The organism is Kitasatospora sp. P5_F3 (assembly GCF_054049135.1).
Window position 1 is genome coordinate 56426 of sequence record NZ_JBFUMY010000008.1, and the last position, 56335, is coordinate 112760.

A 56335-nucleotide genomic window follows, 5' to 3' on the forward strand; every position below is an offset into this window, starting at 1 on the left:
CCGGGCCGAAGTTGGCGGACTGTTAATCCGGCGATGACCTGCTGATTCCCGCCGCGCACCGGTCCGCCGGGTGCACTGATCACCGGCCGTGGGTACTCCGGCCGGCCGGTCATCCACCCCTTGGTCGCTGGTCCAATGGTCTATACCAATTGCGCTACTGTACCCCCGTCTGCTGTCAGAGACGCGGCTGTGGGGGCCTCATGACTGTGCATCACCTTCCTCAACCTCCTTCCGATCAGGAGCTCTACTGGTATTTCGGGCCACAGCGCCGCTGGGTGCTGATCTGCACCTCGCTCGCCTTCGTGTTCACCGCGGCGACCATGCTCACCTTCTCGCTGCGCACCCCGGCCCTCTGGGCCTTCCTGGCCGTACTCGGCCTCAACCTGGTCGCACTCGCGCTCTCCTCGGTCAACAGCCTGCGCCAGCGCCGGCTGACCAGGCAGTCCCACGAGGTGCTGGTGAACGCCTGGCACCCGGCCGAACTACCCACGGTGGACCTGTACTTGCCGACCTGCGGGGAGCCGCTGGACGTGCTGGAGAACGCCTACCGGGCGGTCGCCGCGATCGACTGGCCGGGCGCGCTGACGGTCTGGGTGCTGGACGACGGTGACCGCACCGAGGTGGCGGGTCTGGCGGCCGAGTACGGCTACGAGTACGTGGTGCGCCCGAACCGCGGGCACCTCAAGAAGGCCGGCAACCTGAACCACGTGCTCACCCTGAGCTCGGCGGAGTACATCGCCATCCTGGACGCCGACTTCGCGCCCCGGCCGGACTTCCTGCGCCACCTGGTGCCGTACTTCGCCGACCCCAGGACCGGCATCGTGCAGAGCCCGCAGTGCTTCGACACCGACGAGACGATGGGCTGGATCCAGCGCGCCGCCGGTTCGGCCCAGGAGTGGTTCTTCCGCTGGATCCAGCCCTCCAGGGACGCCAGTGACGCCGCGATCTGCTGCGGCAGCAACGCCGTCTACCGGCGGACCGCGATCGACGCGGCCGACGGCTTCGCCAAGCTGGAGCACAGCGAGGACCTGTTCACCGGACTCGCCCTGTACGCCCAGGGGTTCCGCACCCTGTACGTCCCGGTGCTGGTCGCCAAGGGCACCTCGCCGGACAACCTCGCCTCCTTTGTCAACCAGCAGTACCGCTGGGCGATGGGCAACCTGCACCTGCTCAGCACGCCCGAGCTCAAGCGGATCCGCGCGCCCTGGCGGATGCGGCTGTGCTTCTACGAGGGCATCGTCGGCTACCTCGCCACGGCGGTGAACATCTTCGCGGCGCCACTGCCGCCGCTGGTGATGATGTTCTGGTATCCGGACCAGATCCGGCCCTGGCACGTCCTGCCGCTGCTCGCCCCGCTCTGGCTCTGGCACGTCCTGCTGCCCCGGATCAGCCGGACCCGCTGGCGGGTCGAGGTGATCCGCTCCAACGTGCTGATGAGCGTGGCCGCGGGCGCCGCGTTCTGGCACACCCTGCGCGGCCGCAGCGCGGCCTGGGTGCCCACCGGGGCCGGCCGGGCGAAGCCGGGCGGGCTGGCCCGCCAGGTGGTCGTGGTGTCGCTGGTCTGGCTCTGCGCCTCGGTCGGCGCGGCCGGGGTCGGGCTGGCCCTGGCCGTCGCCCGCAACGGAGTTGCACCCAACTGGGGCCTCGGTCTCTACCTCGCGGTGCAGTGCCAGATCGGCATCCCGCTGATCCGCGACCTGGTCGGCGAGCTGCGGCCCGCCGACCCGGTCAGGGCCGAGGCGCGGGCCGCCGCCCGGGCCGCCGGCGGCATGCTGCCGCGCCGCTGGCCCGAGGCGCTGGCCGCCACCGCCGTACTCGTGCTCACCGCTCTGCTCGCCTCCGGCTGGGTCAGCCCGATGCTGCCCTGGCTGGGCTGAAAGGTCGTCACACCGATGTCCTCGACCGTGGTTCCGGACCTTCGTCCGGAGACCTTCACCATTCCTGGTCCACCGTCCCGCAGTTCCGCCGCCCCGAAGCGGGCGCCCGGACCCAAGGGATTCCGCCCCGACATCGAGGGCCTGCGCGCCGTGGCGGTGCTCGCGGTGCTCGCCTTCCACGCCTCCGTCCCCGGCCTGGCCGGCGGATTCGTCGGCGTGGACGTCTTCTTCGTCATCTCCGGCTACCTGATCACCAGTCTGCTGGTGCGCGAGGCGATCACCACCGGACGGATCAGGCTGGGGGAGTTCTTCTCCCGCCGGGCCCGCCGACTGCTGCCCTCGGCTGCGCTGGTGCTCGGCGCGGTCGCGCTGGCCGGCGCCTGGCTGACCGTCCCGTTGCGCCGTACCGACCTCGAGTACGACGTGCTGGCCTCGGCGCTGTCCGTCGCCAACTGGCGCTTCGTGGCCCAGCAGACCGACTACCTGGCGGCCGGCCGGGAGCACAGCCCGCTGCTGCACTTCTGGTCGCTCGCGGTGGAGGAGCAGTTCTACCTCGGCTGGGCTCCGCTGCTCGCCGTGATCGTCTTCTTCGCCGCCCGGGCCACCCGGCGCGGCCGGGCGGTGCGTTCGACGGTGACCGTGCTGGCCGGGCTGCTGACGGTCGGGTCCTTCGGTCTCTCGCTGTACTGGACGCACGGCTCGGTCTCGCTCGCCTACCTCGGAACGCCGTCCCGGGTCTGGCAGTTCGGGATCGGCGCGCTGCTCGCGCTGCTGCCCTGGCACAAGCTGCCAGGACCGCATGCTCTGCGGCTGCTCTGCGGCTGGGCGGGGCTGCTGGCGATCGGCTGGTGCGCCGTCGGCTACGACGCCACCACCCCCTACCCCGGGTACGCGGCGCTGGTGCCGACGCTGGCCACCGCCGCCGTGATCCTGGCGGGCACGCCCGACCGGAGCGGCGTCACCCCGGTGCCGGACACCCGGTTCGGCGTGGACCGGCTGCTGTCGGCCCGGGCGCCCCGGGCGGTGGGCCGGCTCTCCTACAACCTCTACCTCTGGCACTGGCCGGTGCTGGTGCTGGTCGAGGCCCGGTTCGGGGCACTGGACTGGCCGGTGAAGGTGGCCCTGACGGCGGCCGCCGCACTGCCCGCGATGGCGGCGCTGCACTGGATCGAGCAGCCGCTGCGCCGTAGCCGGATTCTCTCCGAACTGCCCAGGCGGGGGCTCTCGTTGGGCCTGGCCGCAGTGGTCGTCCCGGTGGTGCTGGCCCTGGTGGTCGGCACCGGGACGCTCCGGCTGCTCGGCCCGGCGGGCCCGGTCGACCCGCTCGGCCTGCCGCCCGGCGCGGCCGACGGCAGGTCGCTGCTGGCCCAGACCGGCGCACCGCTCAAGGGCGGCCCGGTGGTCCCGGACGCCGCGCAGGCGCGGAAGGACTTCCCGCCGGACGGCGAGTGCGAGGTGGCCCCGGCCGCCACCACCAGCCCGGCCTGCCTGTTCGGCGTCACCACCAGCCCGGACCGGATCGTGCTGCTCGGCGACTCGCACGCCGGCCAGTGGTTCTCCCCGCTGCTGGCGGTTGCGGCCGAACGGCAGTGGGCGCTGGAGGAGTTGGTCAAGCAGGGCTGCCCGCTGCCGGAACTCACGGTCATCAACCCGCAGTTGGGGCGGACCTACCGGGAGTGCGACAGCTGGCGGGCGGCCGCCCTGAGCAGGCTGCAGCAGGGGCCCAAGCCCCGGCTGATCGTGGTCTCCTCGCTCAACCGCTACACCGACGACCAGCAACTGCTGCTGGCCGCCTGGGAGAAGACGCTCGCGCCGCTGCGCGCGCTCGGCGTCCCGATCGTCTACCTCCAGGACACCCCGATCCCTGGTACGGACATCCCGGCCTGCGTCTCCGGACACACCGAGGACCCGGCGGCCTGCGCCTTCGGCCGCGAGCAGGCGCAGTGGCCCGACCCGCTGGCCCAGGCGATCGCGGCCGGGCGGCTGCCGGGCGTACGGTCGGTGGAGGTGAACTCGGTCATCTGCCCCGGTACGGACCGCAGTTGCCCGGCCGTCCTGGAGCGCATCCTGCTGTACCGCGACGACGCGCACCTGACCAACGTCGCGGCGATCGTGCTCACGCCCCGGCTGGAGCGGCTGCTGACCGATTCCGGGGCGCTGCCCGCCCGGAGTACTCCCGGCGCGGACGGCTGGACCCAGGTGCTGCGGGACGACTTCGACGGCCCGGCGGGCAGCCGCCCTTCGGCCGCCGACTGGCAGTACGACCTGGGTACTTGCTATCCCGGCTGCCCGGCTCCGCAGTGGGGCACGGGCGAGATCGAGACGATGACCGACTCCACCGCCAATGTCCGGCTGGACGGCAAGGGCGCGCTGGAGATCGTGCCCACGCTGGCGGACGGCCGGTGGAGCTCGGGCCGGATCGAGTCCCGCCGGTCCGACCTGACGCCGCCGCCCGGTGGGGTGCTGCGGATCGAGGCCTCGATCGCGCTGCCCGACGTCACCGGACCGGCGGCGGCCGGATACTGGCCCGCCTTCTGGACCCTCGGGGCCGGGCTGCGGGACGGGTACACCGGCTGGCCCGCGATCGGTGAACTGGACGTGATGGAGCACGTCAACGGCCGGGACTCGGTGTTCGGGACGATGCACTGCGGCACCCTGAACGGCGGCCCCTGCCAGGAGCCGAAGGGGCTCGGCTCGGGCGACCGGCCGTGCACCGACTGCCGGAAGTCCTTCCACACCTACGCGGTCGAGGTCGACTTCACCGCCGGTGCGGAGCAGGTGCGCTGGTACCTGGACGGCCGCGAGTACCACAAGGTGACGGCCGCTCAGATGGACGCCGCGACCTGGGACCGGGCGGTGCACCACGGCCTGTTCCTGATCCTGAACGTGGCGGTGGGCGGCAACCTTCCGACCGCCCTCGGCGGCGCGGTTACCTCGGCCACCGAGCCGGGGCACCCGATGCGGGTGAGTTACGTCGCGGTCTCGACCAAGGGGGCGACGGCCCGCTGAACATGAGGGCGGCGGTCACCCGGTGGGGTGGTCGCCGCCCTTCGTACTCAGCGGTGCAACTGGCGGGTGAGCTCCTCCGCCAGTGCCTCGACCAGAGCAGGGCGGGTGCCCGGGCGGGTGGCGCAGTACCAGGTGCGGATGGTGGGGTCGACGCCGATCCGGACCAGCGCCAGGCCGTGCGAGCCGACGTACGGGGCGGCCACCCACTGCGGCAGGACGGTGACGCCCTGGCCGCTGGCGACCATCTCGATCAGGAGATCGGTGATGACCGGCATGGTGGTGATCCGGGCGGGCCTGGCGCCGTGCGGCACGGGGAGCGGCGTGCTGGGGACCCGGCTCGGGTCGTAGAGGTCGTAGAGCACCAGGTGCGCGCCGTCGAAGTCCCGGGCCGTCAGATGCGGGAGCCCGGCCCAGGGGTGGCCCGCCGGGACGACCGCGACCATCTCGTCGTCGAACAGCGCGGTCAGCCGGAGCCGGTCCATCTGCGGGTCGGGCTTGGTGATCAGCGCGATGTCGAGGCGGTCCTCCAGCAGCGCGGTGATCAGGGTGTCGGCGGGCAGCGACTCGATCCGGACCTCGGCGCCGGGGCACCGCGCGCGGAAGCCCTGGATGACCGGCGGCAGCCACTGGAAGGTGGTGCTGCACTGGACCGCCAGGCGGACCCGGCGGTCCCGGCCGTCCCGCATCTCCCGGACGTCCCGGGTGGCCGAGTCGAGTTCGGCCAGCACCTGACGTGCGGCCAGCAGCATCCGCTGGCCGGCCGCGTTCGGCACCAGCCCGCGCCCCTGACGGTCGAACAGCTGGGAGCCGAGCCGGCCCTCCAGCCGGGTCAGCCGCTGGCTGAGCGCGGGCTGACTGACGTAGAGCAGCTCGGCGGCGGCGGTCAGGGTGCCGGTGGCGGCCACGGTGTTGAGGAGTTCGAGGTCCCGCAGATCGACGTCCATAACAAGAGATTATGACTCACTTCAGAATCGGTCGTGGAGTTATGGCGCGGGTCTTCGTACGGTTCTCGTATCACCCCAGCAGAACCTGACGGAGGATCAACCATGTCCGACACCACCACAGTCGACACCAGCACAGTCGTCGTCACCGGCTCGTCCAGCGGCATCGGCCTCGACATCGCCCGCGCCTTCCTGGCCCAGGGGGCCAACGTGGTCCTCAACGGGCGCGACCCAGAGCGGCTGGCCAAGGCGGCCGCGCTGCTCGGCGCGGGGTCGCGGGTGGCCACCGTCAGCGGCGGCATCGGCGACGCGGCGACCGGCGAGGCCCTGGTGCGTACGGCGGTCGAGCGGTTCGGCCGGGTGGATGTCCTGGTCAACAACGCCGGTACGTTCGCCGCGAAGCCGTTCACCGAGGTCACCGAGGGGGAGCTGGACGGCTTCCTGGCCGGCAACCTCAAGGGCACCTATCTGACCACCCAGGCGGTGGTCAGGCAGCTGCGCCGACAGGGCGGCGGCGGCAGCATCGTCAACATCGGCACCGTGCTGGTGGAGCACTCGATCGCCGGCTTCCCGTGCTCGGCCCCGATCGTCAGCAAGGCCGGGGTGCACGCCCTCACCGTCAGCCTGGCCGCCGAGTTGGCCGCCGAGGGCATCCGGGTCAACCTGGTGGCCCCGGGCATCGTCCGGACGCCGCTGCACGAGGGCACCGAGGTGGACGCCTACGGCGGGCTGGCACTGCTGAACCGGGTCGGCGAGGTCTCGGAGATCGCCGAGGCGGTGCGGTACCTCGCATCGGCGGGCTTCGTCACGGGGCACGTGCTCCGGGTGGACGGCGGCTATGTGACCGGCCGGTCCTGACGAACTCCGGGCATCGCGGGCGTATCGCGGGCGTATCGAAAATCGCATACGCCACCGCAACGGTCTTCCGTGTCCAATAGGGGCGTGAACCAGAACGCAGCCCTGTCGGCACCACCCCGCCGCACGCGCAGGACCGTACTTCTCGGCCTGGCGGTCCTCGGTACGGCGAGCGCCCTGCTCGTCGTGCGGGGGCCGCTCATGATGTCCGCTCCGAGGTGCCTGGCCGGGCGGTGGCACGGCTGCCTCGACACGTTCAACGGCGTGGTGCTCGTCACCTTGGTCGCGCTGCCGGTGGCCGGGCTGGTGGTGTGGGCCCTGGCGCGCCGTCGGCAGGCCGCCGGCGTCAGCTCGGCGTGGCGGATGTCGCTGGCCGAGGTGGGCATGGTCCACGGGACGGTGCCGTGGATCTGGATGACCATGATGCCCGGGCCCGGGGCCGGCATCGTCCCGGGCCGGCTGAGCCTGATACCGCTGCGGGACCTGGTCACGATGGGGCCGATCGGGATCGGCGGCAACCTGCTGGTCCTCGCGGCGCTGGGGTTCTTCGCCCCGGTGCGGTTCGCGGCACTGGCGTCCGTGCCGCGGATCCTGGCACTCGGGGCGGGCTGCTCGGTCCTGATCGAGACCGCGCAGTACGTCCTGCAGCTGGACCGGGTGTCCTCCGTGGACGACGTCCTGGTCAACGCCACCGGCGCCGTGCTGGCCGCGCTGGCGTCGCGCCGCTGGTGGCGCACCCCAACTGCCGGTCGGTCCTAGGCTTGCAGGCATGCGCGTACTGATCGTGGAGGACGAGCCCTACCTGGCCGAAGCGGTCCGGGACGGTCTGCGGCTGGAGGCGATCGCCGCCGACATCGCCGGCGACGGCGCCTCCGCCCTGGAGCTGCTGAGCACCAACTCCTACGACCTCGCGGTCCTCGACCGCGACATCCCCGGCCCCTCCGGCGACGAGGTCGCCCGGCGGATCGTCGCCTCCGGCAGCGGTATCCCGATCCTCATGCTCACGGCCGCCGACCGGATCGACGACAAGGCCTCCGGGTTCGGGCTCGGCGCCGACGACTACCTCACCAAACCGTTCGAGCTGCGGGAGTTGGTCCTGCGGCTGCGGGCGCTCGACCGCAGACGCGCGTACGCCCGGCCGCCGGTCCGCGAGATCGCGGGCCTGCGGCTGGACCCGTTCCGCCGGGAGGTCTTCCGCGACGGGCGCTATGTCGCGCTCACCCGCAAGCAGTTCGCCGTGCTGGAGGTCCTGGTCGCCGCCGAGGGCGGGGTGGTCAGCGCCGAAGAGCTGTTGGAACGGGCCTGGGACGAGAACGCCGACCCCCTCACCAACGCCGTCCGCATCACCGTCTCCGCACTGCGCAAGCGGCTCGGCGAACCATCGCTCATCGCCACAGTGCCTGGTGTCGGCTACCGGATCGACGCTCCCGGGAGTGCGCGTGGATAGACGCCCCGGGCTCAGCGCCCGACTGAGGCTCACGCTCAGCTATGCCGGGTTCCTCATGCTGGCGAGCGTCCTGCTGCTCGGGGCGGTGTGGGTGTTCCTGCTGCGGTACGTCCCCGAGCGTGCGCTCCTCGTCTCCAGCGGCACCCTCACCGAAGGTGTCTTTCCCGTCCGGTCCAACCTCCTGCACGTCTTCGCTCCGAGGGCGGCCGCCGTGCTGGCGTTCCTGCTGGTACTCGGCCTGCTGGGAGGGTGGATCCTGGCCGGCCGGATGCTCGCGCCACTCACCCGGATCACGGCTGCGGCGCGGCTGGCCGGGACCGGGTCGCTGTCCGACCGGATCCGGATGACGGGCCGTCAGGACGAATTCCGGGAACTCTCCGACGCCTTCGACTCGATGCTCGACCAACTCGAGTCCCAGGTCGCCGAGCAGCAGAGGTTCGCCGCGAACGCCTCGCACGAACTGCGCACCCCGCTGGCGATCTCGCGGACGCTCCTCGACGTCGCCCGCAAGGACCCCACCCGGGACCGGGACGAACTCATCGAACGCCTGCACGCCGTCAACACGCGGGCGATCGACCTCACCGAGGCCTTGCTGCTGCTCGGCCGCGGCGACCGCGGAGCCTTCACCCGGGAGAGCGTCGACCTCTCCCTCCTCGCGGAAGAGGCCGCCGAAACGCTGCTTCCGCTCGCCGAACAGCGCCGGATCACGCTCGACGTCACCGGCGGGGCAGCCAGGACCAGCGGCTCCGCGGAGCTCCTGCTGCGGATGGTGACGAACCTGGTCCAGAACGCCATCGTCCACAACCTCCCGGCCGGCGGCACCGTGACGGTCCACACCGAGGCGTCCGGCGACGCGAGCGTGCTGCGGGTCGAGAACACGGGCCGGCTGCTCCCACCGGAACTGGTACCGACCCTCGTCGAGCCGTTCCAGCGCGGGACGGAGCGTGTCCGTACCGACGAGCACGCCGGCGTCGGCCTCGGGTTGGCCATCGTGCACAGCATCGTCCGGGCACATCACGGGACGCTCGACCTCACACCCCGCCCCGCCGGTGGCCTGCTCGTCACGGTCCGGCTTCCCGCCCGATAAGGGTTCAGTGCAGCGGCTTGTCCAGCACCGCCTTGGTGTGGCTGAAGGTGTCGATCGAGTACTCGCCGTGGTAGCGGCCCATGCCGCTCTCGCCGACCCCGCCGAACGGGAGCTCGGGCACGGCCAGGTGGGAGACCGGCAGGCCGAACACCAGGGCGCCGGAGGAGGTTTCCTCGGTCAGCCGCTGCTTGGTCAGCTCGGACTCGGTGAAGGCGTACAGCGCCAGCGGCTTGTCGCGCTCGTTGACGAAGGCGATCGCCGCGTCCAGGTCGGGCACCGGGAGTACCGGCAGGATCGGGCCGAAGATCTCGGCGCGCATCACCGCCGCCTCGGGGGAGACGTCCGCCAGCACGGTCGGCGCCAGGTAGCGGGCGTCCCGGTCGTGGGTGCCGCCGGTGACGGTGCGGCCGTTGCCGAGCAGGGCGGTGAGCCGGTCGAAGTGCCGCGTGTTGACGATCCGTCCGTACTCCGGGTCGGCCGACGGGTCGTCACCGTACGCCTCCTGGACCGCCGCCGCGAGCTCGGTCTCCAACCGGGCGGCGGTGTCGCCGACGGCGAGCACGTAGTCCGGGGCGACGCAGGTCTGACCGGCGTTCAGGAACTTGCCCCGGACCAGCCGCCGGGCGGTGACGGCGAGATCGGCGTCGGTGTCCACCACCACCGGGCTCTTGCCGCCGAGCTCCAGGGTGACGGGGGTGAGGTGCTTGGCGGCGGCGGCCATCACGATCCGGCCGACCGCACCGTTGCCGGTGTAGAAGATGTGGTCGAAGCGCTGCTCCAGCAGAGCGGTGGTCTCCGGCACCGCGCCCTCGACCACCGCGACGGCGTCCGGGCCGAGGTACTGCGGCAGCAGCCGGGCGAGCGCGGCGGAAGTGGCGGGCGCGAGCTCGCTCGGCTTCACCAGCACGGTGTTACCGGCCGCCAGTGCCCCCACCAGCGGGGCGAGTGCCAGTTGCAGCGGGTAGTTCCAGGGCGCGATCACCAGCACCACGCCGAGCGGCTCCCGCACCACCCGGGCCTCGGCCGGCTGGAAGACCTCGGGCACGGCGGCGGCCTTCGGCTCCAGCCACTGCGTCAGATTCCGGACCGTGTGGTCGAGTTCGTGCAGTGTGAAGCCGATCTCGGTGCGGTACGCCTCGGCCGGGCCCTTGCCCAGGTCGGCGTGCAGGGCCTGCTGGAACGTCTCGCTCTGCTCGGTGAGCAGCGCGCGCAGCGCGGCGAGCCGGCCGAGCCGCCAGTCGATCGACCTGGTACGGCCGGTGGCGAAGGTGGCGCGCAGCCCGGCCACCACGGTGGCGGCGGAAGGTGTGGTCATGGTGATCGTGCTCCGGGAGGTCGGTGAGCGTCAGGGCGGGTGCCGGCACCCGCCCTGACGGTCGGTCAGCGGTCGGTCTCAGGCGACGGTGACGACAATCTTGCCCCGGGTATGGCCCTCGGCGTTCAGGCGCTGGGCGTCGGCCGTCTGCTCCAGCGGGAAGGTGGCGGCCACCTCGACGGTCAGCAGGCCCTGGTCGGCCAGCTCGGCCAGCGCGGTGAGGTCGGCGGTGTCGGGCCGGACGAAGACGTACTTGCCGCCGAGGGCGAGCACGGCGCCGTCGGCGATCGAGGCCAGCCGGCCGCCTGCGGCGAGCAGCTCGGGGGAGACCTGGAGGGCGTCGCCGCCGACCAGGTCGAGCACGGCGTCGACGCCGKCGGGGGCGAGCGCGCGGACCCGGTCCGCCAGGCCCTCGCCGTACGCGACCGGCTCGGCGCCGAGGCCGCGCAGGAAGTCGTGGTTGCGCTCGCTGGCGGTGCCGATCACCCGGGCGCCGAGCGCGGTGGCGATCTGGACCGCGAGCGAGCCGACGCCGCCGGCCGCCGCGTGCACCAGCACCGTCTCGCCGGGCTTGACCTCCAGCGCGCGGGTGAGCGCCTGGTAGGCGGTCAGACCGGCCAGCGGCAGACCGGCGGCGGCCTCGAAGCCGAGGGCGGCGGGCTTGTGGGCGAGGGTGCGGACGGGCGCGGCGACGTACTCGGCGAAGGTGCCGCGGCCGACCAGGTCCTCGCGGACGTACCCCATGACCTCGTCGCCCGGTGCGAACTCGGTGACGCTGACGCCGACCTGCTCCACCACGCCGGAGACGTCCCAGCCCGGGATCGCCGGGAAGACCACGTCCATCACGCTGTCCAGGTAGCCCGCCTGGATCTTCCAGTCCACCGGGTTGACGGAGGCGGCCTTGACCTTGACCAGGACGGAGTCCGGGCCGAGCTTGGGCTGCGGGACCTCGCCGAACTCGAGGACGTCGGGGCTGCCGTAGGTGCGGTAGGTGATGGCCTTCATGGCGGTGCTCCAGAACAGAAAGATTTGATGAGGTAGATGGTTGAACTCATCAAGCAATAAATTGAAGGTAGACCTCGATGATTGAGGATGTCAAGTAATCGGGCCTAGACTGGCTCCATGAACCCGACCGCACCGACCACCGCACCCGCGCCCGGCCCGGAGCTGCTGATGGAGCAGCTCGCCCACGCCGCCGCCTGCTACTACCGGAGCTTTGCCGTGGTGGCGGGGAGTCAGGGCCTGACCCTGATCCAGGGCAAGCTGCTCAGTCTGCTGAGCTGCCCGATGCCGATGCGGGCCCTTGCCGAGCTGCTCGGCTGTGACGCCTCCAACGTCACCGGCCTGGTCGACCGGCTGGAGGCGCGCGGCCTGCTCCGCCGGGAGCCCGATCCGGCCGACCGCCGGGTCAAGACGGTGCTGCTGACCCCGGAGGGCGAGGCCGCCGTCCGGCGGATCAGGGCCGAGATCACCACCGGCCTGCCCGGCCTGGCGCAGCTCGACGACGCCGAGCGCCGAAGTCTGTCGGAGCTGCTCGGTCGGGCCTTCCCGCACGGGGCCGGCGCCTGAACGGGAAGGCGACACGCCCGCCGGGGTATGGCATGGGTCACAGTGCCGAAATCGACCTGACGGCCAGTCAGATCATCTGACGGACCGTCAATTCCGTTCCTTTCGCCAGGTTGTCGTCCCTGACGATACGTCAGTTATCCGATGGATTGGGCCAGTCGGGTGAGTTGGGGCTCCTTCGAAGGGGTTCGACACCGGGCTACCATCGGTTGGGTTGTCCGCTTCGGCCTGGAGCGCGGCGTCCGGTCGGGGCGTGCGGCGCAGTCCCCCCAGGGCCTGGCATCAGTCATGGACGGGGGAGACGGACAAAGGGGCACACAGCTTTTGACGATGCAGATCTCCACCCGGCAGGACGAGGCAGCAGGCCCGCTCGCGCTGTTCTCGGCAGGGCAGGCCCCGGCGACCCGTACCCTGCTCGACGTGCTGGAGGCCACTGCCCGGGCGCACCCGCAGGAGCCCGCCCTGGACGACGGCCACAGCACCCTGAGCTACCGGGCGCTGGCCGTCGAGGTGGAGACGGTGCGCCGTCGGCTGGCGGCCGCCGGGATCGGGGCCGGTGACCGGGTCGGCGTCCGGGTGCCGTCGGGCAGCAACGACCTCTACATCTGCATCCTGGCGGTGCTCGCCGCCGGAGCCGCGTACGTCCCGGTGGACGCCGAGGACCCGGACGAGCGGGCCGAGCTGGTCTTCGGCGAGGCCGCCGTGGCCGCCGTACTGGGCGCCGAGCGGGCGCTCACCGTCACGGGCCGCCCGACCACCGGCCGCCCCGGGGTCCGGCCGACCCCGGCCGACGACGCCTGGATCATCTTCACCTCCGGCTCCACCGGGAAGCCGAAGGGCGTCGCCGTCACCCACGCGAACGCCGCCGCTTTCGTGGACGCCGAGGCCGCGATGTTCCTCCAGGAGGAGCCGATCGGCCCCGGTGACCGGGTGATGGCCGGGCTGTCGGTCGCCTTCGACGCCTCCTGCGAGGAGATGTGGCTAGCCTGGCGCTACGGCGCCTGCCTGGTGCCCGTCCCGCGCTCGCAGGTGCGCGGTGGCGCCGACCTCGGCCCCTGGCTGGCCGAGCAGGAGATCACCGTGGTCTCCACCGTGCCCACGCTGGCCGCACTCTGGCCCGCCGAGGCGCTGATCGAGGTCCGGCTGCTGATCTTCGGCGGCGAGGCCTGCCCGCCCGAGCTGGTCCAGCGCCTGGTCACCGAGGGCCGCGAGGTGTGGAACACCTACGGGCCCACCGAGGCCACCGTGGTCGCCTGCGGCGCGCTGCTCAGCGGCGAGGGCCCGGTCAGGATCGGCCTCCCGCTGGACGGCTGGGAGCTGGCCGTGGTGGACGAGGCCGGGCAGCCGGTCCCGATGGGCGGCACCGGCCAGCTGGTGATCGGCGGCGTCGGCCTGGCCCGCTACCTCGACCCCGAGAAGGACGCCGAGAAGTACGCCCCGCTGGAGTCGCTCGGCTGGGCCCGCGCCTACCGCAGCGGCGACCTGGTGCAGGCCGACCCCGAGGGCCTGATCTTCCTCGGCCGGGGCGACGAGCAGATCAAGCTCGGCGGCCGCCGGATCGAACTCGGCGAGGTGGACGCCGCACTCCAGGCCCTGCCCGGGGTGGCCGGCGCGGCCGCCGCCGTCCGGACCGCCAAGGGCGGCAACCAGCTGCTGGTCGGCTACCTGGTCACCCAGGAGGGCTGGGACCAGGCCGCCGCCGTCGAACAGCTGCGGGCCGAACTCCCCGCCGCCCTGGTGCCGCTGCTCGCCCCGGTGGAGAGCCTGCCGACCCGGACCTCCGGCAAGGTGGACCGCGCCGCGCTGCCCTGGCCGCTGCCCGGTCTGACCACCGGCGGGCCCGGCGAGCAGCTCTACGGCACCGAGGCCTGGCTGGCCGAGCAGTGGACCGAGATCCTCGGGATCCAGGTCGGCAGCGCCCAGGACGACTTCTTCGCGATCGGCGGCGGCAGCCTGGCCGCCGCCCGGCTGACCACCCTGCTGCGCAGCCGCTACCCGGCCGCCGCCGTGCTGGACATCTACCAGCAGCCCACCCTGCGCAAGCTGGCCCGGCACCTGGAGCGCTCCGCCCAGGGCGACGGCGCCGCCCGCACCATTGCTCTGGTGCCCACCCGGGCCAAGGTGGTGCAGACCCTGTTGCTGCTGCCGCTGTTCACCCTGGTCGGCCTGCGCTGGACGGTCGGGCTGCTGGCGCTGGGCAACGCGCTGGCCTGGTTCGGCAGCTACCCGTGGGCGCCGACCGCCTCCTGGTGGGTGGTCGGAGCGGGTGCGCTGCTGCTGTTCAGCCCGCCGGGACGGCTGGCCGTCGCGGCCGGTGGTGCCCGGCTGCTGCTGCGCGGCCTGCGCCCCGGCAGCTACCCGCGCGGCGGCTCGATGCACCTGCGGCTGTGGACCGCCGAGCGGCTGGCCGAGGTCTCCGGCGCCACCGAACTCTCCGGTGCCTGGCTGGTCCGCTACGGCCGCGCACTCGGCGCCCGGATCGGCCCCGAGGTGGACCTGCACTCGCTGCCGCCGGTCACCGGCCTGCTCCGGCTCGGCCGGGGCTGCGCGATCGAGGCCGAGGTCGACCTGTCCGGCTACTGGCTGGACGGCGACCGTCTCGAGGTCGGCCAGGTCAGGGTCGGCTCCGGCGCGGTGATCGGCACCCGCAGCACCCTGCTGCCCGGCGCCCGGGTCGGCAAGCGGGCCCAGGTCGCGCCCGGCTCCGGTGTCACCGGCCAGATCCCCACCGGCCAGCGCTGGGCCGGCGCACCGGCCGCCAAGCTCGGCAAGGCCGAGCGCAGCTGGCCCAAGCAGCGCCCGCCGCGCCGGGCCCGCTGGGCTGCGCTGTACGGTGCCAGCGGGCTCGGGCTGAGCCTGCTGCCGGTGCTCTCGGCGCTGGCCGCGCTCGCCGTGGTGAGCCGTTTCGTGCACCCCGGCGACAGCCTGGGCGCCGCGCTGACCGGCGCCCTGCTCGCGCTGGTCCCCGCCACGCTGGCCTACGGCCTGGTGTACGCGACCGTGCTGCTGGTCGCCGTCCGGCTGCTGAGCATTGGCCTGCGGACGGGCAGTCACCCGCTGCACGGCCGGGTCGGCTGGCAGGCCTGGACGGTCAGTCAGCTGATGGACCTGGCCCGGGGCACGCTCTTCCCGCTGTACGCGGGCCTGATCACCCCGTACTGGCTGCGGGCGCTCGGCATGAAGATCGGCAGCCGGGCCGAGGTCTCCACGGTGCTCGCGCTGCCCAGCCTGACCACCGTCGGGGACGGCGCCTTCCTGGCCGACGACACCCTGATCGCCCCGTACGAACTGGGCGGCGGCTGGCTGCGGCTCGGGGAGGCGGAGATCGGCGAGCGGGCCTTCCTCGGCAACTCGGGGATGACCGCACTCGGCCGGGCGGTGCCCGACCGGGGTCTGGTGGGGGTGCTCTCGGCCACGCCGAAGAAGGCCAAGAAGGGCAGCTCCTACCTCGGCATGCCGCCGATGCGGCTGCCCCGCTCGGCCGACACCGCCGACCTGAGCCTGACCTACGATCCGCCCGCCCGGCTGCTCTGGGCCCGGGGTCTGGTCGAGGTCTGCCGGCTGGTGCCGGTGTTCGGCTCCGCCGCGCTGGGCGCGCTGACCCTGGCCGCGCTGGCCCAGCTGGCCGCGGTGGGTTCGGTGCTGCTGGCCGCGCTGCTCTCCGGACTGGTGCTGCTGGCCGCCGGGCTGGCCGCCTGCCTGGTCTCGGTGGCCGCCAAGTGGCTGCTGGTGGGCCGGTTCCGGGCGGTCGAGCACCCGCTGTGGAGCGGCTTCGTCTGGCGCAACGAACTGGCCGACACCTTCGTCGAGGTGCTCGCGGTGCCCTGGCTGGTCGGCGCGGTACCCGGTACGCCGGTGCTCAACCTCTGGCTGCGCTCGCTCGGCGCCAAGGTCGGCCGGGGCGTCTGGTGCGAGACCTACTGGCTGCCCGAAGCGGACCTGGTCACCCTCGGGGACGGGGCCACCATCAACCGGGGCTGCGTCGTGCAGACCCACCTCTTCCACGACCGGATCATGCGGATGGATACTGTGATCCTTCACGAGGGTGCCACCCTCGGCCCGGGCGGCATCGTGCTGCCCGGCAGCACCGTCGGCGCGCGCAGCACACTGGGGCCCGCCTCACTGGTGATGCGTGCGGAGTCCGTGCCGGCCGACACCCGCTGGCTCGGCAACCCGATCGAATCCTGGCAGTCCTGACGGACCGGCAGCACAGACGCAGGAGCGTACGACCCGTGAGTCCCAAGCAGGTGCCGCCCACCGGCGTCGACCCCTACTTCCCGACCCACGGGGACGCCCGCTACCGGGTACACCGCTACGAACTCGCGCTGGACTACCGGCCCGGGCCGAACCGCCTGGGCGGCTCGGCCCGGCTGAGCGCGGTGGCGGGCGGCTCGGCGCTGGCCGAGTTCGCCCTCGACCTGGCCGAGTTCCGGATCGGCCGGGTGCTGGTGGACGGCAAGGCCGCGCACTACACCCACCGGGCGGGCAAGCTGCGGATCCGTCCGGCCAAGGCGCTCGCCGCCGGGGCGGCGTTCACCGTCGAGGTGCACTACACGGGCAACCCGAAGCCGATCCGCAGCCAGTGGGGCGGCCTGGGCTGGGAGGAACTGACGGACGGTGCCCTGGTGGCCAGTCAGCCCGTCGGCGCCTCGTCCTGGTACCCGTGCAACGACCGCCCGGCGGACAAGGCGAGCTACCAGATCTCGGTCACCACCCCGTCCCCGTACACGGTGGTGGCCGGCGGCCGACTGCTCAGCCGGACCACCCGGTCCTCCAGCACCACCTGGGTGTACGAGCAGCCCGCGCCCACCGCCAGCTACCTGGTGACGGTCTCGATCGGCCAGTACGAGACGGTCCGGCTGATCGAGGGCTCCTCGACCCCCCGGGCGAACCGGGCGGTGCCGCAGACCGCCTACGTGCCGGCCAGGCTGCTGCCGGAGTTCACCACCGACTTCGCCCGGCAGGCCCGGATGATGCACTACTTCGAGGAGCTGTTCGGCCCGTACCCGTTCGGCGAGTACGCGGTGGTGGTGGCCGACGAGGAGCTCGACGTGCCGGTCGAGGCGCAGGGCCTGGCCACCTTCGGCACCAACCATCTGGACGGCAGCCGGACCTCCGAGCGGCTGGTCGCGCACGAGCTGGCCCACCAGTGGTTCGGCAACAGCGTGACGATCGCCGACTGGCGGCACATCTGGCTGAACGAGGGCTTCGCCAAGTACGCCGAGTGGCTCTGGGCCGAGCACGCGGGCGGCCTCAGCGCCGCCGCGCACGCGGCCGCCGCCCACGTCCTGCTGTCCGGGCTGCCGCAGGACCTGCGGCTCGGCGACCCGGGCCGGAAGCTGATGTTCGACGACCGGCTGTACCAGCGCGGCGGTCTGACGGTGCACGCGCTGCGCTGCGAACTCGGCGACGCCGCGTTCTTCCGGCTGGTGAAGGACTGGGCGGTGAGACACCGTCACGGGGTGGTCGGCACGCTGGACTTCACCGCGCACGCCGACCGCTACGCGGCCGCGCCGCTGGACGGGCTGTTCCACGCCTGGCTGTACGACCCGCTGCTGCCGCCACTGCCGGGCATGTCACGGTAGGTGTGGGTATCGTCGCTCACGGTTGCGAGGCCCCCTCTCCGGGTCTCCCCGGAGCGCCCTGGAGGCCCGGCATGTCCGACAAGCCCACCATCGTCCTGGTCCACGGATTCTGGGGTGGTGCCGCCCACTGGGCGAAGGTGATCGTCGAGCTGAAGAACCGCGGCTTCACCGAGCTGCGGGCGGTGGAGAACCCGCTCACCTCGCTCGCCGAGGACGCCGAGCGCACCCGCAAGATGGTCCGTCAGGTCGCAGGACCGGTGCTGCTGGTGGGCCACTCGTACGGTGGCGCGGTGATCACCGAGGCGGGCGATCTGCCGAACGTGGTCGGCCTGGTGTACATCGCCGCGTTCGCCCCCGACGCGGGTGAGAGCCCCGGGCAGATCAGCCAGGAGCTGCCGCCCGCCGCGCTGGAGAACCTCGCCCCGGACTCCGACGGCTTCCTGTGGATCAAGCCCGAGAAGTTCCACCAGAGCTTCTGCCAGGACCTGAGCGCCGACGAGGCGCTGGTCATGGCGGTCACGCAGAAGGCCCCGCCGGCCTCTGCCTTCGGGGACAACGTCACCGCCCCGGCCTGGCGGGCCAAGCCCTGCTGGTACCAGGTCTCCAGCGAGGACCGCATGATCCACCCGGACAACCAACGCCGGATGGCCGCGAGGATGGACACCCGCAAGACCGTCGAGCTGCGCTCCGGCCACGCCTCGCTGGCCTCGCTGCCCGAGGCCGTCGCCGACCTGATCGAGGAAGCCGCCGGCGCGGCCTGACCGGCACGGGGCCGGGGTGGTTGCCCCGGCCCCGCTTGGTTCACCGCACCGCGTACGCGTCGGCGACGGTCTGGGTGACCGACACCCCGTCAGCCGCCGTCAGGGTCACCCGGAGGGCGACCTTGCTGCCGGCCGCCGCGGCGGTGTGGTCGACGGCGGCCGTCCAGCGGCCGTCGCTGCGGGTCATGGTGCCGGGCGTCCAGGTGGTGCCGCCGTCGTAGGAGTACGACAGGGTGGCCGAGTCGAGCGCTCCGGGCGTCCAGCCCGCCTGGCCGGTGGCGGACAGGCCGATCCGCAGCGGTCCTGCGGCCACCGTGTTGTCGGCGTCCACCGCAAGGTCGTAGGACGGGAAGAGCAGCGGCAACGCCTGCGAGTAGACCGCCGGGTCGCCGTGCGAGCGGAACGAGAACTCGGTCTGCACCGCGCTGGAGCGCTGCCAGATGTCCCGGTGGTGGAAGCGCTGCTGAGTGAGCCTCAGCAGGTACCGGGCGTCCCCGGCCGGGACGTCCCAGGCGTTGAACGGGCCGTACCAGGACTCGCCGAGTGACGTCCCGTCGGCCAGCAGCTCGACGCCCGCGGCGTCGCCGAAGTACGAGACGGTGCCGGTGTGGTCCGGGTTCGCGTCGCCCCACAGCGAGCGGGAGAAGTCGACCCCGATCCGGTCCGCCTGCCGCTCGCCGACCAGCCGGGCGGCCCCGTCGGTGCCCGTGCCGCCGGTCGGGCGCAGCACGCCCCGGTACCACTCCTCGCTGCGGCTCTCGCCCTTGCGGTAGGAGCGGTTGACGTCCGCCAGGTACTCGGCGAACGGCCAGCTGCTCTGGACCGCGTGCGCCCACTGCCCGTCGTCGGCGGTGTAGTAGGCGGTCCGGGTCAGCGGTGCGGCCACCAGGCCCTGGAAGGCCGGGATCTGCGCGTACGGATTCCACGGCCGCACCGCGTCGGCGTACTCGAACATGTGGGTGGCCGCGCCGAGCGAGTGCCAGGTCTCGGTGACGGTGGCGAGATCGCGGTCGCGGACGGTGTGCTGTTGGCTCGCCCGCACCTGCTGGGCGTCGTGGAAGGCGAGGTTGTAGACGTAGGGGCTGTCCGGGGTGGATACCCAGGTGAGCGTCACCCCGCTCCCGCCGAGCCGGGCGGTCAGGGTCGCGGCCTGGTCGGCGGTGATCTGGAAGACCGGGGCGTGCATGCTGATGTCGTTCTTGCGGAACGAGCCCGGCGTCGGACGGTATGTCAGCACCGCGACGGCTCCGGCCGCCTGCGCGTTGGCGCTCACCTCGTTCGCGTCGGTGCCGTCGTCCGGCACCAGCACCAGCCGCCCGGTGACGCCGGCCGCCGCGAGGTCGGCGGCGGAGGCGCTGCGGGCGGCCACCAGCCGGGCCGACCCGGTGGCGGGCAGGCGCGCCTCGGCGGCGTACGGCAGGTAGGTGGGCTCCAGGGTCACCCCGGCGCCGGTGAACACCACCGGCGGGGCGCCGAGGCGCAGGTAGCTGCCGGCCTCGAATCCGCCGGTGCTCGCCTTGCCGGAGCCCCAGCTGTACAGCTCGACGGGAGCGTTGCCGACCCGGGCGCCGATCGCGTCCACCCACTTGTCGCCCCACCAGCGGGAGAGTTCGAGGGTGGCGTCCAGGGTGCGTACGGTGCGGTCGGCGCGCACCTCGATCCGGTCCGCCTTGCGGGCGTCCAGGGTGAGCACGGTGTCCTTGGTCAGCTTGAACTCGGGCATCGCCATCGCGGCCACCGAGCGCGCGGCGGCTTCGCCGGTGGTGTCGCGGTGGTCGGGGGTGACCACGAAGCCGGTGAGAGAGAAGACGCCGGGGCGCAGCCGCAGCGCGATCTCGCCGTTCGCGTCCGGGGCGGCGCGCTGTCCGGTGGACTGGCTGATGTCGATCAGGTCCACCGAGGTCCCGGTGTCGCCGGTGGCCGGCCGGCCGTCGCGGTCGATCAGCTTCACCCGGACGGTCAGGGTCTCCGGCTCGAGGTAGGCGTTGAACGGGGTCGAGACGGTGCGCCCGGCCTCGTCGGTGGCCAGCACCCGGCCGGTGACGTCGCCGTACTGACCACCCGTCAGCCGAGCGGTCGGGTCGAGCGTGAGCGGTACCTGCACGGTGGCGCCCGCCGGGACGGTGACGCTGTCCTGGCCGAGTCGGACGATCCGCGAGCCGATCGCCGAGTCGTCGTCACCGTCGGTGCGCTGCACGGCCAGCCGCAGCTTGACCGGTGCGCTGCCGGTGTTGGTGTACGGGACCTGGACGGTGCGGGTGTCGGACTTCACCTGAGGCCAGGCGAAGCTCCCGAAGCCGACGGAGGGCGAGCCGAGCACGGTCTGCCGGACGGCCTGCCCGGCCCGCAGCCGGCCACCGCCGATCTGCTGCACGTCGCCCGCCAGGGTGGGATCGGCCGAGGAGACCAGCGCGGCCTTGAGCCGGTCGGCGGTCCAGTCCGGGTGCTGCTGCTTGACCAGCGCGGCGGCCCCGGCCACCAGCGGGGTGGCCATCGAGGTGCCGGACATCGCGGTGTAGGCGTACACGCCCCGGCCGCCGGCGGCGGCCGCGGTGACATCCACGCCGGGGGCGGCGATCTCGGGCTTGAGGGTGTGCACGCCGGTGACCGAACCCCGGCTGGAGAACGAGGCGGTGCGGTCGGCCGAGTCGACGGCGCCGACGGTCAGCACATCCGGCGCGCAGCCGGGCGAGGAGACCGACTGGTACTGGCCGAGGTTGCCCGCCGCGATCACGAACAGCGTCTTCGAGCTCTGCGCCAGTTGCTGCGCGGCCACCGACATCGGGTCGGTGCAGTCGGTGGGTTCGGCGCTGCCGAGCGACATCGAGGCGACGTCGGCGCCGGAGTCGACGGCCCACTGCATGCCCGCGATGATCTGCGACTCGGTGCCGGAGCCGTAGTCGTCCAGCACCTTGCCGACCAGCACCTTGGCGCCGGTGGCGACGCCGCGCTGGGCGCCCTGGCTCGCGGCGCCGGTGCCGGCGATCTCGGAGGCGACGAAGGTGCCGTGGCCGATCGCGTCGTGCACGTCCGTGTCGGGGGTCTCGGCGGTGAAGTTCCGGGCGGCCAGCACCTGTCCGGCCAGGTCGGGATGGTCGGCGTCGATGCCGGTGTCCAGCACCGCGACCTTGACGCCCTGGCCGCCGAGGCCGAGTGCCCAGGCGGCGGGGGCGCCGATCTGCTTGTTCTCGGACTCCAGGGTGGCCTTGACCTTCTGGTCCAGCCAGAGCTTGGCCAGACCGTCCCGGCCCTTGCCCTGACGGTCCACCAGGGTGTCCCAGGTCCGGTTCGCGGCACCCTTGTCGGCGGCGTACGCGACACCGTGCACGGCGGTCAGCGACTTCACGCCGGCAGCTCGGCTGCGGGCCGGTGCGCTGCTGTCGGCGGTCTGCTGGTCGCGGTAGACGGCGATCACCGGTAGGGCCTTGGCACCCTGGTCGTCGTAGCCCTGGCGGACCAGGGCGCTGATGTTGAACAGTGCCTTGTCGACCGAACCGGCGGCCAGCGCGGCGGCGGCCCGCTGCGGGAAGACGTACTGGTCGCCGTTGACCTGGCGGGTGAAGTGGACGGGTATCCGGCCCTGTTCGTCCGGCTGGAGGGAGACCCGGGAGCGGCCGGCGGCGTCGGTGGTCAGGTCGGCCTTCTCGCCGGTGATCAGGGTGACGGTGTGCCGGGAGGCCGGTGCGGTCGCGCCGGTGAGCCCGGGGCCGGTCGCTGCGGCGGCCGGTGGAGCGGTCAGCGCGGCGCTGCCGAGCAGACCGGCCACCGTCACCGCCAGCGCGCGGCGGACACGTGTCGCCAATGCCATGGACACTCCTCGGGAGTCGGGGGGATCTGGCCGGTGAGCCTGGCAGAAGGCGGCTCTGACCGGGCATGATGTGGCTGGCGGATCACCGCCTGGGCAGGTACCCGCCAAGCGGCGACGGCTGACGCCGGGTCAGGAGAGGGGTGCGTCGATGCTGGCCGCGATAGGGCTGGACGAGCGGGCCGAGCGGCTCTACAGCCGGCTGGTGGTGCACGGCGCCGCCACCGCACGGGAGTTGGCGGCGCACTGCGGCACCGGCGAGACCGAGGCGGAGCTGGCACTCGTCCTGCTGCAGACCCGGGGGCTGATCGCCCCGCAGGCCGACGGGTCGGCCCGGTTCGCGGCCGCGCCGCCGGCGGTGGCGCTGGAGGCGCTGCTCACCGGTCAGCGGCACGCGCTGCGCGAGGCCGAGCTGTCGGCCGCCTCACTCGCCGAGGCCTACCGGGTCGCCGCCGCCGACCACAGCCACCGTGACCTGGTCGAGGTGGTGACCGGCCACGCGGCCGTCGGCCACCGGGTCGCCCAGCTCCAGCTCGGCGCCACCACCGAGCTGCTGGCCCTGGTGACGGGCCGTCACCAGGTGGTCAGGGCGGACGCCACCGGCGCGGAGACCGACGCGGTCACCCGGGGCGTCAGCTACCGGGTGGTGCTGGAGCGGCACGCCCTGGACACCCCCGAGTCGGTCGAGGCCCTGTTCGAGGCGCTGGACCGGGAGCAGCAGGTCAGGGTGGTCGACCGGGTCCCCGGCAAGCTCATCGTGGCCGACCGGGCCCGGGCGCTGGTCCCACTGTCCGAGGGCAGGGACGGCACCGATCCGGTGGTGCTGTCGGTACGCGCCCCCGCCCTGGTCCAGGTCCTGGTGACGCTGTTCGAGCAGACCTGGGAGTGGGCACACCCGCTCGGCCGGGACGACGACGGTGCCCTGCTGGTCGAGTCCGTCCCGGGCGGCAGCCCCGACGAACTCGACCGCCGGATCCTCTCGTTGCTGCTGATCGGGTCGACCGACCAGGCGGTGGCCAAGCAACTCGGCCTGGGCCTGCGCACGGTCCAGCGCCGGATCAGCCGGCTGATGGCGCTGGCCCGCGCCGACACCCGGATCCAGCTCGGCTGGCAGGCCCACCGGCGGGGCTGGGTCAGGGACTGACCCGCCGGTGGGCCAGCACCGCTACCGGTAGCGGAACAGGATCCGGCCACGGGTCAGGTCGTACGGGCTGAGCTCCACGAGCACCTTGTCGTACGGCAGGACCTTGATGTGGTGCCTGCGGATCTTCCCGCTGATGTGGGCGAGCACCTGGTGCCCGTTCTGGAGCTCCACCTTGAAGGTGGCGTTGCGCAGGCACTCGACGACGGTGCCGTCGATCTCGATTCCCTTGGAGGTTTTGGGCATGCGGTCTCCTCGACTCTGTGCGGGTGTGTGATGAGCTGGTGGGGTGTCAGTGGCGGACCAACTCCAGGTTGCCGCCGGTGCGTTGGGCGCCGATCTGCTCGAAGAGCTGCCGGGCGGCGTGGTTGGACTCGCTGACCTCGGCCGTCGCCGCAGCGACCCCGGAGTGGTGCAGCGCGCCCAGTGTGTCGGCCAGCAACGCCCGGGCGATGCCCTGCCGTTGGTGGTCGGCCAGGACGGCGATCAGGCCGATCCGGGGCTGCCGGGGCACCGGCGCCAGCCGGAGCAGGCCCACGTAGCGGCCGGCCTGTACGGCCACCGCGAACTTCGACGGGTCCGGCACGGTGACCCCGTCCGGGAGGGGGATGACCTCGGCCGGCATCGACTGCCACCCGACGGTGGCCCCGACCTCCGCGCGGATCGCGCGGTCGAGCGCGCGCAGCGGCCCCTCCTCCGCCTGGCCGGCGGGCAGGATGGTCACGCCCGACGGCGGCCGCAGGGCGTCGAGCCCCGTGGCGTCCGGATCGGTGGGCACGGCGTACTGCCACTCGCGGCGGTGGGTCGTGAAGCCGACCCGCTGCCAACTCGCCTGCAGATCGGGGTCGTTCTCGTCGACCAGGGTGTACAGCGGGGTCGGCAGCTGGGTCGAGACGGCCTCGGCGAGCCGGTCGAAGACCGCGCCGTCCCAGGCGTCGAGGCTGACGAAGGTACGCCCGTCGGGCCTGCGCCAGGCATCGGCCCGGCCGACGACCTGGTCGTCCTGCAGGGCGTGCCACAGGTGCTCGGAGACCTGAAGGACCGTCACCGGGTGCCCGGTGGTGGAATGCGCGCTGTTCACGTTCATAGCTGTCTGCCTCTCGGGAGTGCTCTGCTCTCAGGCACTCCCGGCGACAGCTGCGTCAGTCGCCCAACCGTGAAGGACTGGGGGAGTACCCATGGGTTACTGCGGTCACGGGTCTCACCTCCTGGTTGCGGCTTCGCGGTTGCCCGGACGGTATCAGCTGCCTGCCGCCGCGCCCAAACCCTTTTCCGCGGTAGCTTGATCGGCCCGGCGCGGGCTGACTAGCCTGCGGGTATGGCCGAGTTGACGCAGCAGGACGAGCACACCCCGGGCCGCTTCGGCGCGTCCGCGACCGTGGAGGTCGAGGCCCACCAGGTGGGCCGGGTGCACACCGAGTACGCCCCGGACCACGACGGCGACCCCGATCCCGGCGAGATCGTCTGGACCTGGGTGCCGTACGAGGAGCGGGACGGCCGGGGCAAGGACCGCCCGGTGCTGGTGGTGGCCCGTGAGCGCGGCGGCACGCTGCTCGCGGTGATGCTCTCGAGCAAGGGGCACGACCGGGACGCGGACTGGGTGCCGATCGGCGCCGGCCCCTGGGACCGTTCGGGGCGCGACTCCTGGGTGGCGCTGGACCGGGTGATGCGGGTGCACGACCAGGGCATGCGCCGGGAGGCCTGTGCGCTGGACCGGGCGCGGTTCGCCCTGGTGGTCGCCGCGCTGCGCCGCCGCTACCGGTGGAGCTGACGGCCGCAGCACCGGAGTTGGCCAAACAACTGGGGTGAGGCGTTCGCCTGGCGTACGGCGGGCAGACATGACAAGTCCGCCAGGAGGTACCCCACACACGCTTCTCTGGGGTCGCCCACTGCCCACCCCTCACCCGCAGAGGTCAACTCACCCATGGCTGAACTCAATCGTCGCCGTTTCCTCCAGCTGGCGGGTGGCGCGTCCGCGCTCACCATGCTGTCCGACAGCATCGCCCGGGCCGCCGCCATCCCGGCCCAGGGCAGCACCGGCACCATCCAGGACGTCGAGCACATCGTCGTCCTGATGCAGGAGAACCGGTCCTTCGACCACTACTTCGGTGCGATGAAGGGCGTCCGCGGGTTCGGCGACCCCCGCCCGGTCACCCTGCCGAGCGGCAAGTCGGTCTGGAACCAGGCGAGCGGTACCAAGGTGACGCTGCCGTTCCGGCCCCCGGGTGACGACCTCGGGATGGAGTTCCTGCAGGGCCTGAACCACGACTGGGCCGGTGGCCAGCAGGCGTTCAACAAGGGCAAGTACGACCAGTGGGTGCCCGCGAAGACCGCCACCACGATGGCGTACCTGACGCGTGACGACATCCCGTTCCACTACGCGCTCGCCGACTCCTTCACGGTCTGCGACGCGTACCACTGCTCGTTCATCGGCTCGACCGACCCGAACCGCTACTACCTCTGGTCGGGCCACACCGGCAACGACGGCACGGGCGGCGGCCCGGTGCTCAACAACGCCGAGGCCGGGTACGGCTGGACCACCTACCCGGAGCGGCTGGAGGCGGCCGGGGTCTCCTGGAAGGTCTACCAGGACGTCGGCGACGGCCTGAACGCGGCGGGCTCCTGGGGCTGGATCAACGACGCCTACCGGGGCAACTACGGCGACAACTCGCTGTTGTACTTCAACAGTTACCGCAATGCGCAGCCGGGCAACCCGCTGTTCGACAAGGCGCGTACGGGCACCGACGCCAAGTCGGGCGAGGGCTACTTCGACCGGCTGCGGGCCGACGTGCAGGCCGGCACGCTGCCCAAGGTGTCCTGGATAGCCGCGCCCGAGGCGTTCTCCGAGCACTCCAACTGGCCGGCCAACTACGGCGCCTGGTACATCTCCCAGGTGCTGGACGCGCTGACCTCCAACCCGGACGTGTGGGCGAAGACCGCGCTGTTCATCACGTACGACGAGAACGACGGCTTCTTCGACCACGTGGTGCCGCCGTACGCGCCGTCCGGCAGCAGCCAGGGCCTGTCCACGGTGCCCACCACGCTGGACTACTTCGGCGGCAAGACCGGGTACGTGGCAGGGCCGTACGGGCTCGGCCCCCGGGTGCCGATGCTGGTCGTCTCGCCGTGGAGCACCGGCGGGTACAGCTGCTCGGAGACCTTCGACCACACCTCGGTGATCCGGTTCATCGAGCGGCGGTTCGGTGTCACGGAGCCGAACATCTCGCCGTGGCGGCGGGCGGTCTGCGGTGACCTGACCGCGGCCTTCGACTTCGCGCGCACCTCGACCGCCCCGGTTGCGCTGCCGCCCACCGCCGGGTACTACCCGCCGGACCGCGACCGGCACCCCGACTTCAAGGCGCCCGCCCCGGCGGTCGGCACGATGCCGAAGCAGGAGCCGGGCAGCCGGCCGACCCGTCCGCTCAAGTACGCGCCGTACGTGGACGGTTCGGCGGACACCATCGGCAAGTACCGGCTGACCTTCAGCGGTGGGGCCGCGGCCGGTGCGCACTTCTACGTCACCTCGGCCAACCGCACCGACGCGCCGTGGAGTTACACCACCGAGGCCGGCAAGACGATCGCCGACACCTGGGACACCAAGTACTCCAAGGGCATCACGGACCTGACGGTCCACGGCCCGAACGGCTTCCTGCGCCGGTTCCGCAACTCGGGCAAGACGGCCGGCCCCGAGGTCACCGCCCGCCACAACGCGGCCACCGGCAACCTCGACCTGACCCTCACCAACGCCGCCACGGCCGACGCCAAGCTCACCGTGACCAACGCCTACGGCGGCACCCCGCAGACCTTCACGGTCCGCAAGGGCGCCACCGTCACGGTCGCGGTGGACCTGAGCGGCTGCCGCAACTGGTACGACGTCACGGTCACCGCGGCCGGCACGGCCGACTTCGTCCGCCGCCTGGCGGGCCACGTCGAGACCGGGGTCGCGGGCCTCTCCGACCCGGGCATCATCACCGCCTGACCATCGCTCTCCCGTCGCGCGCCGTTCCGGGTATCTCCGGGGCGGCGCGCGGCAGTTGCGGGTCCGTCAGATTTGAAGTAGAACTTCATTGTGAAGCAGGTACATAATTCCGAGAGCCTGGGCATTGACCCCGACGGCTCGTTCTATGACCCCGGTGTCCGGGCTTCGATGGCGGCGTTCGCGCTGGGCGGTGACACGCTCGCGCTGGAGGCCGCCGCCGCCGTCCGCTCCGCCTCGCAGGCCGTGGACCGGCTGCGCGGCCAGGGCGCGGGAGGGCGGGGGCTGAGTGCCGGGGCGCTCGATGTGCTGGCCCGGCTGAGCTCCGCCGACGAGGACGGCCTGACCATCGGCGAACTCGCCCGGGCAGGGGGCGTCAGCTCGCGCAACGTCACCGGTCTGGTGGACACCCTGGAGCGCGACCAGCTGGCCGAGCGGGTCCAGGACCGGCACGACCGCCGTTCGGTCCGGGCCCGGATCACCCCGGCCGGCCGGGACTGGTTGGACGCCTTCCGGCAGCCGACCCAACGCGCGATGTCGGCCGTCTTCCAGGGCTTCACCCCGGCGGAGCTGACCCAGTTCCGCCACCTCTGCCTGCGCCTGGTGGAGAACCAGCGCCGGATCGAGCAGTACCTCACCCAGCAGACCAAGGAGTGACCCGGCTCGTGAGCGCCTCCCCGTCCACCCGACACACCGTCAGGGCCTACCACGAGGCCCGGTTCCGGGGTGATGTCGCGGCCGCGGCTGCCTTGATCGCCGACGAGTTCACGTTCCGCAGCCCGTTCGTCAGCTCGACCAGCCCCACCGGCCACCTCGACGGACTGGACGGACTGCTCGGCATCGTCACCGGCGTCGACCTGATCAGCGAGCTGTACGGCGATGCCGAGGCCACGCTGCTCTACGACGTCCACACCGCCTCGCCGGTCGGCACCCAGCACACCGCCGAGCACTTCCGCCTGCGGGACGGCCGGATCACGGCGATCACCCTGCTCTTCGACTCCGCCCCCTGGCAGGCCGTCATGGCCGCCGTCGGGCCGCAGGCCTGAGGCGGTCGGAGCTTGCCCGAACGGGAGCGCTCGGGTGGAATGGGCGGTGTGGATCATCCCTCAGTACCCAGTGCCCTGACCGACGCCCAGGTGGCCGGCTACCTGGCCAGGATCGGTGTGCCGCGGCCCGACCGTCCGGACCGGGCGGCGCTGGCCGCGCTCCAGCGGGCGCACCTCGGGACCGTCCCGTTCGAGAACCTGAGTGTGCGGCTGGGGGAGCCGATCGTGCTGGAGCCCGGCGCGCTGGTGGAGAAGATCGTCGGGCGGCACCGGGGCGGGTTCTGCTACGAACTCAACGGCGCGTTCGCCGAGTTGCTCCGTGCGCTGGGTTTCCGGGTGACCTTGCTGGGGGCCCGGGTGTTCGGGGAAGGGCGGCTCGGGCCGCCGTTCGACCACATGGCGCTGCGGGTGGAGCTGGACGGTGCGGCCTGGCTGGCGGACGTCGGGTTCGGCCGGTTCAGCGAGCTGCCGCTGCGCCTGGACGAGCGCGGCGAACAGGCCGATCCCGCCGGGGTGTTCACGGTCGTGCCGCACGGCGACGAACTCGACGTGCGGCAGAACGGCGAGCCGCAGTACCGGCTGGACCAACGGGCGTACGAGCTGGCCGACTTCGTGCCGACCTGCTGGTGGCAGGCCACCTCGCCGGACTCGCACTTCGGGCGCTCCACGACCTGCTCACGCCTGGCCGAGGACGGCCGGATCACGCTCAGCGGCACCCGGCTGATCCGGACCGCCGCCGACGGCTCGCGGACCGAACAGGAGCTCGGCGAGGCCGCCACGCTGGCCGCGTACCGGACGTACTTCGGTATCACCCTGGACCGTCTGCCCTAAATGGCAGTCAGATCGAGGCCGAGCAGGTCCCGGAAGGCCGCCCGGCCTGCTGCGGTGACCGTCAACGCCCGGCCTGAGCCGATCCGTTCGACCCAGCGCCGGTCGAGGGCCCGGGCGCAGAGGGCGGCGCCCGCCGCGCCCGCCAGATGGTTTCGGCGCTCGGTCCAGTCCAGGCAGCTGCGCAGCAGCGGCCGGGAGCCGCTCTTGCGCAGTGCCGCCAGGTCGATGCCCAGCTCGGCGAACCAGCGGTGTCCCGGCTCGGTGACCGCGAGACCGCTCTCCTCGGTGACCAGGCCGCGTTCCAGGGCGGCGGCCGCGACGCGCACGCCGAGCTGTCCGGCCAGGTGGTCGTAGCAGGTGCGGGCGCGGGCCTCCGCGCCGAGCCGGGTGGACTCGCGCAGGCCGGCCGGGGTGGCGGTGTCCGGGGCGAAGGCGGCCAGGCTCTCGATCAGCTGCGCGGCCGCCGGGCCGGCCACCCGTACGTACCGGTGGCGGCCCTGGCGCTCCTCGACCAGCAGGCCGCCGGCGACCAGGCGGGACAGGTGCTCGCTCGCGGTGGACGCGGAGACGCCCGCGTGCCGGGCCAACTCCCCGGCGGTCCAGGCCCGGCCGTCGATCAGGGCGAGGCAGAAGGCGGCCCGGGTACGGTCCGCAAGCAGTCCGGCGGTTTCGGCGAGCGACATGACTCCATCATCCCCCCGGCACGGTTCGGCGGCGGCCGAAGTGTTGCGGGTCTAGCCTGCGAGGCATGAACAGCACCGAGCACAGCTTCGACCGGTACGCCGAGGTCCGGGCCGCGCTGGCCGATCCGCACCTGGTCCCGCTGCCCGCCGAGCCCGGCCCGGTCGGCACGATGGCCTGGCTGCGCGCGACGGTCGCCCGGTTCAGCAGCGGAGCGGAGCACACGCGCCGACGAGCCTTGGTGGAGGCCGAGTTGGCGAGTCTGGACCCGGCGGAGCTGCGGCGGTCGGCCGCCACCGGGCCCGGTGGCGGCGCCCGGGTGCGCGCGGGGCGGGCGCTGGGCGGGGTGGTGGGGGGGGGCGCACCCCCCGCGGTGGGAGCGGCCGCCCCCGGGCCCGGTGGCGCCGCCCGGGTGCTCGCGGTCCGGGCGCTGGCCGAGGTGATGGGCCTGGCCGAACCCGACGCGGTGGCAGCAGCGGTCGGCACGGCGGCGCGGACGTACTTCGGCGGCGCGGACCCGGCGGCCGACGCGGCGGTGGCCTGGCTGCTGCCCCGGGTCGGGGGAGCGGACCAGGAGACCGCCGCCCAGCGGATCGGTCTGCTGCTGCAGGCCTTCGAGGCGACCGGCACGCTGGTCGACAACACCCGTACGGCTCCGGCCGGTTCGGCGGTGCGGGCGCGGCTCACCGAGACCCTGCGGCACGACCCGCCGGTCCGGGTGATGCGGCGGATGGCCGTCCGGCCGACCCGGGTGGCCGGGGTGCCGATCGCCGAGGGCGACCTGGTGCTGCTGGACCTGGCCGCCGCCAACCGGGATCCCGAACTCTTCGCGCAGCCCGAGCAGTTCGACCCGCTCCGGTCCGGCCCGCCCGCCCTCACCTTCGGCAGCGAACCGAGGAGCTGCCCGGGCCGGGAGCACGCGTTGGCGCTGGCCACCGGAATCCTCGCGCCGCAGGCGGCGGTCGAGCCGTTGAGCGCCTTCGCCGCGCTGCACCGGACCGGGGCGCCGCTGCTGCTGCCGAACGCCTGGGACCACGCATCGGCGGCCCTGTTCGCCGCGCAGGGGTTCCCGGCGATCGGCACCACCAGCCTCGGGGTGGCGGCGGCGAGCGGGCTGCCGGACGGCACCGGGGCGACCCGGACCGAGACGCTGCGGCTGGCCCGGCGGCTCGGCAGGGGTGCGTTCCTGCTCTCGGTGGACGTCGAAGGCGGATTCAGCGAAGACCCGGACGAGGTTGCGGAGTTGGCCCGCGAACTGGCCGCCGCCGGGGCGGTGGGCATCAACCTGGAGGACGGCCGGGCCGACGGCACGCTCGCGCCGGTGGCGCTGCACGCCGCGAAGATCGCGGCGGTGAAGGCCGCGGTGCCGGAGCTGTTCGTGAACGCCAGGACCGACACCTACTGGCTGGGCGGACGGCAGGCCGAGACCGCGCACCGGCTCGACGCCTACCAACAGGCGGGCGCGGACGGCGTGTTCGTGCCGGGGCTGACCGACCGTACGGAGATCACGGCGGTGCTGGACCGGATCGACGTCCCGCTGAACGTGCTCCACTCGCCGACCGGCCCCGCCCTGGCCGAACTCGCCGAACTGGGCGTGGGCCGGGTCAGCCTGGGGTCACTGCTGTACCGGGCGGCGCTGGGCGCGGCCCTCGGCGCACTGGAGGACGTCCGGTCGGGGCGGCCGGTCCGGGGCGAGGCGCCGTCGTACGACCGGGTGGCGGGCCTGGCCGAGCTCTCCTGACGGCCCGGCAGGGACCGCTCACCCGGCTGCCGTCCGATCGCCAACTCCGTACCGACCGCCCCGGCCGGAGTGGATCACTCGTTGTGGTGAAGGGCGGCCGATGGGGCTCGGGTGGATTGATGCGGGCGGTAGACCGGGTGAGTGAGATTCAGTCAACTTGATCGGTATACGGCGTTTCCGCCTGCCTCGGTCGCAGCTCTGCCAAGTTCCACAGCGCGCCGTCGCGGCTTCGAGGTGTGCGCCGATGCCCTGCACTTCCGGGGTTCGGCGACCGAGGCACTGGCGGAGCTCGCCTCCTGCCGTACCACCACGGAACTGCTGGAGTCGGCGCACGAGATGTGGTGCGGCCCGGGCTGCGGCCGCACGGTGACGTGTGCGTTCCTGCACTACCCGAGGACCGCTCCAGCTCCGGTGATCCGTCGCTCCGCGCGGGTGCGGTACAACAAGGACACCGCGGGCCTGTTCCAGCTCATGGGCGGCGACGGATACGCCGAGGACACCGCGCAGACCCACGAAACGAACCTCTGGCCGCTCCTGCTCGGGATCACCGCAAGGGCCGCCGCCGGGGCAGGGGAGCGGATCGACTATTCGGACTGGGCGAGGAAGGGCGACGCGACGGCTGCCGAGGTGGTGGCCTACGCCTGCCGCGATGCCCTGCAATGGGTGGCCACCTGGTCCGGCGAGCGCTACTGCGACGACCCGACCTACCTGCGCTACACCGCTGTGAGCACCGTCGTCGACGACCTGTGCATTCCGCCGCTGGACCTGGTAGGCGGCCGATTCCGGTTGTACGGGCACTCGGTCGGTGATCTCGTCGCCGCCATGGACGAGCAGGGCTGGGGGCACGATGCGGTGCACGCCCTGCTCTCGCTGGTCCGGCAGTGGGTGTACCAGTACGCCGAGAAGCTCGACCACGGGCCGGCCGGCGGGGATGCTGGTCTGCACGCCCGGCTCAACGGCTCCACCGGCGTCTGGGATGCCTGTGTCTACCGGATGCACTCCGCCAACAACTACGGATGCGGGATCGCGGTGGCGCGGGCCGGAGCCACCGGGCTGGTCTCGTCCGGCTGGTTGCTGGACAGCGGGATGGCCGACGCCATCTCGATGGATCTGGCCAAGTCGGCCCTGGACGTCTACCGGCTGGACGCTCACCAACCCACTGCCAATGGGGAGTTGGGGCCACTCCGGCAGCGGGCGTACCACTCGGTCTACCTCGATCTGGTCGACGACCTGGTGGAGAGCGGGGCACCCGAGGAGCTGGTGCACTACGGCCAGGCGGGCCTGCAGTACGTCCAGATGATGGAGCGTTACCACGAGCGCCGCCTCGGTCACCGCCTGCCGCTCCGGCCGACGGTGACCGCGCGGCTGCGCGGGCTGTTCGGCGCCGAGGCAGTGGAGCCGTCGGTCGAGGAGAAGTACCGGGCACAGCGGGCCCGCACCGTGGCCGGCCCTACCGGGTGGGTACCGGGCGGGCCGACCGGGCTGGGAACTTCGGGGGCACGGATCGCCCGTCCCGGCGCCGCACGGCTAGGCTCAATCCGTCCGTTTTCGTCCCGGCAGGGAGCACCTGCCTGAGGATTGCCGAGCCGGGCCGCAACCGAAAGGTATGGAGATCATGAGCGTCGTAGTTCTCACCACCAACCACGGCAGGATCACGCTCGAACTGGACGGCAACAGGGCGCCCAGGACGGTGGAGAACTTCCTGGACTACGTCAAGAGCGGGCACTACGACGGGACGATCTTCCATCGGGTGATCCCCGGCTTCATGGCCCAGGGTGGCGGGTTCGAGCCGGGCATGAAGCAGAAGCCGGTGAACGACCCGGTCGTGAACGAGGCGAACAACGGGCTGCGGAACGAGGCTTACACCGTGGCCATGGCCCGCACTTCGAACCCGCACTCGGCGACCGCGCAGTTCTTCATCAACTGCAAGGACAACTCCTTCCTCGACTACCCCGGACAGGACGGCTTCGGGTACACCGTGTTCGGCAAGGTCACCGAAGGCCAGGACATCGTCGACGCGATCGAGAAGGTCAGGACGACCCGGTCCGGCTCGTTCGCCGACGTCCCCGAGACCGACGTCGTCATCGAGAAGGCCGAAGTCATCTCCTGATCCCGAGTCGGCTGCTCCGGTCCGTGGTCGGGCACTCGGCGGCTGGGTCACGGCCCGGCCGCCGCCTGGGACGCGCGGTGGCCGGGTGAGCCCTATGCTCCGGGATCCAGCCCGAACCGAGTTGCTATCCGAGCGGCCAGGTCGGTGACGGGAACACCGCCGTCGATCGTGATGGTGTCGAGCCCGTGGCTGTCTGCCTGCCTGCGGATCGCCTCATCCCAGAGGGCATCGCGTCCGAGGCGTTTGGCGAGCATGGTTTCGGGGTCGTTGCTACCCCAGTTGGCGCGCGCACGGGCAGGATCCGCGTAGCGTGCGGTGAGGGTGTCCCGCCGGAACCGGGGTGTTGGCAGGAGGAAGACGGCTTGGTCGGGCTGCCGCAGCAGCGGTCCGAGGTGACCGGGCAGGATCCCGAAGTAGTCGACCACGATGACGCGGTTCGAGGGCATGGCGAGGAGGTCCTCGACAAGGAAGCCGACAGTCTCTCCGTGCAGGCTCGGCATCGACTGGAACACCTGCTGAGGGGTGCGGCCCTGCCACATCGCGCCCGGGGGCGCTCCGCGCAACGCGGACAGGTACGGGTGACCTTGTGGCGTGCACCGCGTCGACCAGTCGTGTTCCGCACGGTCGCCGTCGTACACGGCGATGTCGTGCCGGTCGGCCAGTATCCGAACCAGCGTGCTCTTGCCGGCACCTGTGCCGCCGGCAATCCAGCGCACGTGGGTCAGCAGACCAGCCAGTTCGCTACGCGTCTCGGTGTCCGAGAAAGGGGAGGCCATGCGATCCATGGTCCTGGTCGCGGTCTGAAAATTGCAGTCTTGTTCTTGCATCGCGGCACGCTGATGATGGAAGAGCGGGGACTGATCCACTCAGCCAACTCGCGGGCTCGCACCAGTGGATGAAGCCGACAGCGAGACGCCCGCTGCCGCTCGGGTTCGCCCCACGGCTGATGCTGCGTCTGCCCAGGACACCGCCCAGCCATTCGATCCACCCGAATCAACGGCCCGCGAAGTCCCGGTCTAGAGTGCTTTCGTCCCTGTACGCGCCCCGGGCCCCGGCTCGGCGGTGCGTGCCGACCCCGCTCGTGCGGGCCCGAACGAGGAGCAACCGTGACCGACCTGGCGTCCACTTCCCTGCAGCAGGAGATCGCCCGGGATCTCCAGGTGAGCGCGTCCTTCGACCCGCAGCAGGAGATCGAGCGCCGGGTGGCCTTCCTCGCCGGGCAGTTGACCTCCACGGGACTGCGGTCGCTGGTGCTGGGCATCAGCGGCGGTGTCGACTCCACGACGGCGGGCCGGCTGTGCCAGCTGGCGGTCGAGCGGGTCAGGGCCGCCGGCCAGGAGGCGACGTTCTTCGCGATGCGGCTGCCGTACGGCGCCCAGGCGGACGAGATGGACGCGCAGCTGGCGCTGGAGTTCATCCGGCCCGACCGGGTGCTGACCGTCGACGTGAAGTCGGCCGGGGACGCTGCGCTGGATGCGGCGCTGGCCGGTGGCACGGTCTTCCGTGACGCGCACCACCAGGACTTCGTGCACGGCAACATCAAGGCCCGCCAGCGGATGGTGGCGCAGTACGCCGTGGCGGGCGCGCACGACGGCCTGGTGGTGGGCACCGACCACGCCGCCGAGGCGGTCTCCGGCTTCTTCACCAAGTTCGGCGACGGCGCGGCCGACGTGGTGCCGCTCACCGGTCTCACCAAGCGGCGGGTGCGGGCGCTGGCGGACCAGCTCGGCGCGCCGGCCGAGCTGGTCTGGAAGACCCCGACCGCCGACCTGGAGACCCTGAACCCGGGCCGTCCCGACGAGGAGGCGCTCGGCGTCACCTACGACGACATCGACGACTTCCTGGAGGGCAAGCCGGTCGCGGAGGCGGCCGGCGCCGTCATCGTCCGCCGGTACCGGCTCACCGAGCACAAGCGCCAGCTGCCGATCGCCCCGTGAGCCCGGGCCCGACGGGTCAGCGGTAGTACCCCTCGACCACGGCCCGTACCTCGTCGAGCAGAGCGGGGCCGTGCTGCGGCACCGGCGGCCGGCCGCTGCCCGGCCTGATGTCCAGGAGCTGTTCGTTCGACAGGGCGAACACCACCCGCCGTAGGCCGGCCTGTTGGATGACGGCCTCGCACATCCCGCACGGCTGGCAGCTGGTGTACAGCGTGGTCTCCGCCGCGGTCGCCGGGTCCAGTTCGCTCGCGGCCCACCGGGCCAGTTTCAGTTCGGGGTGCGCGGTGATGTCGTGGTCGGTGCGGGTGGTGTTGTGCGCTTCCGCCAGCACCGTCCCGTCCGGTGCCGCCAGCAGCGACCCGAACGGCGGGTCGCCGCCCTCGCGTGCCTTGGCCGCGAGGGCGATGGCCCGGCGGAGGAGGGTGTGGTCGTCGGGGGTCGTCATGACTGCTCCGTTCTAGAGGTGTGCGGCCACCGCGGCGAGGGCCTGCCAGGCCGTCTGCGGATGGCAGGTCTCGCGCGGGTCGCCGTGGTACGGGTCGAGGACGACGGATTCGGCGCCCAGCAGCCGCAGTTGGTCGAGGTCGTCGATGATCTGGTCGATGGTGCCCTCGCCGGCCAGCCGCTGCGGCCCGGTGACGGGCGCCGGGGTCAGCCTGAGCGCGATCCGGGGAGCCAGGGCGGGCACCGGCAGGTGCTGCTCCGCCGCCGAATCCCGGAGCCTGACCGCCGCCTGGCGCAGCCACGGCATGGTGCAGCGGAGCGGGTGCCAGGCGTCCCCGAGCCGAACGGCCCGGCGCAGTCCCGAGTTGCTGTTGCCGCCGACCCAGACCGGGATCCGCCGGTCGCCGTACGCGGCGGTGTCCGCCCAGGCCGCCCGGATGTCCCGCAGGTGATCGTCCGTCAGCCGGCCACGCCGATCGAACGGGATCCCGAGCGCGGCGAACTCCTGCCGCGCCCAGCCCACCCCCACGCCGAGGACCAGCCGGCCGTCGCTCAGCTCGTTCAGGTTGGCGGCCATCCGGGCGGTGAGCAGCGGATGCCGGTACGGGGCGATCAGCACCGTGGTGCCGAGCCGGACCCGGGTGGTGATCCCGGCCAGCCAGGCGAGGGTGGTGAACGGCTCGTAGAAAGGCGCCGGGTAGCGCTCGGCGACATCGGGCGTGATGGCGACGTGGTCCGAGACCATCAGCAGGTCGAAGCCCAGACCCTCCACCGTCCGGGCCCAGTCGCGCAGGACGCCCGGGTCGGTGCCCGGGCCGAAATTGAGGACGTTCACTCCGATCTTCACGGGGTCGAGCCTAGTCAGCAGGTATCGGCCGCCAGAAGGGATTCCTGCCTGTTCAGAGGCGGTCCGCCCGGGGAATCACCGGTAATCTGGGCGGATGACCGAGAGTCTTGACGCGACGGACTGGGCGATCCTGACGGAGGTTCAGCAGGACGGCCGGATCGCCTTCACGGAGCTGGCCCGGCGGGTGAACCTGAGCCCGTCGGCGACCACGGAACGGGTACGCCGGCTGGAGGCGGCCCAGGTGATCACGGGCTACCGGGCCGAGGTGGACCTGGAGCGGACCGGGCACGCCGTGCTCGCGGTGATCCGGCTGAAGTACCCCGGGACCCGGCACGAGCCACTCCGCCGCCTGCTCGGCGAGCGCCCGGAGATCCTGGAGTGCCTGCGCACCACCGGCGACGACTGCTACGTCCTGAAGGTGGCAGCGACCTCGATGGCCCACCTGGAGGAACTCGTGGACGCCCTGGCCCAGTTCGGGAGTACGACCACCAACCTCGTGCTCAGCCGGACGCTGCCGTTCCGCGGCCCGCAGGCGCCGCGGACACCCTGAGAGCGGTGTCTCAGGGGAGGGGAGTCTCCTCGGTGAGGCCGGCGGCGGCCTTGAGCCGGTCGGGGCGGTGCGGATCGGTGACCACCCGGAGGGCGGCGAAGGGGGTGGCGATGCCGACCAGGCGCGGCACCTGGCGCAGCGTCAGGCTGTCGCCCGGGGCGATCAGCCCGTCCAGGACGGCTTCGACCAACACGTGGTTGAGGTGCACCAGGGCGTCGGCGAGGGTGCACCCCTCGGTGGCCAGATACAGGTCGCGGTGCCTGGTGGTGGGCCGGCCCGGTAGCCGGACCAGGGTGTCCGGCCGGGCCGGTGGCCCGGCCGGGGCGTCGAAGAGCTTGAGCAGCCGTCGCAGCGTGGTGGCGCTCGGCCCGGGGCCGGGGGCGGTCCAGGCGGCGGTGGAGTCGCCGGCCACGTGGGCGAACCGGAAGCGCTCCCTGAGGTTCGCCGGGTTGCCCGCGAGGAACACGGTCCGGGTGAACGAGCGGCGCCAGCGCGCGCCCGCGACGGGGTCGAGGCCGAAGGCGAACGCGCAGGTGGCACCGGCCCATTCGGCCAGTTCGAGGTGGTGGATCACCGCCACCACCAGGGTGTCCTCGGCCGAGGCGGCGGCCACGCTCTGCTGTGCGTCCAGCAGCCCGGCGAGGGTGCTGAGGTCGAAGCGTTCGGCGAGGTCGGGCCGGGCGTGCCGGACCCGGCGGCCCGCCCGGTCGACCAGGTCCTCCTGGAGCCGGCTCATAGGAACACCTCCGTGAGCAGCTCCGGGCTGGGCGCGGCGGCGCGCCTGCCGAGGAGCGATGTGGTGAGCCGGTACGGGTCGACGTACGTGTGGTCGCGCCGATGACGGCCGAGCAGCCCGGCGAGGGCGGGAATACCGGGCGGGTCGGACTCCCCGGTGGCCAGCAGGCGCTGCGCCCGGCCCAGGCACTGCCGGAGCAGCTCGGGCCGGAAGGACTGTTCCTGCCCGGGGCCGAGCACGGCGATGAAGTAGAGCCGCATCCCGAGCCGGACGGCGGGTCCGTCGTACTCGGCCAGCGCGGCGGTGAGCAGCGGCCCGGCGTGGTGGTGGCCCCAGCCACCGTGCCGGGCGGAGCGGATCGAGCCGTCGATCGGGACCCGGCCGACCGGGACGCGCCGGACGGTCGGGCCGAGGTCGGCCAGGATCCGCTCGAGCAGTTGGTAGTCGGGGTCGAGCTCCGGGTCGTAGAGGAGCACGATCTCGTCGAAGTCACCGGCCAGCGGCACGAGTTCGCGCAGTGCGCAGGCCAGGTAGTTGGGTCGCCCGTCCGCCGTGACGATCTGCCGCAGCGGGAGCCCGTGCCGGGTCAGGTCGAGGTGGACCGGGCCGCCGATCCGGCGGTGGTCCAGGCACATGCCCCGCGCCGCCAGCCCGTCCAGCATCTCGTCCAGGCCGAGGCCGGGCGGCTGGTGCGCCCGCAGGCCGGGGTCGTGCAGGCCGAGCGCCCGGTACTGCTCGGACCACAGCTCGAGGATCCGGGCGCTGGCCGGGTGCACCCAGCCCTGGTCGACCGCGTCGGCGTACGGCCGGAGGGACCGGGCGGAGGCGCGCTCGCCGGCGGCGCGGAACGCCACGTAGTGGTCGCCGATCTCCTGCTCGGTGAGGTCCTGGTAGGCGGCGTCACCCTGGGTGCGGTCGAGGAACTCCCAGAAACCCAGGGTCTGTTCGGTGGGGTGGTAGGTGGTGTGGCTGTAGCGGTAGTTGACCTCGGCGAGCGGTCGGGTGGCGCGGTACATCACGTCCGTCCAGAGCAGCCCCTTGAGGTGACTGGGCGTCAGCGGCTTGGACGGCGTGATGGTGATCGGCGCGAGCAGCACCCGGCGGCCGCCGACCGGGCGGACCCGGTGGCCGGCGTCGTGCAGGGCCTGCGCACCGGCCGGACCCGCGACACCGGCCTCGGCGGTCACGACGGTCGGCATGTCAGTTCCGCCTCCCGTGGACGAAGAAGACCCGCCGTACGCCGCGCTCCTCACGCGGCGGCACCGGATCGGGCCAGCGGCCGAAGTCGGCGCCGGGATCCCCGGGTTGGACCGCCTCGGCGGTGTACCCGTAGGTGTCGAACAGCGCCTCGGGCTCGTCGCTGCCGAACAGCCACGGGCAGCCCCACTCCGCGAACACGTCGAGCAGCGCCCGCATCTGGGGCAGGACCAGCGCGTCGGTGTTGACGAGGTCGGCGGCGATCCGGCTGCCGGGCGCCGAGATCGCGGCCACCCGCTCGAGGATGCGGTGGGTGTCGGCCTCGGGGATGTAGTAGAGCAGCCCTTCGAGCAGCCAGGTGGACGGGACGGACGGGTCGTAGCCGGCCGCTCCGAGCCGCTCCTCCCAGTCGGGCGAGGTCAGGTCGACGGCCACCCTGCGGTGGTCCACGCGCGGGGTGAAACCGCTGAGCTGCTGCTCCTTGTAGGCCAGCACGGCCGGGCGGTCCACCTCGAACCAGCGCACCCGGGACGGCCAGTCGAAGCGGTAGGCCCGGGAGTCCATCCCGGCCGGGGCCAGCACGATCTGGGTGGTCTCCGGGTCGGCGGCCGCCGCCTGGAGGTAGTCGTCGAAGAACCGGGTGCGGATCGCGTTGTAGTCGGGCGTGCTCGGCGCCGTCCGCGCGCCGGCGGCCGGGAAGGTGGCGGCCCGGAGCTCGGCGAGCAGTCCGAGGCCGGTCTCGCCCGCCAGGGCGGCGGCGTACGGGTCCTGGTAGAGGTGGTCGGCGCGCTGGGTCTCGGTGGCCCGGAGGGCGGCGGTCAGCAGCGAGGTGCGCTCCACCGCGTCCAGCGCGGCGATGGCCGGTGCGGTGGTGTCCGGTGCGGTGGTCATGCGGGCTTCCCTTCGGCGGCCGGTCGGCCGGTGAGTCGGTTCCACTGTTCGGGGTCCTGCCGGAACAGCCGGTCCTTCACCTGGGTCGGGCGGACCCCGGTGCCGACGGTGTGCTGCCAGTCCCGCAGGAAGGCGTCCGGGTCGAGCCGCAGTACGGTCGGGTCGCCGAGCCGCTGCCCGGACCTGGCCGCGCGGTAGTCGGCGGACTCGGCGCGCAGGCCCTGGTCCAGCAGCGCGGCGAACCTGGTGGTCTCCTCGGCGCTCCACGGGGTGCGCGGTGCGATCGCGAACTCGTAGGCGGGGGAGGGGTCCTGGCTCCGCACCCGGCAGGCGACGTTGCGCAGCTCCAGGCCGGTGCGGTCGAGTGCGCCGGCCAGCGCCCGGGTGACCTGGCCGTCCCGCAGGCGTTCGCCGGCCGCGTTCGAGCGGGTGCTGCGGCCGGTGTACTCGACCCGGGGTACCCCGTCCAGCCGGTCGACCACCCGGACCACGTCGCCGACGGAGTAGCGGTAGAGGCCGCCGACGTGGCTGAAGACCACGTGGTAGTCGCGGCCCACCTCCAACTCCTGCGGGTCGAGGGTCGCGGTGTCCGGGCCGAGGTCCTGGTCGGCGTCGGCGAATTCGTGGACGGCGGCGGTCACCACCAGGCTGCCCGCGCTGCCGTGCCGGTCCAGGGCCACGCCGGTCGGCCCTTCGGAGGCGGCCACCGGTGCGGGCAGTGCCGTCACCCCGGCGCCGAACTCCTCGCGCAGCCTCGGCAGATAGAGCGAGGCGAGCCCGGTGGTCCAGCAGAACAGTGCCCGCAGGTGCGGCCAGACGTCGGCGGGCCGGACGGTGCCGCGCCGGGCGGCGATCCGCTCCAACTCGGCTGCCCGGCCCGGGTTGGGCGCGCGGTGCGGGACACCGCCCAGGGTGCCGTCGGCGACCTCCCGGACGATCCTCGGCCACCACAGGTCGAGCTGGTAGGGCAGGGCCGCGATCATCGCCGGGTTGATCCCGATCACGCAGCGCACGTCGCTCTCCACCGCGAGCCGCAGCCGCAGGTACATCCGCTCCAGGTGCGCCCCCGGCTCGACGTGCACCGGCAGGGTGGCCCAGGGGGCGCCGGTGCCGGGCTCCGCCGACAGCGGCTCGCCGAACCTGGCGCCGAAGTCGACCTGGCTGGCGCCGACATGGGGTCGGCCGTCGCCGGTGGTGGGCGGTGCGGAGAGCGGGTCGTGCTTGAGGTTGAGCACCGCGTCCGGCCGGTCCAGGACGTCGGGGAAGTGCTCGATCAGCGGTGCCCAGGCGGCGTAGTAGAACGGGAAGAAGGTGGTGCGCATGAAGCGCGGGGTGACCGGGATCTTCTTGTGTGCCCCGGTGGTGCCGCTGCTGGTGAAGTACACGGCGGGCTGATCGGCCGTCAGGAGGTTCGGTTCACCGGCGGCGGCCCGTTCGATCCACGGGCCGAGCGTGGAGTAGTCCTGCACCGGTACGGCCTTGCGGAAGTCGTCCAGGGTCCTGATCCGGTCGAAGCCGTGCTGCTTCCCGTACTGGGTGGCGGAGTTGAACTCCAGCAGGTCGGCCAGCACGCGGCGGCGGTGGCCGTCGGCGTCGGCGAGCGCGGTGCGCAGCCGGGCCCGTTCCCGGAAGACGCGTTCGCGGTAGCGGAGCAGGCGGTCCGGGTCCTGCCAGGCCTCAGCCGAGTTCATCTGCGAGCACCTTTCGTATCGACTCCGCGGTCCGGTCCGGGTCGTCCTGCTGCTCGATCACGGTGACCGGGAGGTGGGAGATCTCGTCGTGCATCGTCTTGGCGAGGTCGTTCTGGTAGCGGCGGAAGCCGTCCCAGCTGGGCCGGTCGCCGTAGTACTCCAGGCAGTTGAGCGCGGCGCCGTCCGAGCTGCGGCGCCAGGCCACCTCGGGGCGTACGTCCAGGTAGAGCACCCGGCGGGGCTGCGGGAAGGACCGCCACCAGGCGAGCAGCGCACTGCCGTCGGCGCCGGCCAGCCGGGCCTTGGCGAGCAGCTTGTAGTAGTAGGAGTCGACCAGGGTCGGGGTGGCCGGGGCCTCGTCCAGCCGGTCGCGCAGGTGCACGACGGCGGTCTGCAGCATGGTGACGAGGAAGTCCGGTGACCACGCTCCGGCCTGCCCGGCCACCTCGCGGACCACGTCGCGCCGCAGCCGGGCCAGCAGCGCGTGCTCCGGGGCGAGCTGGTCGTCGTCGACCGAGAGCGTCCGCCAGGGCCGGTCGGATCTCCGCAGCCGGGACAGCGCCGAGGACTTGCCTGCGTAGTCGGGGCCGACCAGGACGCAGAAGGCGGGACCGGTTCCGGTTCCGGGCATGGCTCAGCGCTCCTTCACGGGGTGTGGGAGGACGGCGTGCTGGGGGCAGGGGCCGGGTACGACGCGATGGCGGGGTGCGTCCCGCTCGTCGTTGCCGCCTTGTGGATTCGACCATGCCAAGTGGCACACGACCCAGTCAACTAGGGGTAGCCCCCTGGAGGTTGACCCGCGAGCCCCTGGCTCGAAGGCAGGGGTTGACCACCGTGCCGGGCGTCGGATTGGCTGGGTGCGCCTGACGGCCCGTCTCCTCCTCCGCCCCTCGGCCGGCCGCCGCTCCGAGCGGGCGGGCCGGCCCGGGACGGCGGGGAGGATGGGCAGCGCGCTCGGGCGTTCGCCGGCGGACCACCCGTCAGGCGGAGACCGCCGCGCGCAGCCGGGCCACCACCACCGCGGTGGCCTCCCGGGTCACCGGGTCGGGGTCGTCGAGGCGTTCGGCCAGCAGCTCGACCGCCGCCGTCACCACCGCCGCGGGGAGCACCACGTCGCGCAGCCCCAGCATCTGGGCGGCCGCCCGTTGGCCGGCGCTGCCGTTGCCCTGGGACGGGAAGGCCATCGGGGCGCTCCTGGAACCACGTTCACTGCTCACTGCTGTTGTACCTCCGTGCCGACTCGCCGCGGGGAACCGGTGCCCGCACTACGTACCAGCACAACCGATCCCCGGGCCTCGGGTTACGCCGGACGGCCGGTGACTCGGTGGGCCGGCCCCGCTTTGGGGGCGGSCCCGGTCGGGCGTCAGCCGCGCGGGACGGCGATCACGTTGTAGTCGGTGCCGGGCAGCGGCTCGGTGTCGAAGCGGGCGTTCGGCAGGTAGAGCCGGTTGCGGTGGGCCGCGACGGTGGTCGGGATCCGGAACCGCGGGTCGGTGATCCGGCGGGTGATCCGGCCGCTGCGGCCGGCCTGGTCCAGCCGCAGCACCGCGATCTCGTTGAACAGGTTTCGCACCACGAAGAGTTCGCGGCCCTGCCGGAGCAGGCCGTCACCGCGGGTCAGGCTCTCGCCGCCGAGGTCCACCTTCCGGGCGTCCCCGCTGCGCGGGTCGACCCGGAAGAGGCTGCCGGTGGTCATGTTGACCACGAGCAGGGCGCAGCCGTCGGGGGTGGTCTCGATGCCGTTGGCGCCGAAGGTGCCCGCCGCCTGGTCGAACTCGCCGGTGAGCGGCAGGTGCACGACCTGGTCAGGACGTGCCAGCCGCCCGCCGGGGCCGAACGGCAGCCCGTACAGCACCGCCTGGGAGGATTCGGTGAACCAGGCCGCCTCCGGGGTGAGCACCACGTCGTTGACGAAGGTGTCGTCCCCGGCGGCCAGCCGGTACGAGGCCAGCGTCTCGCCGGTCCTGGTGTCCAGCACCCGGGCGTCGCCACCGAAGGCTCCGGCGACGAACAGGCGGCCCCGGCCGTCCACCTTCATCCCGAGCGAGGGGGTGCCGGCGGCGGGCCCGGCGCTGAACGCCGCACCCTGACCGGTGGCCAGGTCCACCCGGTGGACGGCGCCGTCACCGAGCGAGCCGAAGTAGGCCCGGCCCCGGGAGTCGATGGCGATGCCCTCGGGCCGGAAGCCGTCCGGCAGCGCGAACTCGGCCGGCCACCGGGTGCCCGAGAGGTCGGCCGCCCGGGCGGTGGAGCCCAGCAGGGTGGAGCCGAGCAGGGCTGAGCTGCCGACGGCGGCGCCGAGGCCCAGCAGGGTGCGGCGTGAAATGTTTTCGGACATGCGGAAGTGTCCTTCCCCCGTGAAGTTGTTGGCGGCCACTTCAGCACACCGGGCCGCTGCGGGTGTCGGATATCCGGTCGTCTGCACAAGCGGTGCGGGTGCGTCCGCCTCCGGTCGCGGAGAGCATGGAGGCGGAGTGCCGTTCTGACGGACCGTCCGCAGCAGGGGAGCCCGAGATGCCCGAGCCCACCGCCCGGCCAGTGCGCTGTCTGGTGACCGGAGCCACCGGCTACCTCGGCGGGCGGCTGGTGCCCGAGCTGCTCACCGCCGGGTACCTGGTGCGCTGCCTGGCACGCGACCCGGGACGGCTGCGGGATCACCCCTGGCGGGCCGGGATCGAGGCGGTGGCCGGTGACGTGACCCGGCCGGAGACCCTGGCGGGCGCGTTCGACGACGTCCAGGTGGCCTACTACCTGGTGCACTCGCTCGGCACCGGGTCCGACTTCGAGGCGAAGGACCGGGCGGCAGCCCTGGTCTTCGGCGCGGCCGCCGCAGCGGCGGGAGTGCGCCGGATCGTCTACCTGGGCGGACTGCTGCCCGGCGGGGTGCCGACGGCGGAGCTGTCGCCGCACCTGCGCTCGCGGGCCGAGGTGGGCGAGGCGCTGCGGGCGTCCGGGGTGGACACCGCCGAGCTGCGGGCGGCGGTGATCCTCGGCTCGGGGTCGGCCTCCTTCGAGATGCTCCGGTACCTGACGGAGCGGTTGCCGGCCATGGTGACCCCGAGCTGGGTCGGTACCCGGATCCAGCCGATCGCGGTCCGCGACGTACTGCGCTACCTGGTCGGCGCGGCCGAGCTGCCCGCCGGGGTGAACCGGACCTTCGACCTCGGCGGCCCCGAGGTGCTGACGTACCGGCAGATGATGGTGCGCTACGCCCGGGTCGCCGAACTGCCCCGGCGGCTGATCGTGCCGGTGCCGGTCCTGACGCCCCGGCTCTCCAGCCACTGGGTCGGTCTGGTCACGCCGGTGCCCGGCTCGCTGGCCCGGCCATTGGTCGAGTCCCTGCGGCACGAGGTGGTCTGCGGCGAGCACGACATCGCCCGGTACGTGCCGGACCCGCCGGACGGGCTGATCGGCTTCGACCGGGCCGTCGGGCTGGCGTTGCGGCGGATCAGGGACGACGAGGTCGCCACCCGCTGGTCCTCCGCCTCACTGCCGGGCGCCCCCAGCGACCCGCTGCCCACCGACCCGGACTGGGCCGGCGGCAGCCTGTACCAGGACGTCAGGGAACGGGTGGTGGACGTCCCGCCGGCGGCGGTCTGGCGGGCGATCGAGGGGATCGGCGGGGAGAACGGCTGGTACTCCTTCCCCCTGGCCTGGGCACTGCGCGGTTGGCTGGACCGGCTGGTCGGCGGTGTCGGCCTGCGCCGGGGCCGCCGTGACCCCGGGCGGCTCCGGGTCGGCGACTCGCTCGACTTCTGGCGGGTGGAGGAGATCGAACCGGGGCGGCTGCTGCGGCTACGGGCCGAGATGCGGCTGCCGGGCCCGGCCTGGCTGGAGCTCTCGGTGGACCCGGCCCCGGACGGCGGGGCGGTCTACCGCCAGCGTGCGCTGTTCCACCCGCACGGGCTGGGCGGGCACGCCTACTGGTGGTCGGTGGCACCGTTCCACGCGGTGGTCTTCGGGGGTATGGCGCGCAACCTCACCGAACGGGCCAGGACGGCAGGCTGACGCAGAGCCGGCCACCCCGGCGGGCGCCCGGGAAGCGCAGCGGACGGTTCCGGGTTGGTACCGACGAGCTGCTGCTGGACGAGGCCGGGCAGCCAAGGCACCATCACATGCGGTTCACCGTCGGGTTCTCAAGCCCGGCACCCTCACAGACGTACTCGGCACGAAGAAGGAAACATGAGCACGCATTTCGATCTCGTCGTCCTCGGAGCCGGCCCCGGCGGTTACGTCGCAGCGATCCGGGCGGCCCAGCTGGGGCTGCGCGCGGCGGTCGTCGAGGAGAAGTACTGGGGCGGGGTCTGTCTGAACGTCGGCTGCATCCCCTCGAAGGCGCTGCTGCGCAACGCCGAGCTGGCGCACATCTTCCAGCAGGAGGCCGAGACCTTCGGGATCAAGGTCGAGGGCACGGTCAGCTTCGACTACGGGGTCGCGCACCGGCGCAGCCGCAAGGTGGCCGACGGCCGGGCGGCCGGCGTGCACTACCTGATGAAGAAGAACGGCATCACCGAGATCAACGGCCGGGGCACCTTCGTCGACGACCACACCCTGTCGGTGGCGCTGACCGCGGGCGGCACCGAGACGGTGACCTTCGACCACTGCGTCATCGCGGCCGGGGCCACCACCCGGCTGCTGCCCGGCACTTCGCTGAGCGAGCGGGTGGTGACGTACGAGGAGCAGATCCTCACCGACTCGCTGCCGGAGAGCATCATCATCGCGGGTGCAGGTGCGATCGGCGTCGAGTTCGCCTACGTGCTGCACAACTACGGCGTCAAGGTGACCATCGTCGAGTTCCAGGACCGGCCGGTGCCGCTGGAGGACGTCGAGGTCTCCGCCGAACTCGCCAAGCGGTACCGCAGGCTGGGCATCACGATCCTCACCTCCACCCGGGTCGACGGGATCGACGACAGCAACCCGGCGGGCAAGGTCAGGGTGACCGTCACCCGCAACGGGCAGCAGGAGGTGCTGGAGGCCGACAAGGTGCTCCAGGCGATCGGCTTCGCGCCCCGGGTCACCGGCTACGGCCTGGAGCACACCGGTGTCGCGCTGACCGAGCGCGGTGCGATCGACGTGGACGCCCGGGGCCGCACCAACGTGCCGCACATCTTCGCGATCGGCGACGTGACGGCGAAGCTGATGCTGGCTCACGCGGCCGAGGCGATGGGCGTGGTGGCCGCCGAGACCATCGCCGGCGCCGAGACCATGGAGCTCGACTTCGTGATGATCCCGCGCGCCACGTTCTGCCAGCCGCAGATCGCCAGCTTCGGCTGGACCGAGGCGCAGGCCCGCGAGCTCGGCTTCGACGTCAAGGTGGCGAAGTTCCCGTTCACCGCGAACGGCAAGGCGCACGGCCTGGGCGAGGCGGTCGGCTTCGTGAAGGTGATCAGCGACGGCAAGCACGGCGAGCTGCTCGGCGCCCACCTGATCGGCCCCGAGGTCACCGAGCTGCTCCCGCAGCTGACGCTGGCTCAGCAGTGGGACCTGACCGTCCACGAGGTGGCGCGCAACGTGCACGCCCACCCGACGCTGGGCGAGGCCGTCAAGGAGGCCGTGCACGGCCTGGCCGGGCACATGATCAACTTCTGAGTCACCGGCGGGCGGGCCTGGAGTTCCGGCCCGCCCGCCGCCGGTCCGGAATGAGATCCTCCGGCTTCACCCCTTGGGCTGACCAGGCAAGTTGGGTACGGTATGGCCGTGCCGTTCACCTTCAGTCACCCCGCTGCCATCCTGCCGCTGCTGTCCCAGGGGCGAGGCCGAGGTCGGCTGATCGCCTCCGGACTGGTGGCCGGGTCGGTCACACCCGATCTGCCGTACTTCCTCGCCTCGCTCGCCCCCGGGCTGTACGGCTTCGGCGAGCAGACCCACTCCTGGTGGGGAGTGCCCACCGTCGACGTGCTGGTGGCCGCGCTGCTGGTGCTGCTCTGGCACGGCCTGCTGCGGGCGCCGCTGGTCGCCCTGCTACCGGTGCGCTGGGCCTGGGCGGCCGACCGGCTGACCGCCGCGCAGCGCCCCCGGGCCGAACTGCCCCGGCAGACCGGCTGGTTGCTGCTGTCCTGCGCGATCGGTGCGGCCACCCACGTCGGCTGGGACGCTTTCACCCATCACGACCGCGAGGGCGTCCGGCTGCTGCCGTTCCTGGCGGAGTGGCGGCGGGCCGGCCAGCCGCTGTACACGGTGCTGCAGTACGGCTCGTCGGCCGTCGCGCTGGTCGCGGTGGGCTGGTACCTGCTGCGTGAGCTGCGGCTGATCGACGCCGAGCGGGTCGCCCCGCTGCCCGCACCGGCGTACAGCACGGCGACCCGGCTGGCGGTGCTCGGCGTGGTGACCGCCGGAGCGGTGGTCGGCGCGACGCTGCGGATCGACCGCTGGACCGATGCGTATCCCGGCGCCTCGAGCTGGGAGCTGATCCCGACCACCGCCTTCGGGGTGGTGGCCGGGGTCGGGGCCGCGCTGGTGGCGCACGCCCTCGTCGCACGGGCCGTCGCGGCGCGGGTGCGGACCTGGTAGGCCCCCGAGGCCAGTTGACGGCTCTTCAGGGATTGGTTTGGACATTGACCAGCTTTCATAGCTAGGTTAGCCTTGCCTAACTATGAATGTCGAACCATTGGTCGACGTCCCGACGCTGCTCTCGTCGCGGTGCGTCCGGGTCGGCCCCGAGGGGTGGTCCGGATGACCCGGCTGCTCGGTCTGACGACCTATCTGATGTCCAGTACCGGCCGCACCGCCCGGGCCGGCCTGGCCGCGAGCGTCGCGCGGCGCGGCCTGCGCCTGTGGCACGTGGCCGTACTGGAGGCGCTGGTCGAGGCCGGGTCGCTGGCCAAGGGCGAACTCGCCGTCCGACTGGACATCAACCCGAGCGACGTCGTGAAGGTGGTCGACGACCTGGGCGGCCAGGGCTATCTGGCCTGCACCAGATCGGCCCGCGACCGGCGCCGGATCGACGTCTCGGCGACCCCGGCCGGCCGGGCGCTGCTGGCCGAGCTGGCCGAGGAGCTGGCGGCCGTGGAGCAGGATCTGCTGGCCCCGCTCACCGATGGTGAGCGGGTCCAACTCGCCGTACTGCTCAGCCGGTTGGCCAGTCCCTGAGGCCTGCCGGGGTCAGCGGAAGCTGGAGCTGCGCACCGGCCCGGCGGAGCGGATCCGGTTCCGGGCGCCGGTGAGCCAGCTGCCGTTCACCCGCTCGGCGAAGGCGGTGAGGGCCTGCTCCGGGTCGGCCGGGGTCTCGCCGTCGCCCTCGTCCGGCTCGGCCGAGGCGGCCAGCACGGCGTCGGCGAGCTGCTCGGGCGAGCGCTCGTCCGCCGGGGCGTCCTCGGGCTCGCCGTCCTCGGTGAAGGACATGCCGGACTCCCAGGGAGCGATCACCACCTGGGCGAGCAGGGTGCAGATGTCGGCCGAGACGGCGGGCGGGTCGGTCCAGCAGGTGGCGTGCTCGTAGAGGATCTCCTCGGGCGCGCGCTCGTGCAGCTCCGCGACCAGCTCCGGGTCACAGTCGTTCAGGTTGTACGCCACCACCAGCGCGCCCGGCGTCCCCGCGCGGTACGGCTCGGCGGGCAGGTCGAGCAGCCGGGCGGCCGCCAGGCCGAGGGCGTGGCTGCCCCGGTCCGGCAGCAGGGCGACCGAGCGGGGCGTGCTGCCGGTGGCGGCCAGCACCGCCCGCAGCCGCTCCAGGCCGTGGCGGCAGGACTCGAAGCTGTCGTGCAGGTAGGCCCAGCGGCCGGTCATCCCGGCCCGGAAGCCGTACGGCGAGAGGGTGGTGAGCAGGCCACCGGTCAGGGTGTAGTGCCAGCCGCGCAGGTCCTGGCGGTCGGCGGGGGCGGCGTCGGTGGCCCGGGCCAGCGAGCGGTGGATCCGGTCGGCGGGCTCCTCCCAGTCCTCGCCCGGCGTGCCGAGGGCGGCGAAGACCTGGCGGGCCAGGTCGAGCCGGCCGTCCATCAGGGCGTTGTGGACCAGCAGGTAGCGGTCCGGCCAGTCCTCCGTCAGCCGGTCGTGCTCCTGGAGCACGGCCACCGCCTCGGCGTGCCGCTGCCCGTCCTCCAACGCGACGGCCAGCTCCAGCAGTACCTGCCGGGAGCCGGGGCCGGAGCGGCCGAGGCCGAACAGGCGCCGACGCGGCGTCAGGCCCACGGCCAGCGCCTGCCGGAGGGCGGGCACGGCGAGCTCGGAGACCCCGCGCTCGATACAGGCGTAGCCGAAGGCGAAGAGCTGCTCGGCCCCGTCGGGACGGTCGGCCAGCTCGGCCGCCGCCCCGGCCAGGTCGTCGAAGCCGGCCGAGGCGGCCAGCCGCCCGGCCAGCGGCGCGAGCTCGGCGACCGGCATCCGGTCCGCCCCGGCCCGCAGGGCACTGATCGCACCCTGCGGGTCGCCGGAGTCGAACAGCTGCCAGGCTTCGGTCAGTTCGGTGTTCACAGGCTCCTCCTGGTGGTCGGCGGTCACGACTCAGGTGGCGCTGGAACGCTCGTCCGACGGTCGTAGCTCTGCCTGATCATCGCGACTGGCCCCGGACCGAGGCAAACCGATTGCGAGCGGGCCCGGGTGCCCTCGCGGACCCGCCGGCGGCCGGGCGGCCCGAGCTCGGCCCCGCAGTGACCGCCGGTGTTCTCCCGCACGTCACCCTCGGGCCGTTCGCGGCCCGTTGGATGGCGTCGACAGCGAGCCATGCCGACGTGGCGACGGTTCGCATCGGTTCGGATCAGCCTTGGGGGAGCTTTGAGCAGTCGCGCTGGTCTGCTGGAGGCACTGCCGTCGCTGGAGCGGTTCCGCGGCAGTACCGTGGTGGTCAAGTTCGGCGGAAACGCCATGGTGAACCAGGAGTTGAAGGCCGCCTTCGCGTCCGACGTGGTGCTGCTCCGGCAGGCCGGTCTGTACCCGGTGGTGGTGCACGGCGGCGGCCCGCAGATCAGCGCCCAGCTCGGCCGGCTCGGCCTGGAGTCCTCGTTCACGGCCGGTCTGCGGGTCACCACGCCCGAGACCATGGACGTGGTGCGGATGGTGCTGGCCGGTCAGGTCCAGCGCGAGCTGGTCGGGTTGGTCAACGCCTACGGGCCGTACGCGGTCGGCATCACCGGCGAGGACGCGCACACCATGACGGCCGAGAAGCGGTACGCGGTGGTGAACGGCGAGCCGGTGGACATCGGGCTGGTCGGGGACGTGGTCCGGGTCGAGGCGGGCGCCCTGCGAGCACTGCTCGCGGACGGCCGGATACCGGTGATCTCCTCGATCGCCCGGGGCGCCGACGGCCACGTCTACAACGTGAACGCCGACACCGCCGCTGCGGCCCTGGCGATCGCGCTGGGCGCCGACCGGCTGCTGATGCTGACCGACGTCGAGGGCCTGTACGCCGACTGGCCGGACCCGGGTTCGCTGATCGGGCGGCTGACGGCCAGTGAACTCGACGTCCTGCTCCCGGAGTTGACCACCGGAATGCTGCCGAAGATGGAGGGCTGCCTGCGGGCGGTCCGAGCGGGTGTGGCCATCGCCCGGGTCCTCGACGGCCGGGTCCGGCACAGCCTGCTGCGGTCCTTCACCGCCGACCCCACCGGGACCCTGGTCGTCCCGGACGCCGAGCAGGGCGTGCAGGCTCTAGCTCGGGCGTAGTTCGCAGCGGTGGCTGAGGAAGTTGCCCAGCAGGCCCTCGCTGTCGCCGTTCTTGAACGTGCGGGCCAGGCCGGTCAACCCACCCTGGTCGAGGCGGAGTTCGAGGCCGAGCAGCGGGCTGCCGACCCGGGCGTCGGCGGTCGGCAGCTGGAGCGGGAGGAAGGCCCGCAGGTCGTACACCCGCGAGGCGGTGGCCGGCGCGGTGGCCCGCTCGCCGGTGCTCAGCTCCACCTCGACCGTGCGGTCCGCCAGGATGTCGAGCAGCAGCGGGAGTTGGCCCTCCGGCGTACCGACGGAGCCCGTCCAGCGGCCCGGCGCAAGGTCCATCGGGCGCTCCGGGTCGTCGATCACCGGGGCGATCCGCTGGTCCGTGTAGCCCGGGACCAGCGCGGTCAGGACATGCCGGACGATCGCGTCCCGGGCCGCCTTGTTGGTGCAGTTGGTCAGCACCGCCACCGAGAGCTGCTGCTCGGGAACGGTGGCGAGCATCGCCGCTACGCCGCCCATGCCGCCGCCGTGGCTCTGGACCACCGGACCGGCGCCCGACGACACCACCCAGCCGAGCCCGTACCCGAGGTGCGCGTTGAGCGGAACGGCGGCCCGGACGGCCGCTGCCGTCTCCGGCTTCAGCAGGCGCTCGTAGCCCTGCGCGAAGAGCGCCAGGTCGGTGGCGGTCGCCCAGCCCTCGGTGGCCCCCGGATGGCTGCTGGCGCAGCGCGCGGGGTAGGCGCGGCCGTCGACCGTGTACTTCACCGCCGCCGGGGCGGGGCCGGGATGCGACGGCCCGAGGTGCCAGTCGGTCAGCCCGAGCGGCTCGGCCACCCGCTCCCGGACGAAGTCCGCGAGCCGTTGGCCGGTGACCTCCTCCAGCAGCCGGCCCAGCAGACGGTAGCCGAGGTTGGCGTACTCGAACCCGGAGCCCGGCTCCCGGTACAGCTCGGCGTAGCGCCCCGCGTCGATCGGCCCCGCGCCCTCGCCGTAGTGGAAGTCGTAGAAAGCCGTGAAGCCACCCCGGTGCTGGAGCAGTTGACGCACCGTCGGGGCCGGCCACCGGTAGCTGCCGGGCACCGGTTCGTCCAGCTCCAGCAGCCCGTCGTCAGCGGCCAGGCAGACGGCGGTGGCGGTGACCGCCTTGGTGACGGAGGCCAGCCCGTACGCGGTGCCGGGCGTGGCCGGGATCCCGCCGGCTACCTCCGCCAGTCCGTACGCCTCGGCGAGGACGACCTCGCCCCGCTCGGCCACCGCCACGGAGGCCGAGGGGCAGCCGTGTTCGCGCAGCGCCTCGACGCAGTACTCCGCCAGTCCGTCGATCATGGTGGCCCTCCCGTTTCGAATGCACCGCCGGTGCCCGAGGTGTGTCAGTCGAGACAGAACTCGTTGCCCTCGACGTCCTGCATCACCATGCACGACTCGTTCTCGTCATCGGCGGGCAGCAGTCGCACGCGTACCGCGCCGAGCGCGACCAGTCGTGCACACTCGGCCTCGAGCGTGGCCAGGCGTTCTGCACCCACGAGTCCGGTGACGACCCGCACGTCGAGGTGCAGCCGATTCTTGACGACCTTCCCTTCGGGAACGCGCTGGAAGTACAGTCGCGGGCCCACCCCCGAGGTATCACTGCATGCGAACCATGAATCCTGATCCTCGGGCGGCAGCGAGCGATTGACATCGTCCCAAGTGGCGAACCCCGCCGGTGGCGACGGTGCGACGTACCCCAACACCTCGCACCAGAAACGAGCGACACGCTCGGGTTCCGCGCAGTCGAAGGTGACCTGGAAATGCTTGATCGTTGCCATCGGCTCACCCTAGCAGGGGGATTCTGCTGCTCAATTTCCGGTGGGAATATACCTGTTGACGGGCGGATGCCCCGATTGCGCCGGTTGCCCGAGCCGGGCCGCCGCCGCGCGGCTGACCTCCGGTTCCTCCAACGGGTCGTCACGCAGCTGCGCCAGCCGGTCCCGCACGTGAGGCAGGTCGGGTGCCCCGGCGATGCCCAGCAGCCGGGCGTCCGCCTCGCAGTCCCAGAGCGACTCGGTGTACGCGTACTCCAGCCCGTCCGGGTCGATCGCCGCAAGCGCCTTCAGGTAGGCCGGCCGCTCGTACGAGTGCGGGGTGCGCACCCAGTACCGGCGCAGCAGGGGTACGGCCTCGGCGGCCCGGGGGCCGAAGCGGGCCAGGCCGGCCGCGAGCATCATGGGGCCGCACCAACTGTGCTGTTCCCACTCGGCGGCGAAGTGCGCCGACAGCACCGGGAGGTCGACGGCGTCGCCGTGTTCGGCAAGTACCTCCAGGCCGATCCAGACGAGCCAACTCCGCCCGTCCGCCACCCACGACCGGGCCGCCGGCACGGCGAGGGCACCGCACTGCGCAACCGCCCGCGCCAGGAAGGGAAGTGGGAACTGACCGTCCCTCGTGCCCAGCGAGGGCACCAGGGCGAGGAGGTGCGCCTCCGGCGAGCGGTACGCGAGCAGGCGCAGGGCCCAGCCCTTCTCGTCGTCACCCGTGCCGGGGTCAGCGAGGACGGCCAGCAGGCGACCGCTCGTGGGCGTCACCTCGACGTCGCTCAGGCGACGGGAGGCATGCGGCGGCGTGGCCGTCCCGAGCAGGGAGCGCAGAGTCTCCTCCGCCTCCGAGTCCATCCGCCGCCGCTCGTCCCCGTCGAGTCGGGTGTACGCGACCTCGGCCAGATCCCGCCACCACTCGGTCGGCCAGCAGGACGCCACCGACTCCAGGACCTCCAGCCAGTGCTCGCCCTCGCGAACGTAGGCCCGCAGCGCTTCTCTGGCCTCCGTCGAACCGGACTTCGCCAGCAACTCCAGGATCCGGGTCGCCCACTCGCACTGATCCTCGTCCCCCGCCAACAGCTCGACGACCGGGCCGTGCGGCAGTTCCAGGTCCCTGATCAACCGCGCCAGGTACAGGTGCCGCTCGTCCACCGAGTCCCACCGCCAGTCGTACCGGACGCAGCCGTACACCAGCTCGGCGGCCGCCGCCGGATCCTGCGCCGCCAGGACCGCACCGCGCCCCCGGCCCCGCTGCAGCATCCCCTCCAGCGTGTTGGCCCGCGCGTACCTTCGCCCACTCTCTGATCCGTCACTCATCAGCGCGGAGCCTGCCCGAGAACGGGCCGCTGCCGCCAGCCGATTTTCGACTCGGCCCGGGCCGAGGCGCTCAGCGGATGCCCGCCGCCGTCAGGTACTCGGGCAGGAGGTCGCCGAGCAGCCGGGCCAGGTCGGCCGCGAGCGCGGCCCGGGCCGGGGCGGGCGCCGCGAGCATCGGGTGGTGCCGGGCCGCGATGCTCAGCCACTGCTCCAGCACGTCGCCGACCCGGGGCGGTTCGTCGCCCGGGGCCAGGAAGGCCCGGGCGTCCGTGCACCGGCCGGTCCGTGTGGCCAGGCTGACCAGCCACTCCTCGGGCGGGCCGGTGCAGTGGGCGTGCCGGACCGTGACGCCGTCCCGGTCGGCCAGCCGCTGGAGGAGCTCGGAGTGACGGAACATGCCTACCAGGGTGGCACCGACCCGACGGGGTGTCAGCCGTCCGTGCGACGGTGCCGGAGCAGGACCACCTGCGAGTCGAGGACCCGCGACTCGACCAGCTCCAGGCCGATCCGCCGGTGCTGCGGCTGGAAGACCGGCTTGCCGCCGCCCAGCAGGACCGGGTGGACGAAGACCCGGTACTCGTCGATCAGCCCGTGCTCGGTGAGGTGGCCGGCCAGGCCGGAGCCGCCGAACAGCAGCAGGGTGACGCCGGACTCCTTGAGCGCGGTCAGCTCCTCGACCACGTTCTCGTTGATCACCCGGGTGTTCCAGTCGGCCTTCTCCAGGGTGCGGGAGACCACCACCTTGGGTGCCGCCCGCCAGACCGGGGCGAAGGCGAGGTCGTGCTCGTGGGTCGAGTGCTGCTCGGCCTGCGGCCAGAAGCCCGCCATCATGTCCCAGACCACCCGCCCGTACAGGAACACCTTGTCGCCGCCGGTCAACTCCTGGGAGTAGGCGGAGAGTTCGGGCCCCATCAGCGGCCAGTCGAACTCGCCCTCCGGCCCCTCGACGAAGCCGTCCAGCGACTGGTGCACGAAGTGGATCAGCTTGCCCATGATGGTGTCCCGTTCTCTGTCCCGCGCACCCCGTCGGTGCGCCGTCACCCTTACGTCGGAGAGCGGCACGGATTCTCGACACCGGCGGCCGATCTTTTTCCGGAATCTTTCCGCGCAGCCTCCGGGCCCGGGGTCAGTTCCCGGTAGACGGGGCCACGCCGCACTCGGGCTCAGGCTCGGAGGTAGACCCGGGAGTTGCGGGCGGGGTCGAGGGTGGCGGCCCAGGTGGGCGGGGCTTGCCAGGGCGGGATCTCGGTGAAGCCGTAGTGGCGGAACAGCCGGGCGGAGCCGGTGGTGGCGGTGTAGACGGACCGCCCGTCGGCCCGGTAGAGCGCGGCGTCGAGCAGCTCGGAGCCCAGGCCGCCGCCCTGGCGGGCGCTGTGCACACAGAAGTTGTAGAGCACGGCGGCCCCGCCCGGCAGCGGGCGCAGCGCCACGCAGCCCGTCAGCTCGGACAGCCCCGACGGCCCGGGGGAGACCAGGAAGTCGGCCACGGCCGAGCGGTAGTCGGCCAGGCTGCGGCGGCGCAGCGCGCCGGAGCGGACGAACGGGGCCGAGAGCGCGAACAGGGCGCGGGCAT

The 56335-nt window shown here is 72.8% G+C and carries 50 protein-coding genes (1 of these 50 only partly in view); 26 read left to right on the top strand and 24 right to left on the bottom strand.

Features of this window, described 5'->3' with window-relative positions; all coding sequences use genetic code 11:
* Window positions 1-200: 200 nt before the first annotated feature.
* Together ACXJMZ_RS06695 and ACXJMZ_RS06700 are read left to right on the top strand one after the other, a co-directional pair.
* On the top strand, window positions 201-1877 hold the full coding sequence (locus tag ACXJMZ_RS06695; protein WP_457029030.1) for a glycosyltransferase family 2 protein: 1677 nt from the start codon (window positions 201-203) through the stop codon (window positions 1875-1877).
* 15 nt (window positions 1878-1892) lie between these two features.
* Window positions 1893-4886 carry an acyltransferase family protein gene (locus ACXJMZ_RS06700; protein WP_457029031.1) on the top strand — a complete coding sequence of 998 codons (2994 nt, stop codon included), beginning with the start codon at window positions 1893-1895 and terminating at the stop codon, window positions 4884-4886.
* Between the two features lie 47 nt (window positions 4887-4933).
* On the opposite strand, the gene ACXJMZ_RS06705 is transcribed toward ACXJMZ_RS06700, so the two are convergent.
* Complete coding sequence (locus ACXJMZ_RS06705; protein ID WP_457029032.1) at window positions 4934-5830, bottom strand: LysR family transcriptional regulator; 897 nt, start codon at window positions 5828-5830, stop codon at window positions 4934-4936.
* A 102-nt stretch (window positions 5831-5932) separates the two neighbouring features.
* Between ACXJMZ_RS06705 and ACXJMZ_RS06710 the strand changes: the two genes are divergently transcribed.
* The 4 genes from ACXJMZ_RS06710 (at window position 5933) to ACXJMZ_RS06725 (ending at window position 9216) form a co-directional block, all read left to right on the top strand.
* Window positions 5933-6685 (top strand): SDR family NAD(P)-dependent oxidoreductase, encoded by a 753-nt coding sequence (locus tag ACXJMZ_RS06710; RefSeq protein WP_457029033.1) that lies wholly within the window; start codon window positions 5933-5935, stop codon window positions 6683-6685.
* 84 nt (window positions 6686-6769) lie between these two features.
* A complete protein-coding gene (locus ACXJMZ_RS06715) occupies window positions 6770-7441 on the top strand; it encodes a VanZ family protein (RefSeq protein ID WP_457029034.1) in 672 nt (223 codons plus the stop codon).
* Window positions 7442-7451: 10 nt separating this feature from the next.
* Window positions 7452-8129, top strand: a complete 678-nt coding sequence (locus tag ACXJMZ_RS06720; protein ID WP_457029035.1) for a response regulator transcription factor — start codon at window positions 7452-7454, stop codon at window positions 8127-8129.
* Window positions 8122-9216 carry a sensor histidine kinase gene (locus tag ACXJMZ_RS06725; RefSeq protein ID WP_457029036.1) on the top strand — a complete coding sequence of 365 codons (1095 nt, stop codon included), beginning with the start codon at window positions 8122-8124 and terminating at the stop codon, window positions 9214-9216. Before ACXJMZ_RS06720 ends, ACXJMZ_RS06725 begins: the two co-directional genes overlap by 8 nt.
* A gap of 4 nt (window positions 9217-9220) precedes the next feature.
* Here ACXJMZ_RS06725 and ACXJMZ_RS06730 read toward each other — a convergent pair whose 3' ends face one another.
* Window positions 9221-10531 (bottom strand): aldehyde dehydrogenase family protein, encoded by a 1311-nt coding sequence (locus ACXJMZ_RS06730; RefSeq protein ID WP_457029037.1) that lies wholly within the window; start codon window positions 10529-10531, stop codon window positions 9221-9223.
* 78 nt (window positions 10532-10609) lie between these two features.
* The gene (locus ACXJMZ_RS06735; protein WP_457029038.1) at window positions 10610-11536 is read right to left on the bottom strand and encodes an NADP-dependent oxidoreductase; all 927 of its coding nucleotides are present in this window, start codon (window positions 11534-11536) and stop codon (window positions 10610-10612) included.
* Between the two features lie 117 nt (window positions 11537-11653).
* On the opposite strand from ACXJMZ_RS06735, the gene ACXJMZ_RS06740 reads away from it, so the two are divergent.
* The 4 genes from ACXJMZ_RS06740 to ACXJMZ_RS06755 all read left to right on the top strand — a co-directional run bounded on the left by ACXJMZ_RS06740 (window position 11654) and on the right by ACXJMZ_RS06755 (window position 18443).
* A complete protein-coding gene (locus ACXJMZ_RS06740; RefSeq protein WP_457029039.1) occupies window positions 11654-12100 on the top strand; it encodes a MarR family winged helix-turn-helix transcriptional regulator in 447 nt (148 codons plus the stop codon).
* A gap of 327 nt (window positions 12101-12427) precedes the next feature.
* Window positions 12428-16294, top strand: coding sequence for a Pls/PosA family non-ribosomal peptide synthetase (locus tag ACXJMZ_RS06745; protein WP_457029040.1), 3867 nt, complete (start codon window positions 12428-12430; stop codon window positions 16292-16294).
* A 35-nt stretch (window positions 16295-16329) separates the two neighbouring features.
* The gene (locus ACXJMZ_RS06750; RefSeq protein ID WP_457029041.1) at window positions 16330-17682 is read left to right on the top strand and encodes a M1 family metallopeptidase; all 1353 of its coding nucleotides are present in this window, start codon (window positions 16330-16332) and stop codon (window positions 17680-17682) included.
* 71 nt (window positions 17683-17753) lie between these two features.
* On the top strand, window positions 17754-18443 hold the full coding sequence (locus tag ACXJMZ_RS06755) for an alpha/beta hydrolase (protein WP_457029042.1): 690 nt from the start codon (window positions 17754-17756) through the stop codon (window positions 18441-18443).
* A gap of 40 nt (window positions 18444-18483) precedes the next feature.
* Here the strand turns inward: ACXJMZ_RS06755 and ACXJMZ_RS06760 are convergent, their stop codons facing one another.
* Entirely contained in the window at window positions 18484-22251 is a 3768-nt protein-coding gene (locus ACXJMZ_RS06760; RefSeq protein ID WP_457029043.1) for a S8 family serine peptidase, read from the bottom strand.
* Between the two features lie 148 nt (window positions 22252-22399).
* On the opposite strand from ACXJMZ_RS06760, the gene ACXJMZ_RS06765 reads away from it, so the two are divergent.
* Window positions 22400-23392 (top strand): helix-turn-helix transcriptional regulator, encoded by a 993-nt coding sequence (locus ACXJMZ_RS06765; RefSeq protein WP_457029044.1) that lies wholly within the window; start codon window positions 22400-22402, stop codon window positions 23390-23392.
* Between the two features lie 21 nt (window positions 23393-23413).
* Here ACXJMZ_RS06765 and infA read toward each other — a convergent pair whose 3' ends face one another.
* Window positions 23414-23635: a translation initiation factor IF-1 gene (infA, locus tag ACXJMZ_RS06770; protein ID WP_457029045.1), complete on the bottom strand. Its 222-nt coding sequence runs from the start codon at window positions 23633-23635 to the stop codon at window positions 23414-23416.
* Window positions 23636-23681: 46 nt separating this feature from the next.
* Window positions 23682-24470 carry a GNAT family N-acetyltransferase gene (locus ACXJMZ_RS06775; RefSeq protein ID WP_457029046.1) on the bottom strand — a complete coding sequence of 263 codons (789 nt, stop codon included), beginning with the start codon at window positions 24468-24470 and terminating at the stop codon, window positions 23682-23684.
* 237 nt (window positions 24471-24707) lie between these two features.
* On the opposite strand from ACXJMZ_RS06775, the gene ACXJMZ_RS06780 reads away from it, so the two are divergent.
* The 5 genes from ACXJMZ_RS06780 (at window position 24708) to ACXJMZ_RS06800 (ending at window position 29242) form a co-directional block, all read left to right on the top strand.
* A complete protein-coding gene (locus ACXJMZ_RS06780) occupies window positions 24708-25160 on the top strand; it encodes a type II toxin-antitoxin system PemK/MazF family toxin (RefSeq protein ID WP_457029047.1) in 453 nt (150 codons plus the stop codon).
* A gap of 153 nt (window positions 25161-25313) precedes the next feature.
* Window positions 25314-27368, top strand: a complete 2055-nt coding sequence (locus ACXJMZ_RS06785) for a phosphocholine-specific phospholipase C (protein ID WP_457029048.1) — start codon at window positions 25314-25316, stop codon at window positions 27366-27368.
* Between the two features lie 90 nt (window positions 27369-27458).
* Window positions 27459-28022, top strand: coding sequence for a MarR family winged helix-turn-helix transcriptional regulator (locus tag ACXJMZ_RS06790; protein WP_457029049.1), 564 nt, complete (start codon window positions 27459-27461; stop codon window positions 28020-28022).
* Window positions 28023-28030: 8 nt separating this feature from the next.
* Entirely contained in the window at window positions 28031-28411 is a 381-nt protein-coding gene (locus ACXJMZ_RS06795) for a nuclear transport factor 2 family protein (RefSeq protein WP_457029050.1), read from the top strand.
* Window positions 28412-28450: 39 nt separating this feature from the next.
* Window positions 28451-29242: an arylamine N-acetyltransferase family protein gene (locus tag ACXJMZ_RS06800; RefSeq protein ID WP_457029051.1), complete on the top strand. Its 792-nt coding sequence runs from the start codon at window positions 28451-28453 to the stop codon at window positions 29240-29242.
* Here ACXJMZ_RS06800 and ACXJMZ_RS06805 read toward each other — a convergent pair.
* On the bottom strand, window positions 29239-29925 hold the full coding sequence (locus tag ACXJMZ_RS06805; RefSeq protein ID WP_457029052.1) for an ArsR/SmtB family transcription factor: 687 nt from the start codon (window positions 29923-29925) through the stop codon (window positions 29239-29241). The genes ACXJMZ_RS06800 and ACXJMZ_RS06805 overlap by 4 nt on opposite strands.
* 65 nt (window positions 29926-29990) lie before the next feature.
* Here ACXJMZ_RS06805 and ACXJMZ_RS06810 point away from each other — a divergent pair, with 65 nt between their 5' ends.
* The 3 genes from ACXJMZ_RS06810 to ACXJMZ_RS06820 all read left to right on the top strand — a co-directional run bounded on the left by ACXJMZ_RS06810 (window position 29991) and on the right by ACXJMZ_RS06820 (window position 33774).
* Window positions 29991-31664: a cytochrome P450 gene (locus ACXJMZ_RS06810; protein ID WP_457029053.1), complete on the top strand. Its 1674-nt coding sequence runs from the start codon at window positions 29991-29993 to the stop codon at window positions 31662-31664.
* 234 nt (window positions 31665-31898) lie between these two features.
* The gene (locus tag ACXJMZ_RS06815; protein WP_457029054.1) at window positions 31899-33239 is read left to right on the top strand and encodes a hypothetical protein; all 1341 of its coding nucleotides are present in this window, start codon (window positions 31899-31901) and stop codon (window positions 33237-33239) included.
* A gap of 40 nt (window positions 33240-33279) precedes the next feature.
* Window positions 33280-33774 (top strand): peptidylprolyl isomerase, encoded by a 495-nt coding sequence (locus ACXJMZ_RS06820; protein WP_457029055.1) that lies wholly within the window; start codon window positions 33280-33282, stop codon window positions 33772-33774.
* A gap of 92 nt (window positions 33775-33866) precedes the next feature.
* Here the strand turns inward: ACXJMZ_RS06820 and ACXJMZ_RS06825 are convergent, their stop codons facing one another.
* On the bottom strand, window positions 33867-34550 hold the full coding sequence (locus ACXJMZ_RS06825) for a hypothetical protein (protein ID WP_457029056.1): 684 nt from the start codon (window positions 34548-34550) through the stop codon (window positions 33867-33869).
* A 330-nt stretch (window positions 34551-34880) separates the two neighbouring features.
* Here ACXJMZ_RS06825 and nadE point away from each other — a divergent pair, with 330 nt between their 5' ends.
* Complete coding sequence (nadE, locus tag ACXJMZ_RS06830; RefSeq protein WP_457029057.1) at window positions 34881-35711, top strand: ammonia-dependent NAD(+) synthetase; 831 nt, start codon at window positions 34881-34883, stop codon at window positions 35709-35711.
* A 16-nt stretch (window positions 35712-35727) separates the two neighbouring features.
* Here the strand turns inward: nadE and ACXJMZ_RS06835 are convergent, their stop codons facing one another.
* Both ACXJMZ_RS06835 and ACXJMZ_RS06840 read right to left on the bottom strand, forming a co-directional pair.
* Window positions 35728-36156 (bottom strand): nucleoside deaminase, encoded by a 429-nt coding sequence (locus ACXJMZ_RS06835; protein WP_457029058.1) that lies wholly within the window; start codon window positions 36154-36156, stop codon window positions 35728-35730.
* A gap of 12 nt (window positions 36157-36168) precedes the next feature.
* Window positions 36169-37002 carry an LLM class flavin-dependent oxidoreductase gene (locus ACXJMZ_RS06840; protein ID WP_457029059.1) on the bottom strand — a complete coding sequence of 278 codons (834 nt, stop codon included), beginning with the start codon at window positions 37000-37002 and terminating at the stop codon, window positions 36169-36171.
* A 94-nt stretch (window positions 37003-37096) separates the two neighbouring features.
* Between ACXJMZ_RS06840 and ACXJMZ_RS06845 the strand changes: the two genes are divergently transcribed.
* Complete coding sequence (locus tag ACXJMZ_RS06845; RefSeq protein ID WP_457029060.1) at window positions 37097-37552, top strand: Lrp/AsnC family transcriptional regulator; 456 nt, start codon at window positions 37097-37099, stop codon at window positions 37550-37552.
* Window positions 37553-37562: 10 nt separating this feature from the next.
* Here ACXJMZ_RS06845 and ACXJMZ_RS06850 read toward each other — a convergent pair whose 3' ends face one another.
* From ACXJMZ_RS06850 to ACXJMZ_RS06880, 7 genes are all read right to left on the bottom strand, one after another.
* Window positions 37563-38288: a DUF6182 family protein gene (locus ACXJMZ_RS06850; protein ID WP_457029061.1), complete on the bottom strand. Its 726-nt coding sequence runs from the start codon at window positions 38286-38288 to the stop codon at window positions 37563-37565.
* Window positions 38285-39487: a hypothetical protein gene (locus tag ACXJMZ_RS06855; RefSeq protein ID WP_457029062.1), complete on the bottom strand. Its 1203-nt coding sequence runs from the start codon at window positions 39485-39487 to the stop codon at window positions 38285-38287. The genes ACXJMZ_RS06850 and ACXJMZ_RS06855 overlap by 4 nt, the downstream gene beginning before the upstream one ends.
* Before the next feature lies 1 nt (window position 39488).
* Window positions 39489-40376, bottom strand: coding sequence for a class I SAM-dependent methyltransferase (locus ACXJMZ_RS06860; protein WP_457029063.1), 888 nt, complete (start codon window positions 40374-40376; stop codon window positions 39489-39491).
* A complete protein-coding gene (locus ACXJMZ_RS06865) occupies window positions 40373-42067 on the bottom strand; it encodes a GH3 family domain-containing protein (protein ID WP_457029064.1) in 1695 nt (564 codons plus the stop codon). The genes ACXJMZ_RS06860 and ACXJMZ_RS06865 overlap by 4 nt, the downstream gene beginning before the upstream one ends.
* Complete coding sequence (locus ACXJMZ_RS06870; protein ID WP_457029065.1) at window positions 42054-42698, bottom strand: hypothetical protein; 645 nt, start codon at window positions 42696-42698, stop codon at window positions 42054-42056. The genes ACXJMZ_RS06865 and ACXJMZ_RS06870 overlap by 14 nt, the downstream gene beginning before the upstream one ends.
* 349 nt (window positions 42699-43047) lie before the next feature.
* Window positions 43048-43251, bottom strand: a complete 204-nt coding sequence (locus ACXJMZ_RS06875) for a hypothetical protein (RefSeq protein WP_184911391.1) — start codon at window positions 43249-43251, stop codon at window positions 43048-43050.
* Between the two features lie 179 nt (window positions 43252-43430).
* The gene (locus tag ACXJMZ_RS06880) at window positions 43431-44405 is read right to left on the bottom strand and encodes an SMP-30/gluconolactonase/LRE family protein (protein WP_457029066.1); all 975 of its coding nucleotides are present in this window, start codon (window positions 44403-44405) and stop codon (window positions 43431-43433) included.
* Window positions 44406-44581: 176 nt separating this feature from the next.
* Between ACXJMZ_RS06880 and ACXJMZ_RS06885 the strand changes: the two genes are divergently transcribed.
* The 4 genes from ACXJMZ_RS06885 to ACXJMZ_RS06900 all read left to right on the top strand — a co-directional run bounded on the left by ACXJMZ_RS06885 (window position 44582) and on the right by ACXJMZ_RS06900 (window position 49156).
* Window positions 44582-46075: an SDR family oxidoreductase gene (locus tag ACXJMZ_RS06885; RefSeq protein ID WP_457029067.1), complete on the top strand. Its 1494-nt coding sequence runs from the start codon at window positions 44582-44584 to the stop codon at window positions 46073-46075.
* Between the two features lie 174 nt (window positions 46076-46249).
* Complete coding sequence (lpdA, locus tag ACXJMZ_RS06890; RefSeq protein WP_457029068.1) at window positions 46250-47656, top strand: dihydrolipoyl dehydrogenase; 1407 nt, start codon at window positions 46250-46252, stop codon at window positions 47654-47656.
* Between the two features lie 108 nt (window positions 47657-47764).
* Window positions 47765-48577: a DUF4184 family protein gene (locus ACXJMZ_RS06895; RefSeq protein ID WP_457029069.1), complete on the top strand. Its 813-nt coding sequence runs from the start codon at window positions 47765-47767 to the stop codon at window positions 48575-48577.
* Window positions 48578-48739: 162 nt separating this feature from the next.
* Complete coding sequence (locus ACXJMZ_RS06900) at window positions 48740-49156, top strand: MarR family winged helix-turn-helix transcriptional regulator (protein ID WP_457029070.1); 417 nt, start codon at window positions 48740-48742, stop codon at window positions 49154-49156.
* A 12-nt stretch (window positions 49157-49168) separates the two neighbouring features.
* On the opposite strand, the gene ACXJMZ_RS06905 is transcribed toward ACXJMZ_RS06900, so the two are convergent.
* Entirely contained in the window at window positions 49169-50476 is a 1308-nt protein-coding gene (locus ACXJMZ_RS06905) for a hypothetical protein (protein WP_457029071.1), read from the bottom strand.
* Between the two features lie 249 nt (window positions 50477-50725).
* Here ACXJMZ_RS06905 and argB point away from each other — a divergent pair, with 249 nt between their 5' ends.
* Window positions 50726-51664, top strand: coding sequence for an acetylglutamate kinase (gene argB, locus ACXJMZ_RS06910; protein WP_457029072.1), 939 nt, complete (start codon window positions 50726-50728; stop codon window positions 51662-51664).
* Here argB and ACXJMZ_RS06915 read toward each other — a convergent pair.
* The 6 genes from ACXJMZ_RS06915 to ACXJMZ_RS06940 all read right to left on the bottom strand — a co-directional run.
* The gene (locus tag ACXJMZ_RS06915; RefSeq protein ID WP_457029073.1) at window positions 51650-52978 is read right to left on the bottom strand and encodes a serine hydrolase domain-containing protein; all 1329 of its coding nucleotides are present in this window, start codon (window positions 52976-52978) and stop codon (window positions 51650-51652) included. The genes argB and ACXJMZ_RS06915 overlap by 15 nt on opposite strands.
* A 44-nt stretch (window positions 52979-53022) precedes the next feature.
* A complete protein-coding gene (locus ACXJMZ_RS06920; RefSeq protein WP_457029074.1) occupies window positions 53023-53457 on the bottom strand; it encodes a VOC family protein in 435 nt (144 codons plus the stop codon).
* A 30-nt stretch (window positions 53458-53487) separates the two neighbouring features.
* Window positions 53488-54762 carry a hypothetical protein gene (locus ACXJMZ_RS06925; protein ID WP_457029075.1) on the bottom strand — a complete coding sequence of 425 codons (1275 nt, stop codon included), beginning with the start codon at window positions 54760-54762 and terminating at the stop codon, window positions 53488-53490.
* Window positions 54763-54832: 70 nt separating this feature from the next.
* The gene (locus tag ACXJMZ_RS06930) at window positions 54833-55159 is read right to left on the bottom strand and encodes a hypothetical protein (RefSeq protein ID WP_457029076.1); all 327 of its coding nucleotides are present in this window, start codon (window positions 55157-55159) and stop codon (window positions 54833-54835) included.
* 32 nt (window positions 55160-55191) lie between these two features.
* Complete coding sequence (locus tag ACXJMZ_RS06935; RefSeq protein ID WP_457029077.1) at window positions 55192-55755, bottom strand: dihydrofolate reductase family protein; 564 nt, start codon at window positions 55753-55755, stop codon at window positions 55192-55194.
* Between the two features lie 170 nt (window positions 55756-55925).
* Window positions 55926-56335, bottom strand: partial view of a GNAT family N-acetyltransferase gene (locus ACXJMZ_RS06940; RefSeq protein ID WP_457029078.1) — the 3' portion only. Its footprint extends 64 nt past the window's final position; only the last 410 of its 474 coding nucleotides appear in the window; the start codon falls outside the window, past its right edge; the stop codon is at window positions 55926-55928.

Bases quoted from the DNA above. Each gene is read 5' to 3' on its own strand.
- ACXJMZ_RS06695 (WP_457029030.1), top strand. From the start codon at position 201: ATGACTGTGCATCACCTTCCTCAACCTCCTTCCGATCAGGAGCTCTAC.
- ACXJMZ_RS06700 (WP_457029031.1), top strand. From the start codon at position 1,893: ATGTCCTCGACCGTGGTTCCGGACCTTCGTCCGGAGACCTTCACCATT.
- ACXJMZ_RS06705 (WP_457029032.1), bottom strand. From the start codon at position 5,830: ATGGACGTCGATCTGCGGGACCTCGAACTCCTCAACACCGTGGCCGCC.
- ACXJMZ_RS06710 (WP_457029033.1), top strand. From the start codon at position 5,933: ATGTCCGACACCACCACAGTCGACACCAGCACAGTCGTCGTCACCGGC.
- ACXJMZ_RS06720 (WP_457029035.1), top strand. From the start codon at position 7,452: ATGCGCGTACTGATCGTGGAGGACGAGCCCTACCTGGCCGAAGCGGTC.
- ACXJMZ_RS06730 (WP_457029037.1), bottom strand. From the start codon at position 10,531: ATGACCACACCTTCCGCCGCCACCGTGGTGGCCGGGCTGCGCGCCACC.
- ACXJMZ_RS06740 (WP_457029039.1), top strand. From the start codon at position 11,654: ATGAACCCGACCGCACCGACCACCGCACCCGCGCCCGGCCCGGAGCTG.
- ACXJMZ_RS06745 (WP_457029040.1), top strand. From the start codon at position 12,428: ATGCAGATCTCCACCCGGCAGGACGAGGCAGCAGGCCCGCTCGCGCTG.
- ACXJMZ_RS06755 (WP_457029042.1), top strand. From the start codon at position 17,754: ATGTCCGACAAGCCCACCATCGTCCTGGTCCACGGATTCTGGGGTGGT.
- ACXJMZ_RS06760 (WP_457029043.1), bottom strand. From the start codon at position 22,251: ATGGCATTGGCGACACGTGTCCGCCGCGCGCTGGCGGTGACGGTGGCC.
- ACXJMZ_RS06765 (WP_457029044.1), top strand. From the start codon at position 22,400: ATGCTGGCCGCGATAGGGCTGGACGAGCGGGCCGAGCGGCTCTACAGC.
- infA (WP_457029045.1), bottom strand. From the start codon at position 23,635: ATGCCCAAAACCTCCAAGGGAATCGAGATCGACGGCACCGTCGTCGAG.
- ACXJMZ_RS06780 (WP_457029047.1), top strand. From the start codon at position 24,708: ATGGCCGAGTTGACGCAGCAGGACGAGCACACCCCGGGCCGCTTCGGC.
- ACXJMZ_RS06785 (WP_457029048.1), top strand. From the start codon at position 25,314: ATGGCTGAACTCAATCGTCGCCGTTTCCTCCAGCTGGCGGGTGGCGCG.
- ACXJMZ_RS06800 (WP_457029051.1), top strand. From the start codon at position 28,451: ATGGGCGGTGTGGATCATCCCTCAGTACCCAGTGCCCTGACCGACGCC.
- ACXJMZ_RS06805 (WP_457029052.1), bottom strand. From the start codon at position 29,925: ATGTCGCTCGCCGAAACCGCCGGACTGCTTGCGGACCGTACCCGGGCC.
- ACXJMZ_RS06810 (WP_457029053.1), top strand. From the start codon at position 29,991: ATGAACAGCACCGAGCACAGCTTCGACCGGTACGCCGAGGTCCGGGCC.
- ACXJMZ_RS06820 (WP_457029055.1), top strand. From the start codon at position 33,280: ATGAGCGTCGTAGTTCTCACCACCAACCACGGCAGGATCACGCTCGAA.
- ACXJMZ_RS06825 (WP_457029056.1), bottom strand. From the start codon at position 34,550: ATGGCCTCCCCTTTCTCGGACACCGAGACGCGTAGCGAACTGGCTGGT.
- ACXJMZ_RS06835 (WP_457029058.1), bottom strand. From the start codon at position 36,156: ATGACGACCCCCGACGACCACACCCTCCTCCGCCGGGCCATCGCCCTC.
- ACXJMZ_RS06845 (WP_457029060.1), top strand. From the start codon at position 37,097: ATGACCGAGAGTCTTGACGCGACGGACTGGGCGATCCTGACGGAGGTT.
- ACXJMZ_RS06850 (WP_457029061.1), bottom strand. From the start codon at position 38,288: ATGAGCCGGCTCCAGGAGGACCTGGTCGACCGGGCGGGCCGCCGGGTC.
- ACXJMZ_RS06855 (WP_457029062.1), bottom strand. From the start codon at position 39,487: ATGCCGACCGTCGTGACCGCCGAGGCCGGTGTCGCGGGTCCGGCCGGT.
- ACXJMZ_RS06860 (WP_457029063.1), bottom strand. From the start codon at position 40,376: ATGACCACCGCACCGGACACCACCGCACCGGCCATCGCCGCGCTGGAC.
- ACXJMZ_RS06865 (WP_457029064.1), bottom strand. From the start codon at position 42,067: ATGAACTCGGCTGAGGCCTGGCAGGACCCGGACCGCCTGCTCCGCTAC.
- ACXJMZ_RS06870 (WP_457029065.1), bottom strand. From the start codon at position 42,698: ATGCCCGGAACCGGAACCGGTCCCGCCTTCTGCGTCCTGGTCGGCCCC.
- ACXJMZ_RS06875 (WP_184911391.1), bottom strand. From the start codon at position 43,251: ATGGCCTTCCCGTCCCAGGGCAACGGCAGCGCCGGCCAACGGGCGGCC.
- ACXJMZ_RS06880 (WP_457029066.1), bottom strand. From the start codon at position 44,405: ATGTCCGAAAACATTTCACGCCGCACCCTGCTGGGCCTCGGCGCCGCC.
- ACXJMZ_RS06885 (WP_457029067.1), top strand. From the start codon at position 44,582: ATGCCCGAGCCCACCGCCCGGCCAGTGCGCTGTCTGGTGACCGGAGCC.
- lpdA (WP_457029068.1), top strand. From the start codon at position 46,250: ATGAGCACGCATTTCGATCTCGTCGTCCTCGGAGCCGGCCCCGGCGGT.
- ACXJMZ_RS06900 (WP_457029070.1), top strand. From the start codon at position 48,740: ATGACCCGGCTGCTCGGTCTGACGACCTATCTGATGTCCAGTACCGGC.
- argB (WP_457029072.1), top strand. From the start codon at position 50,726: ATGCCGACGTGGCGACGGTTCGCATCGGTTCGGATCAGCCTTGGGGGA.
- ACXJMZ_RS06915 (WP_457029073.1), bottom strand. From the start codon at position 52,978: ATGATCGACGGACTGGCGGAGTACTGCGTCGAGGCGCTGCGCGAACAC.
- ACXJMZ_RS06920 (WP_457029074.1), bottom strand. From the start codon at position 53,457: ATGGCAACGATCAAGCATTTCCAGGTCACCTTCGACTGCGCGGAACCC.
- ACXJMZ_RS06925 (WP_457029075.1), bottom strand. From the start codon at position 54,762: ATGAGTGACGGATCAGAGAGTGGGCGAAGGTACGCGCGGGCCAACACG.
- ACXJMZ_RS06930 (WP_457029076.1), bottom strand. From the start codon at position 55,159: ATGTTCCGTCACTCCGAGCTCCTCCAGCGGCTGGCCGACCGGGACGGC.
- ACXJMZ_RS06935 (WP_457029077.1), bottom strand. From the start codon at position 55,755: ATGGGCAAGCTGATCCACTTCGTGCACCAGTCGCTGGACGGCTTCGTC.